Source organism: Nonomuraea sp. NPDC054003, assembly GCF_055585125.1.
Genome location: NZ_JBVJKR010000010.1, coordinates 110726 through 167669, shown reverse-complemented (window position 1 = coordinate 167669; position 56944 = coordinate 110726). Strand labels below are relative to the sequence as shown.

Below are 56944 nucleotides of genomic sequence, written 5' to 3'. Positions count from 1 at the left end.
AGACCACGGTCCTGCCGGCCGACTCGGCCCTGTCGAGCTTCTCCTGGTGGCTGAACAGCGCCTCGGACGCCTGCCACAGGGCCAGCGCCACGAAGCCGACGACCATCACCCACAGGATCACCGCCCCGAACGGCAGCTCCGCGACCGTGGTGATGGCGCCGCCCTTGTCGGCCTGCTCCTCGCCGCTGCCCAGGGCGATCTGGACCGCCAGCACACCGATCAACGCGTACAGCACGCCGCGACAGGCCAGCCCGACCCGGGCCAGCCGGTCCAGGGCCGGGTGGTCAGCCGCTCGCCGGGCAGCGGCCTCCGCTGACCGCCCCGCGCTCTGCGCAGTGTTCACGGGATCCTCCTCGGAAGTTGAAAGGACCGTAAAGTGCCCAGAATCGGGGCGATCAGTCACCGGGGTGTGAGCACCCACCTCCAACTGCCGTCCTCCTGGCTCTCCTGAACGCCGGTGAGCGGGACCGTGGTGCGGCCGTCGACGCTGACGAGCACCAGGCCGTTGCGGAACTCGTTCTCGCACCCTCCGGCGCAGCCGAGCGCGATGACGTGCTCGTCGTCGGCCCAGCCGATGAGCTGGAGCACGTTCTGGCTGCCGGCGACCTTCCCGGTGCGCCGTTCGATGATCGCCGTGGGCAGCCCGTCCGGGCCGAGTTCGAGCCGGCCGTCGGGCGAGATCTTCGACTCACCGTGGCGGTTGAACGCCTCACCGGGCGGCGGCTCCGCGGGCCGGCCGTCGAGGCCGTAGTAGACCCGCTCCGGGGAGATGTCGGCGGTGGGCCCCCAGATCAGCGAGCCGTCGAGGCTCCAGCCGAGGTCCTGCCTGCCGTTGGAGTTGCTCGGCGGACCGTCCGTGCCGGGCAGCGGCGGCAGCGCGTGGTGTTCGGCCCGGCCCGTCGGCACGTCGATCAGGTAGTAGCCGGTGCGCGGGCTGTCCTTCCGCCGCCATGCGACCCCGTCGGTGGGCAGCTCGTCGGGGTAGGAGGAATAGGTGGTGGCCAGCAGTTTCGTGCCGTCGGGCGACCAGGCGACGTGCCCGGCCCGGCGACCGAGCTGGATCCAGGAGAGGAACTGCCGGGTGTCCAGGTCGATGACGCCGATCCGGTCGCCCAGCAGGTCGCCCTGGACCACGGCGGCGACCCGCATGCCGGGGGCGACGTCCACCCAGGCCCAGGGGGTCTCCTCGTAGCTGTCGGTACGCGGGTCGTACAGGTGCCAAGTGCGCCGGACGTGGTCCAGCCCCTTCTCCCCCTTCTCCCTGCGCAAGGTGTAGTACGCGCCGACCGCCAGATTTCCGGCGGCCACGAGCTTCGTGGGCCGCCCGTGGTCCGGGTCCGCCCGCACGTCCGTGGGCGCCGGCGAGGGCCGGGGCGGAAGCGTGACCGTCACGGCCGGCAGCACGGGGCCTGGCGGCTGGACGGTCACGAACACGGCGACAGCCGCGATGACCGCCGCGGCCAGCAGCGCGGCGCCGGCGGGCAGCAGGCCGCGCCGCCGCCTTCGCAGCGCCCGATCGGCCAGGTCCTGCGGCACTTCGGCCTGCCCGGCCCACTCCTCCATCGTCTCGCGGAGCAGCCTGGTCATTTCGCGGCCTCCAGTTCCTCGGCGAGTTCGGGTGCGACCTCACGCAGCCGGGCCAGCGACCGGTGCGCGGTGCTGCGTACCGTGCCGACCGAGCAGCCGAGCCGGCGGGCCACCTCGTGATCCGGCAGGTCCTCGAAATAGCGCAGCACCAGGACCGTGCGCTGCCTGGCGGTGAGCTTGGCCAGCGCGGCGCGCAGCACCACGCGGAGCTCGCTCTGATGGGTACGGTCGCGCCCGGGCAGGTCGGGCACCGCGCCGCGGACTACCTCGACCCGCCGGCCCGTCGCCCGCCACCAGCTGATCTGCTGGCGGTACATGATCTGCTTCGTGTACGCCTCCGGTGCGTCCACCCGCCGCCATCTGCTCGCCAGCTTCGCCAGCGCCGCCTGCACCAGGTCCTCGGCCGCGTGCTGGTCGCCACCGGTGAGCAGGAAGCCGAGCCGCATCAGCGCGGGGGACCGCGCGGAGACGAACTCGCGGAAGCCGCGCTCGTCTTCGGCGTCCACGTCACCTCCAGGGATTGACTGTCACCACTGAGACGCCGCGAACCCGGGCCCGCTATGCCGCAAGCCATCACTTTCTTGGGCCTACCGTGGCGACACGGAGGGTAGTTGGTTCTTTACGGAGCGCCTGCCGAGGGAGAACCAGGGTGACGATCCAGAAGCCGAGAGACGAGGAGCCGACGACTTCGCCGCCGGCCCCGGTCCACGGCCGTCGCACGGGCGCGGTCATCACCAAGTGGCTCACGTCCACGGACCACAAGGTGATCGGCTACCTGTACCTGATCACGTCTTTCATGTTCTTCCTGTTCGCGGGCGTTCTGGCCCTGCTCATCCGGGCCGAGCTGGCGGGGCCCGAGCTGCAACTGGTGAACGCGGAGCAGTACAACCAGCTGTTCACCATGCACGGCGCGATCATGCTGCTGCTGTTCGCCACCCCGCTGTTCGCCGGGTTCGCCAACGTCATCATGCCGTTGCAGATCGGGTCGCCGGACGTGGCCTTCCCCCGGCTCAACATGGCCAGCTACTGGCTGTTCCTGTTCGGCGGGCTGATCACCGTCAGCGGCTTCCTCACCCCCGGCGGGGCCGCCAGCTTCGGCTGGTTCGCCTACACCCCGCTGTCGTCCGCCACCTACTCGCCCGGCCCCGGCGGCGACCTGTGGATCATGGGGCTGGTGCTGGCCGGGCTCGGCACCATCCTCGGCTCGGTCAACTTCATCACCACGATCATCTGCATGCGCGCGCCGGGCATGACCATGTTCCGGATGCCGATCTTCACCTGGAACGTGCTGCTGACCAGCATGATCGTGCTCATGGCGTTCCCGGTGCTGGCCGCCGCGCTGCTGGCCCTGGAGGCCGAACGCAAGTTCGGCGTGCACGTCTACGACCCCGCGGCCGGCGGGCCGATCCTGTGGCAGCACCTGTTCTGGTTCTTCGGGCACCCCGAGGTCTACATCATCGCGCTGCCGTTCTTCGGCATCATCACCGAGGTCATCCCCGTCTTCAGCCGCAAGCCGATCTTCGGCTACATCGGGCTGGTCGGCGCGACCATCGCCATCGCCGGGCTGTCGATGACCGTCTGGGCGCACCACATGTTCCCCACCGGCCAGGTGCTGCTGCCGTTCTTCTCGTTCATGAGTTTCCTCATCGCGGTGCCGACCGGGGTGAAGTTCTTCAACTGGACCGGCACCATGTGGCGGGGACACCTGTCCTTCGAGGCGCCGATGATGTTCGCCGTCGGGTTCCTCGTCACCTTCCTGCTCGGCGGGCTCACCGGCGTCATCCTGGCCTCGCCGCCGCTCGACTTCCAGGTCACCGACTCCTACTTCGTGGTGGCCCACTTCCACTACGTGGTGTTCGGCACCGTGGTGTTCGCGATGTTCGCCGGGTTCTACTTCTGGTGGCCCAAGATGACCGGGCGGATGCTGGACGACCGGCTCGGCCAGGTCCACTTCTGGCTGCTGTTCATCGGCTTCCACACCACGTTCCTGGTGCAGCACTGGCTCGGCTGGGCCGGGTTCCCGCGCCGCTACGCCGACTACGCGCCCGGCGACGGGTTCACCCTGCTCAACCAGATCTCGTCCGTCGGCGCGGCGATCCTCGGGCTGTCGACGCTGCCGTTCCTCTACAACGTGTGGATCACCCAGCGCAAGCCGCGCTGGGTGACGCTGGACGACCCCTGGGGGTTCGGCGGCTCGCTGGAATGGGCCACGAGCTGCCCGCCGCCGCGGCACAACTTCTCCTTCATGCCGCCGATCCGCTCCGAACGGCCCGCGTTCGACCTGCACTACCCGCACACCTACCCCAAGCGGGACGAGATCGAGGCGTGACACATACTTCGGTCGGTCCTGAGCATCCCTAAGGCCGATCCGCCGGGCCGCGGCCGGGCACTAGCGTCGGGCCATGCGCAAAGCCATCCAGATCGTCGGCTTCGTCCTGGCGCTCCAGGGCATCAGCGGGGCCGTCGACCACGTGGCCGTCCAGCCGTTCTTCGGCTTCTTCCTGAACTTCTTCAACCGGGTGATCATTCCCCGTATCGACGTGCTGACCGGCTACGAGCTGTTCGCCAACCTCGCCCTGGCCGCCCTGGGCGTCGTGCTGGTGATCGCCGCCGAACGCGCGCCGGGTTGACCGGCTACGTCGCGTAGCTGAGCCGGGGATGGTCGCGCAGGATGATCGGGGCCGACAGCATCGTGTGCCGCTCGCCGACCTCCCCCACCAGCACCGGCCAGGTGCCGATGTTGCGGCAGCCCTCGGCCAGCGGGCGCAGCTCGGCCGGCGGGTTCAGGAGGGAGACGAACCGCCCGCCGTGGGTGCGCACCACGCTCTGCGCCGACACGAACGTGTGCCTGAGCACCTCCGCCCGATCCTCGCCCCGCCAGTCGGTGGTGTTGGCCACCTTGACCGTCAGCCTGAACAACCGGTCACGCAGCGGCTCCGCGCGCACCACGGCCTGGCCGTGCAGGGTCTCCCAGCAGCGCAGCACCGCCCCGGCCCGGCCGCGGGCGTCGATAAGCCAGACCGCCTCCTGGTCGCCCGGCACGTCCACGCGCATCGTGTACGCCGCCGCCGCCAGGTCGGCGAGCGTCAGCCCCGACACGGCCGCCTCGCGCTCGCGCGCCTCCAGCCCCGAGACGTAGCGGGCGCCGTCGACGGTCAGCTCGGCCGCCGGCTCCAGCTCGCCGCCGCGCGCCCGCGCCACCTCGCGGCTGACCAGTTGCAGGAACCGTACGTGCACGTCCACGGTGTGGGCGGGGGCGGCCTCGACCAGGCACTGGGTCTGCATCATCCAGGAGAGACCGGCCCGCCCGCCGGCGTACGGCTCGGGGTGGAGTCCGCGCAGGTACCGGTCGTCCAGCAGCCGATGGTACGGGTGGCACTCGTACAGCACGGCCTGCGCGATCTGTCGCGCTCTGTCCATATCGAGCCGCCTTGCAGTCGATCTGTCACTTTCTGTAATCGACATACCGCTCGGGCGTAGCAGACAAACCCGTGCTCAGGTGACCGGGACGATCTCGGCCTCGACCAGCGCGCCGCCCTCGACGCGCAGCACCCCCACGGTGCCGTGCGGCTGGCGGCGCCGGTCGGTCGGCGATCCGGGGTTGAAGATGCGCAGCCCGTCACCGGACTCGTCGAGCGGGATGTGCGAGTGCCCGAACACCACCAGGTCCGCCTCCGGGAACCGCCGCCGCATCCGGGCCGTCCGTCCCCGGGCCGGGCCGCTGTCATGGATCATGCCGACCCGCAGCCCGCCCAGGTCGAGCTCCAGCGTCTCGGGCGCGTCCAGGTCGGGCCCGTCGTTGTTGCCCTTCACCACGTGCACGGGCGCGTACGCGGCCAGCTCGGCGAGCACGGAGGGCACGCACACGTCACCGGCGTGCAGGATCACGTCGGCGCCCGCCAGCAGCTCGGCCACCCTCGGCGGGCACGACTTCCAGCGGCGCGGCGCGTGCGTGTCGGACAGCACGACCACTCTCACGCCACGTCCCTACCCGTCCGCAGCACGAGCACCTCCAGGGCCCGCTCGGGCAGCGCGCCGACCCGCCGCCAGCCCAGCGCCCGGTAGAAGCGGGCCGCGGGAGCCCGCGGCGAGGTGAGCAGCCAGGCCCGCGGCCACCCGGCCACCGCCGCGTCCAGCAGCCGCCGCCCGATCCCCCGGCCCTGGGCGCCGGGGCCCACGAACAGCTCCACGACCTCGAACGCGCCCCTGGTCAACCCGGCCACGACCTCCGGGCCGCAACTGCGCTGGAGCTCCTCGTAGATCGCGTTGCCGGACAGGTCGTCAGGCGTCGGCCACCCGAAGCACACCCCCACGAGCTCGTGGCCGTCACGCTCGATCCACGCGGCGAACCCGGGCCGTTCGGCGTCGCGCGCGAGCTTGCCGGGGAAGGCGGCGAAGTCCTCCTCGGTCTCGTACCAGGGCGGCACGGAGAAGCACTGCCGGTAGAGGCCGGCGATCTCGCCGGAGATCGTCACGCAGCCGGGGCCGTCGAGTCGCTCCACCACCCCATTATCGGTGGCCGGCGAGCCCCACCTGGTCGCCCACGTCCTCGCCCTCCGCCGCCGCCAGCACCGCGTCGAGCAGCCCGGGGAAGCGCCGGTCCAGGTCGGTGCGGCGCAGCGTGACGTAGCAGCGGGTGCCCTCCTGGCGGGTACGGGTGATGCCGGCGTCGCGGAGGACCTTGAGGTGATGGCTCAGCGTGGACTTGGCCACCGGCGCGCGCAGCTCGCCCCAGCCGCGCTCGCGTCCGTCGGACAGCACCCGCACCAGGCCGATCCGGATGGGGTCGCTGAGCGCGGCCATCGCGGCGACGAGCCTCAGCTCGTCGGCGGCGGGGTGCGAGGCTCGCTTCACACCCCCATGGTAGCTTGTTCGACATTCTACGAACATCGAACGAGGGAGGGCCATGGACCTGGACGGCAAGTCCGTGATCGTGACCGGGGCCAGCTCCGGCATCGGGCGTGCGACGGCCGTGGCGTTCGCCCGTGCCGGCGCGCGGGTGCTCGGCGTCGGCCGCGATCAGGACGAGCTCGACCGCACCGCCCGGCGGCATCGGGACATCGTCCCGTTCGCCGCCGACCTCGCCACGCCGGGCACGCCGGAGGCGGTCGTCCAGGCGGCGGCCAACCGGTGGGGCAGCCTGGACGTGCTCGTCAACAACGCCGGAGCCACCGCCGTCATGCCGCTGGAGCGGCTCGACGCGGACCGGGCGCGTGCCCTGTTCGAGCTGAACGTGATCGCGCCCAGCCTGCTGGCCAAGGCCGCGCTGCCCCACCTGCTGCGCTCCCGCGGCTCCATCGTCAACGTCTCCAGCACCTACGGGCACCGGCCGCTGCCGGGCGGCTCGCACTACGCCGCCTCCAAGGCCGCGCTGGAGCAGCTCACCCGGAGCTGGGCGCTGGAGCTGGCCGGGGCCGGGGTGCGGGTCAACGCGCTGGCTCCGGGCCCCACGGAGAGCCGGGCACTCGCCCGCGCGGGGCTGCCTGAGCCGGAGGTCGAGCGCATCAAGCAGGACGAGGCCCGCCGCGTCCCACTCGGCCGGCGGGGCACCCCCGAGGAGGTCGCCACCTGGATCGTCCGGCTCGCCGACCCCGCCTCGACCTGGCTCACCGGCCAGGTGCTCACCGTGGACGGCGGCCTCGACCTGACCTGACCGGGGCTCACTCGACGGCCGCCCCACCCACCTGACCGGGGCTCACCCCGGACGGCGGGCCCGCCTCGACCTGATCAGGAGGATGGCGACCAGCGCCGCGGCGGCCCCCGCGACCGGCACCGCGCCGACGGTCTCCAACCAGCCCGAGATCGTCCCCTGCACCGCCGTCACCCCGCCGACGACCGGGTCGTCCGGGTCGCCGCCGCCGAAGACCCGCAGCTCGTACCAGCCGTAGTAGGTCACGTACAGGCCGGCCAGGACGAGCAGCACCCCGCTCAGCCGGTACACGTGCGGCAGCGACCGGCGCACCCGGAACAGGACGGCCTCCCTGGTCAGCGCCACGGCCAGGGACAGCAGGGCGACGACCAGTCCCATGCCGAGCGCGTACGCGGCGAAGACCGCCAGCCCTCCGGCCACCCCGCCGCTCGTCAGCGAGGCCGACGTCACCGCCAGGAACGGCCCCACCGTGCACGACAGCGAGGCCACCGCGTACGCGATCCCGTAGCCGTAGAGCGAGCGCGCCGACATGGCGGGCCTGGCGGCGAGCCCGGGGACGCGGACGAACAGCGACCGGCCGGCCAGCAGCCAGCCGCCCAGCCCCACCAGGACGACCCCGATCACGATCGTCACCCACGGCAGGACCGTCCCGGCCACCGCCGCCAGCGGCGTCACCACCAGCCCGAACAGCCCGAACACGGTCACGAACCCGGCGGTCATCGCCGCCGACAGCATCACCGCGCGCACCACCGGGCCGCGCCGCCAGACGCCGCCCGCGCCGCGCGGCGGCTCGCCCGCGACCAGCATCGACAGGTAAGCGGGCAACATCGCGAACCCGCACGGATTGAACGCGGCCACCGTGCCCGCCGTCAGGGCGAGCGCGATCGGCAGATCCGTCATGGCTCAGGCGGCCTTGATCTTGGCCACTTCGGCGTCGAGGCCGTCGCGGCCCAGCGGGCCGTTGACCTTCGTGGTGTCGCCGCCGGGCTCCATGAAGACGAACACGGACTGCTGGGCGACGCCCAGTTTGGTCCACACCGCGCCCTTCTCATCCGACAGGTGGACCAGCCCGCCGGTGCCGGTGCTCTCGACGAACTCCCTCATCGCGGCCTCCGTGTCGAGCCCCGCCACGCCGACGAACGCCACGTCAGGGTGCGCGGCCGCGGCGGCCTTGACCGCGGGCGCGTCCGACCGGCACTTGGTGCACCACGGCGCCCAGAACCAGAACACCACGGGCTTGCCGGCCAGGCTGCCGCCCTCGAACTCCTTCCCGTCGAGGGTCTTCGCGCTGAACCGCAGCGCCGCGGGCGTGGACCCGCTCTCCATCGGATCCGCGCTCTTCATCGGATCGGCACTCTTCATCTGATCCGTGCTCTTCATCTCATCGGAGGGCGCGGCGGACGTGGTCCCCATCGGGTCGGAAGGGGCGGCCGCGCCGCAGGCGGCCAGGGTCAGTGTCGCGGCGGTGATGACGGCCGCCATGCCAGCTCTGTTCACGCCCACCAGGCTAGGCACGCGGTGCCGCCGAGAACCTTACGAGCTGATGACGCCGCCCCGCCCGGCGCGGTCCGCCGACCGTCAGCGTTTAGGCTCACCACGAAAAGGTTGATCTCGCACGAATCGGGCGGCAAGGGTTGAACATCACCGTCGAGGCGAAGCAGGCGTCAGGCGGAGGCCCGCCGCCCCGTGGACACTCACCACGCAGGCGGTGGGTCTCCTGGCTCACCGTGACCTTCCTGACCGTCTGGGCGGTGGTCAGGGCCGGCGGGCTGGAGTCTGGATCGTTCCTGACCCAGCTCATGACCGTCACCCCGTACGGCGCCGTGCTGGCCCTGCTGCTGGCCGCGGCCCTCGTCAGGCGGAACCGCCCGGCGGCGGTCGTGGCCCTGGTGGCGAGCCTGGTGATGGCCGCCGCCGTGGCGCCCAGGGCGTTCCCGGCGGGCGAACCGGCCACCGCCGGCACCCCGTACAAGGTGCTGGCGATCAACCTGTTCGGCCGCGCCGACCCGCGTACCGTGGTCGAGCTCGTACGGGAGCTGCGCCCTGACGTGTTCGCCGCGACGGAGCTGACCACGCGCCAGGTGGCCGCGCTGGACGCGGCCGGGCTGGACGAGCTGGTGCCGCACCGCGTGCTGCAGGACGAGCACGACGCGGCGGGCAGCGGCCTCTACGGCAGGCACCCGCTCACCGAGCTGCCCGGCCTTTTCACCCCGGTCGGCCACAACATGCCCGCGGCGGCCATGACCCTGCCCGGCGGCCGGCGCGTCGAAGTGGTCGCCGTGCACCCGATCCCGCCGCTCGGCCGGATGGTGGACGGGTGGAACCGGGCGATGGAGTCGTTCCCCGCGCCCGGCGGCGACGCGATCCGCATCCTGGCCGGCGACTTCAACGCCAGCCTGGACCACCGGGCCATGCGCGACCTGCTCGGCCGCGGCTACGCCGACGCCGCGCACCAGGCCGGCGCGGGCCTGACGCCGACCTGGCCGAACGGGCGCGGCCTGCCGCCGTTCATCACGATCGACCACATCCTGGTCGACGAGCGCGCCGGGGTGAGCTCCTTCGACGTGCTGGACGTGCCGGGCACCGATCACCGGGGGGTGTTCGCGGAGCTCCGGCTGCCGTCGTAGCGGGTTAGAATCGGGCGCATGACCTGGCGACATTGATGCATCACCAGAGGCCGAAGGGCTCGCGGGCCGCCGCGCAGGCAGGCAGTCGCGTCCCCCGTTCGTTCCCTTCGGAAGGCCTCACGCATGTCACCGCCTGCCAAGCGGCTGGTCCGCACGCTCTACGTCTACACGTTCCTTGACGATTTCGTCCTGCTCTACCCGGTCTACGCGCTGCTGTTCACCGACACCGGGCTGTCCGTGGCCGAGACGTCCTCGTTGTTCGTCATCTGGTCGGTCGCGGGGCTGGTGCTGGAGGTGCCCTCCGGGGCGCTGGCCGACTCCGTGTCCCGTCGCCTGCTCCTGTTCGCCGGCCCGCTGCTCGCCGCCGCCGGGTTCGCGCTGTGGGTGATCTTCCCGTCCTACTGGATCTTCGCGCTGGGCTTCGTGCTCTGGGGCGTGCGCGACGCGCTCGGCTCGGGCTCGATCGAGGCCCTGGTGTACGAGGAGCTCGCCCGCACCGGTGAGACGTCACGCTACGCGCAGGTCATGGGCCGGGCGGCGTCGGCAAGCATGGCGGCGACCGCCGCGGCCATCGCGCTGGCCATCCCGGTCTTCGCCGCCGGCGGTTACCCCGCGGTGGGCGTGGCCAGCGTGCTGGCCTGCCTCCTCACCGCCGCCACCGCCCTGGCCTTCCCCGAGCACCGCTCCCCCGTCCGGGAAGCCGGTGACGACGGAGAGCTCTCGTACGGGCAGGTGCTGAGGGCCGGGCTGGCCGAGGCGCGCGGGGACCGGCGGGTGCTCCACGGGCTGGTCCTGCTCGCGACCGTCACCGCCGTGTGGGGTGCGCTGGACGAGTACGTGGCGTTCCTCGGCATCGAGGCCGGGCTGCCGGAGACGGCGATCCCGCCGGTGTACCTGCTGGTGTGGGCCGGGGCCACGGCCGGCGGGCTGCTGGCCGGGCGGGCGCGGCGGTTGCGGGCGCGCGGGTTCGGCGCGGTGCTGGCGGCCGGGGCGGTCGCCCTGGCCGGTGGCGCGCTCAGCGGGCATCCCGCGGGGTTCGTGGCGATCGCGGCGGCGTTCGGGGTGTTCCAGCTGGCGGGCGTGGTGGCCGACGCCCGGCTGCAGGACAGCATCACCGGCCCGAGCCGCGCCACCGTCACCTCGGTGGCCGGCCTGGGCACCGGCGTGATCACGCTGGCGGTCTACGGCGTCTACGGCGCCGCGTCCGGCCTGGTCTCGCACGGGCTCATGTTCGCCCTGCTGAGCGTCCCGTACCTGCTCGTGGCCGCATGGGTGATCATCGGCCGCCGGGCGCGGGCGGCCGCGGAGCCGGAGCCGGCCCCGGCCGCCTGACCGGGCCGCGTTCGCGTCGGTTTCGTAGGGGTACGTGCCGCCCATGAGGTATCACGTGCTCGCCTGCGACTATGACGACACCCTCGCCCGGCACGGTGAGGTGGCCGAGCACACGATCAAGACGTTGGAACGGGTCTCCCGCTCGGGCAGGAAACTGCTGCTGGTCACCGGGCGGGAGCTCGACGACCTGCTGACCGTCTTCCCGCACGCCGACCTGTTCGACCTGGTCGTGGCCGAGAACGGGGCGCTGCTCTACGACCCGGGGCAGCGCTCCGGCGAACCGCTCGCGGACCCTCCGCCGCCGGAGTTCGCCGAGCGGCTGCGCGGGGAGGGCGTCACCCCGCTCGGCGTGGGATCGGTGATCGTGGCCACCCGCGAGCCGTACGACGTCCAGGTGCAGGACGCGATCCGGGAGCTGGGCCTGGAGCTGCAGGTGATCAGGAACAAGGGCGCGGTCATGGTGCTGCCGCCCGGCGTGAACAAGGCCAGCGGCCTGGCCGCCGCGCTGGACCGGCTGGGCCTGTCGGGCCACAACGTGGTGGCCGTCGGGGACGCGGAGAACGACCACGCCTTCCTGACCGCCGCCGAGTGCGGCGCCGCCGTCGCGAACGCCGTCCCGGCCCTGCTGCGCCAGTGCGACCTGCCGCTGGGCCGGGAGAACGGCGACGGCGTGGCCGAGCTGGCTGACCTGCTGCTGTCGGGCGAGCTGGACGAGATGGAGATCCCGCGGCACCACGTCCTGCTCGGCGAGGGGGCCGGCGGCGAGGTCCGGCTGCGCCCGTACGGGACCGGCCTGGTGGTGGCGGGACCGTCGGGCAGCGGCAAGTCCACGGTCACCACGGCGCTGCTGGAGCGGCTCGTCGAGGCCCGGTACCAGTGCGTGGTCATCGACCCGGAGGGCGACTACGCGGAGTTCGCCGGCGCGGCCGTGCTGGGCGAGCCGGACCGGCCGCCGGGCCCGGAGGAGGTGCTCCGGCTGCTGGAGTCGCCGGACCAGAGCGCGGTGGTGAACATGATCGGGATGCCGCTGCGCGACCGGCCCGCGTTCTTCGCGGAGCTGATGCCCCGCCTGGTCGCGCTGCGGGCCAGGCTCGGCCACCCGCACTGCGTCGTCGTGGACGAGGCGCACCACCTGATGCCGGCCGAGGTGCAGGAGGTGCCGGTCAAGGACGTACGGGACCTCGGCTCGCTGATGATGATCACCGTGCATCCGGAGGCGCTCAGCCCCGCCGCGCTGGACCTCGTGGACGGCGTGATCGCGGTCGGGCCCGAGCCCGGGGAGACGCTGGGCGCGTTCGCCGGCGCGCTCGGCCGGGACACCCCCGCGCTGGAGGGCGAGGCGGCCGAGGGGGCGGCGCTCTGGCACGTCTCCGCCGGCACCGCCCAGCTCGTCCATCCGACGCCGGCCCGCGCGCACCGCACCCGCCACCGCCGCAAGTACGCCGCCGGCACCATGTCCAAGGACAAGAGCTTCTACTTCACCGGCCCCGAGGACCGGCTCAACCTGCGGGCCCGCAACCTGCACACCTTCGTGGAGCTGGCCGAGGGCGTGGACGACGAGACCTGGGCCTTCCACCTGAGGCAGGGCGACTACTCGGCCTGGATCGGCGAGAAGCTGGGCGACGCCGAGCTGGCCGGCGAGGTCGGGCGGGTGGAGCGGGAGGAGCCGGACGACAGCCTGCGCCGGGTGGCCGAGCTGATCGAGCGGCGTTACACGCTGCCCGCCGAGCCGACCAAGTACGACCCGGACCACGACGACACCTGACCGGCGGCCTACTCCGGTGGATAGAGTTAGCGAACCCCCGGGCCCGTCGCGTTGCAGACCCCGCTCAGCGGGAAGCCGTATGACGTGGCCGACAGGTTGAGGATCGAGACGACCCGCCACCTGGGGTGCACGGTCCTGCGGGCCGGCGGAGTGCTCGACCACGCGGGAGGCGCCCGGTTCAGCGCGCACGTCCAGGCGGTGTGGGGCTGGTCGCAGGGGCCGGTGCTCGTGTTCGACCTGAGCGAGCTGCGCTTCTACGACTCCTCGGCCATCGGCGTGCTGGGCACGGCGTTGCAGCGGATCGAGGCCACGGGCAGCGGGCGGGTGATCCTCATCCGGCCCACCGAACACCTGCTGAGCGTGCTGCGGCAGACCGATCTGCTGGCGCGCGTGGAGGTACGCGACAGCGTCGCGGAGATCGTGGCCGAGCTGATGTCGGGTGATGCCGATTTCCGGGAACCGGAGGAAACCGAAGATCGTTTCCGATACGGTCGCCTGCCGTACGGAAACGGAGAGTGAGCAGTGGTATTCAAAAGGATGCTGGGCGCGTTCGGCGTCGGAGCACCGTCGGTCGACACGGTCCTCAGCACGCCCCGGGTGCGCCCCGGGGGCGCCCTCGCGGGTGAGGTCCGCCTCAAGGGCGGTGAGTTCGACGCCGGCATCGAGCACGTGACGCTGGCCCTGGTCGCCCGCGCGGAGGCCGAGGCCGGCGACGACGAGCACACGGGGCTGGCCGTGCTGCACGAGATCCGGGTCTCCGGCCCCTTCACCCTGGCCAAGGGCGAGGACCGGACGATCCCGTTCGAGGCCGAGATGCCGTGGGAGACGCCGCTCAGCGAGGTGCAGGGGCAGCCGCTGACCGGGATGGCGCTCGGCGTGCGCACCGAGCTGGCCATCGCCAAGGCGGTCGACAAGGGCGACCTCGACCCGATCGCGGTCGAGCCGCTGCCGTCGCAGCAGCGGGTCATGGAGGCGTTCCTGCAGCTAGGCTTCGCGTTCAAGTCGGCCGACCTGGAGATGGGGCAGATCTACGGCGTCCGGCAGGAGCTGCCGTGCTACCAGGAGATCGAGTTCTACGGCCCGCCCGGGCAGATCTCCGAGGCGGAGCTGACGTTCGTCGCCGACCCCGTCGGCATGGACATCGTCATCGAGGCCGACAGGCGCTCGGGCCACTACGGGTCGGACGCCATCGGCCGGTTCCGGGTGAGCCACGACGAGGCGCTGCGGATGGACTGGGCGGCCGAGCTCGGCAACTGGCTGGGCGGGCTCTCGCAGCACCAGGGCTTCGGCCACGGAGAGGGCCACTACCAGGACCATCACGGCCATCACGGCCACCATGACCACCACCACGGCGGTGGCGGCATGGGCGGCGCGATCGCGGCCGGGGCCGTCGGCGTGGCCGCGGGCGTGGCCGGCGGGATGATCGCCGCTGAGCTGATCGAGGAGGCCTTCGAGGGCGACGAGGAGGAAGGCGAAGACTGACCCCCGCCGCCCGGCGGTCAGCGGGAGCCGACCCGGTCGCCCCTCGTCAGCTCGGCGAACAGGTTCTCCCACATCGGCATCACCACGTCGGGTGCGTAGCCGCGGGCGGTCGCGGCCGCGGCGGCGCCCATCTCCAGGCGCCGCCTGCGGTCTCCGACGACCTCCTTGAGCGCGGCGGCGAGCCCGTCGACGTCGCGCGGCGGCACCAGCCGCCCGTCGACCCCGTCGGTGAGCACGTCGCGCGGGCCGGTCGGGCAGTCGAAGGCGACGATGGCCAGGGCGTGCGTCATCGCCTCGATCATGACCATCGGCAGGCCCTCGAAGCGGGAGCTGAGGGCGTAGACCGAGGCCGCCGCCAGCTCGTCGTCGAGCCGGTCGGTGCGGCCCATCAACGCGATGTTGTCGCCCACGCCCAGCTCGTCGATCTGCGCCCGGAGCCGGGCCTCGCGCGGGCCGTTGCCGAAGATGCGCAGCCTCCAGTCGGGGTGGTCGGCCACCACCTCGGCGAACGCCTTGACGAGCAGGTCGAACCCCTTCTGCGGCACCAGCCGGCCGGCGGCCACCACGACGGGGTTCTGCTGGGTGGACCGCACCTGGTCGACCTTGTGGACCGCGTTGGGGATCTGCACGATCTTGGTGTCGGGCAGGATCTCCTGGTATTCGAGCTGGTTCGTCCTCGTGAGCACCGCCACGGCGTCGAACCTGCCGTAGTGGCGGGCGATCTCGTGGCGGATCGTGTCGGGGTAGGCGGCCAGGTTCATGTGCTCCTGGGCCACCCTCACGACGCTCTTGGGGGCACGCCTGGCGGCGATCAGGTTGAGCGCCGGGCGGGTGGTGACCAGGATCCCGTCCGGCAGCGAGGAGACGTAGTCCATGGCCGCCTTCTCCACGCGCTCGGTGAAGTATTCGGCCGCGAACTCGCCGCGGGGCACGATCTTGCCGCGGAACCTGCGCCACGCCTTGCGCGCGAGCGAGTCGGCCTGCCTGCCCTGGCGCTGGTCGACCAGGGCGCTGACCCGGACGTCCTGGTGGATGGCGAACTGGGGCTTGGTCCGGCGGCGGACCACGCTGACGATCTCGACGTCGTGACCGGCCTTCGCCATGGCGTTGGCCTGGTTCACGACGGTGCGGATGGTGCCGCCCATGCCGTAGGCGTGCAGCATCAGGTAGCGGATCTTCACTCCAGATACCCCCAGGTCCGGCACATCGGCTTCAGCGAGTCCAGGACCGAGTCGGGGTCCGGGAGCTCGCGGCCGGGCTGCACGGTGCCCGAGCGGATCTTGTCCCGCCAGTCGCCGAGACCCTTCTGGATGACCGCCTGCTCGCCGTACGAGAGCATCCCCGGCTCCCACGCCAGGCCGAGGAACTCGCAGATCTCGCGGGTCACCCGCTCCGGCTCGGCGCTGAGGTCCTCGTAGCGGACGGTCAGGCCGGACAGCCCGGACTTCGCCCTCTCGACGGCCTTCATGTAGCGCAGGGCGTCGACCGCGGCCTCCTCCCGGTCGCGCTTGTCGGGGCTGGCCTCGTACCAGGAGGTGGCGATCGAGGCCGGGTGGCGCAGGAGGAAGATGTAGCGCGCGTCAGGCCAGCAGGTCGAGATCCGCTCGTAGGCGAACGCGTTCGCCGGGGTCTTGTCCACGATGAACCGCTTGCCGCTGCGTACCAGCTCGCGGTGGAGCACACGGTCCCAGAGCAGGTGCTCCAGGTCGGCCTGGTTGTGGCCGAGCGCTTCCATTGCCTTCGCAGCCAGGGACGTGCCGAACTCCACTCTGAGGCGCCGCACATGGAGCTCGTGCGGGGCGTGCAGGTCCGAATGGGCGTTCATGATCGAACGCAGCAGGGTGGAACCGGACCGCACCGGGGAGATGATGAAGATCGGCGCGGTCAGCAACCGGTCGGCCTTCGGATCGGTCGGCGGCCTGATCTCGGCCTCGGTCTGCTTGGCCTTGGCGGTGGCCTTCGCGGAGGCCGCCCTGGCCGGAGCCGACGACGGCGCCGTCGAAATCCCCTGGTTCCCTACTCGATTGACCTGGAATCCGGTGAACCTGACCAGCGCTTTGTTGATTCTACGCTGCCAGCTCATGGCGACGCAGACTACCCACACTTCCTGGCAGTTCCCTGGCAATCTGGTGACATTGCCGGTTAGGACTTGCGTGAGGGTCAGGTCGTCCGGAATGTTTTGGTGTTTCGGACCAGCTATCCTCATCCGCTGTACGCTGGCGCGGGTCCGCCGGGAAAGCCTCTTCGGGGAAGCCTGACATTCACATGAGACGTGTTCGGGCCGCCTCTGCCCTCTTCGGCGGCTACCAGCACCCCACCCAGATGATCGCGGTGGGTTTCGGCCTCGCCATATTCGCGGGCTCCCTGCTGCTGTCCCTGCCCGCCGCCACCGCCCCGGGCCAGACCACCACCTGGATGACCGCGGTGTGGACCGCGACCGCCGCCGTCTCGCTGACCGGGCTGATCATCGTCGACACCCCCACGCACTGGTCGATGTTCGGCGAGGTGGTCATCATCGGCCTGGTACAGATCGGCGGGCTCGGCATCATGACGCTGGCCACGGTCTTCACCGTGCTGGTGTCCGGCAGGCTGGGCCTGCGCGCCCGGCTGTTCGCGCAGGCCGAGACCAAGACGGCGACCATGGCCGACATGCGCACGGTCGTGCGCAAGGTCGTGGTGTTCAGCCTGGTGTGCGAGGCCGTCGCCGCCGCCGTGTTCACCGCCCGGTTCATGATCGGGTACGGGGAGGGCTTCGGCAGCGCCCTCTACCTCGGCGTCTTCCACGGCATCTCGTCCTTCAACAACTCCGGCTTCACGCTCTGGTCCGACAACATCATGGGGTTCGTCGGCGACCCGTGGATCTGCCTGACGATCGCGGCGGCGGTCATCGTGGGCGGGCTCGGCTTCCCGGTGGTGTTCGAGCTGCTGCGCTCCTGGCGGCACCCCGGCAGGTGGAGCGTGCTGACCATGATCACCGTCTACGCCACCCTCTTCCTGCTGGTCCTGGGCACGCTGGTCTACCTGGCCACCGAGTGGCGCAACCCCGGGACCCTCGGCGCGCTGGACGACTCCGGCAAGCTGCTGGCCGCGTTCTTCCTGTCGGCCATGGTGCGCACGGCCGGGTTCAACAGCATCGACACCGGCGAGCTGCACCCGTCGAGCTGGCTGCTCACCGACGTGATGATGTTCATCGGCGGCGGCAGCGCCGGCACCGCCGGCGGCATCAAGGTGACCACGCTCGGCCTGCTCGCCTTCGTCATCTGGGCCGAGCTGCGCGGCGAGCCCAGGGTGAACGTCCGGCACCGCCAGGTGCCGGACACCGCGCAGCGCCAGGCCGTGGTGGTGACCGCGATGAGCGCGGCCCTGGTGGCCTTCTGCACCTACGTGCTGCTCGTGCTCACCCCGCACGGGCTGGACCAGGTGCTGTTCGAGGTGATAGCGGCGTTCAGCACGGCGGGCCTGACGACAGGGATCACGAATGAGATCCCGCCCGCCGGGCACGTGCTGCTCATCGTGCTCATGTTCGTGGGCAGGATCGGCCCGCTCACGATCGGCTCCGCCCTGGCGCTCAAGGAACGCGCCCGGCGTTACGAACTACCCGAGGAGCGGATGATCGTTGGCTGACCAACGCAATGACCCCGTGGTGGTGATCGGCCTCGGCCGGTTCGGCTCCGCGCTGGCGCTCGAACTCACCAGACGCGGGACCGAGGTGCTGGCCATCGACAACCGGCCCAGGATCGTGCAGGGGCTCACCGGGCACATCACGCACCTGGCCACCGCCGACGCCACCGACCTGGAGGCGCTGCAGCAGCTCGGCGTGGCCGACTTCTACCGGGCCGTGGTCGCCATCGGCGACCTGGAGGCCAGCATCCTGAGCGCGTCCCTCCTGGTCGAGCTGGAGATCGACGACATCTGGGCCAAGGCCGTCAGCCAGCAGCACCGCCGCATACTCAGCCGGGTCGGCGTGCACCACGTCGTGCTGCCCGAGCACGACATGGGCGAGCGGGTGGCCCACCTGGTCAGCGGGCGGATGCTCGACTACATGGAGGTGGACGAGAACTTCGCGCTGATCAAGACCCGGCCGCCGAAGGAGTACGTGGGCGTCGCACTGGGCGAATCGAACCTTCGGCGCAAGTACGGCGTCACAATAGTGGCGGTCAAAAAGGAAGGCGAGGAGTTCACGTACGCGACCTCTGACACCGAGCTGTCGTACGGCGACATCATCCTCGTCTCCGGCCGCAGCGATCAGATCGAGCGCTTCTCCGAGCTGACCTGAGCCGGCCGCCTGCCTGTGAGTTGGTAAACGGACGGATTTCTGGCCATTACCGTGGCTATAGGGTTTTGGCAAGGGCTGGTAGATCGGGGAGGTTCTCTTAATGGACTGGGGATCGGGCATCGTGCGGCTCGTGGGGGCGGCGGCCGCCGCCGGCGTGCTGACCGCCGCCATCGCCCTCCCGGCCGTCGGCGGCGCCGGCGCGATGTTCGTCAACACGGCCGAAGAGCTCAACCTGAAGGCGATGACCCTGAAGGAGCCGCCGCTGGCCGAGAAGACCACGCTCCTGGACGCCAAGGGCGACGAGATCGGCCAGTTCTACGAGGAGTACCGCGAGGTCGTCAAGCTCGACGAGATCTCCGAGGTGATGAAGACCGCCATCATCGCCATCGAGGACTTCCGCTTCTACGAGCACGGCGCCATCGACATCGAGGGCACGCTGCGCGCCCTGGCCAAGAACCTGACCTCCGGCGGCATCGCCCAGGGCGGCTCCAGCATCACCCAGCAGTACGTCAAGCAGGTGCTGCTCAACTCGGCCGTCACCGACGAGGAGAAGGCCAAGGCGCTGGAGGCCAGCTACGCGCGCAAGCTCAACGAGCTGCGCTACGCGATGGGGGTCGAGGAGAAGTACACCAAGGACGAGATCCTGGAGAAGTACCTCAACATCGCCTACTTCGGCGCGAGCGCGAACGGCGTGGAGGCCGCGGCCAAGCGGTTCTTCGGCGTCTCGGCCAAGGACCTCGACCTGGTCCAGGCCGCCACCCTCGCCGGAGCCGTGCAGGACCCCAACCGCACCGACCCCAACCTCGGCAGGCAGCAGCGCACCCGCCTGCTGGAGCGGCGCAACGTCGTGCTCAACCGGATGCACGAGCTCGGCAAGATCACCGACGAGGAGCTGGAGAAGGCCAAGGCCAAGAAGCTCGGCTACAAGGGCACCCCGCTGCCCGGCGGCTGCGGCGCGAGCCCGTACCCGTACTACTGCATGTACGTGCGCGCCGAGATCCTCAACAACCCGGTCTTCGGCAAGACCAAGAAGGAGCGCACCCAGCTGCTCAACCGGGGCGGCCTGACGATCAAGACCACGCTCGACCCCAAGATGCAGCGGGCCGCCGAGCGGGCGATCAAGAAGTGGGTGCACGCCTCCGACAACCCGGTCGCCTCCGAGGCCCTGGTGGAGCCCGGCACCGGCGAGATCAAGGCGATGGCCGCGAGCCGCACCTACGGCCGTTCCAAGAAGCGCAACGAGATGTCGTACAACGTCGTGGCCGACGCGGCGCACGGCGGCGGCGTCGGCTTCCAGGCCGGCTCGACCTTCAAGACCTTCACCCTGCTCGCCGGCCTCAAGCAGGGCATGAAGGTCAACGACGGGTTCTCGGTGGGGGCCGGCTACCGCGCCTCCGGCTACTCGACGTTCAAGAACTGCAAGGGCGAGAACATCGGCGACCCGTCCCACACCGTCACCAACGACGAGGGGTCGGGCGGCTTCAAGACGCTGCAGACCGGCACCTGGGGCTCGGTCAACACCTTCTTCATGAAGCTGGAGGAGGAGGTCGGGCTCTGCGACACGATCAAGACCGCCAAGTCGCTGGGCATCAAGCGCTCCGACGGCCTGCCGCTGCAGGAATACTCCACGTTCACGCTCGGCATCAACGAGATGGACCCGGTGACGGTCGCCAACGCCTACGCGGCGATCGGGGCGCGCGGCAAGTACTGCGAGCCGATGGTCGTCACCGAGATCACCGACCGCGACGGCAAGGTCAAGAAGTACGAGCCGAAGTGCAAGCAGGTGATGGACCCCGAGGTCGCGGACGCCGCGGCGAACATCCTCGAAGGGGTGTTCACCAAGGGCACGATGCGCGGCGTCGGCGGCATCGGCCGCCCGGCGGCGGGCAAGACGGGCACCACCGACGCCCAGGCGACGGCCTGGTTCGCCGGCTTCACCCCGGACCTGGCGGGCGCGGTCAGCATCGGCGACCCGCGCGGCTCGCAGAAGTACAAGCTGAACAACGTCACGATCGGCGGCCGCTACTACGGCTCGGTCTTCGGCGCCAGCATCCCGGGTCCCATCTGGCGTGACACCATGCTGGCCGCGCTGAAGGGCACGAAGGCGACGGACTTCCACCCGCTCGACACGGCCAGGTTCGGCGGCTGCGGGTCGAGCTGCGCGCCGGTCCAGCGCGACCGTGAGGAGCCGAACGAGCTGCGGGACATCGACTCCGACAACGACGTCTCCATCGGCACCGGTCAGGACTGACGACACGCGGAGGGGACGCCCCGGTGTCCCCTCCGCGAAATGTCTCCGAAATCTCTGCGCTCACTTAGACCCCATTCACCTGCGCTTTTCTTTACTGGGTACTAACAGTGCAGTACAGAGGGCCTGTTAACCGCGGCGAAACATTGATAACGTGGGAGCGCTCCCAGGGATCTTCGGCGCGAGGTGTCGATCATGTCCGAGCAGCCCACACTGGCCCAGGTGGCGGCGGCCGCCGGGGTCTCCCCCGCCACCGCCTCCCGCGTGCTCACCGGCTCGGTCCGGGTCAGCACGTCGACCCGTCGCCAGGTCTACGAAGCCGTCTCCCGGATGGGATACGTGCGGCAGCGGGCGCCCAGAGGATCGGTCTCCAGAAACCCGGTGACGGGAATCACCGCGGTCATCTGCGACCATCTGCCGCGATTATTCTCCGAACCGTACTATGCCCGGCTGTTGTCCGCCAGCGGGGCCGTCGTCGCCGAGAACGGCACCCATCTGACCATCACCACGGTCAACCCGACCTCGTCCGTCCTGCCCACGCTGTCCGGCGCGGTGCTGCTCGTCGGCGCCAGGGAGCGGCACCCCCTCGCCATCAAGCTCTGCACCTCCGGCATCACCGTGCGCAACATCGGCCGGCCGCCGCACGACCTGAAACTGCCGTTCGCCGACGTCGACAACTACGACGGCGGGCGCCAGGCCGCCGAGCACTTCCTGCTCACCGGCCGCAAGTCGGTGGCCGCCATCGGCGGCCCGCCCTCGCTGCCCGCCGCCAGGGACCGGCTCGACGGCCTGGTCAAGACGTTGCGGGAGGCGGGCGTGGCCGAGGTGCCCGTCGCGTACGGGGACTTCACCGCCGCCTCGGGCACCCACGCCATGCAGTGGCTGCTGCGCCACGCCCCCGGCCTGGACGCGGTCTTCGCCGCCTCCGACCTGATGGCCGCCGGGGCGATGCAGGCGCTGCGCAGGGCCGGCCGCAGGGTGCCGGCCGACGTGGCGGTGATCGGGTTCGACGACGCCCCGGTCGCGCGGCACACCAACCCCGCGCTCACGACCGTACGCCAGCCTGTCGAGGAGGTGGCCACCATCGCGACCAGGTTGCTACTGTCCGGAACGACAGGGATCGATCCGATTCTCCCGACAGAACTGGTCATCCGTGACTCGGCATGAACCCGGCGACATCCTGGCCCGCAGGTACCTGCTCCTGGACCCGCTGGCCCGGGGCGGCATGTCCGTCATCTGGCGCGCCTTCGACCAGTCGCTGCACCGCATGGTGGCGGTCAAGGTGCAGTGCTCGTCCCTGCAGACGGGCCTCGGCGACCGGGTGAGAGCGCGGAGCGAGGCACGGGCCGCGGCCCGGTTCATCCATCCGGACGCCATCGAGATCTACGACTACGGCGAGGCCGTGACCACCAGCGGGGAGGTCGCGGCCTTCGTCGTGATGCCGCTGCTCGACGGGGTGCCGCTGGCCGAGCGCCTGGAGAGGGGTCCGCTGCCGTGGGCGGAGGCGGCGGCCGTCGCCATGCGGACCGCCCGCGTGCTGGCCGCCGGGCACGCCCGCGGGCTCGTGCACCGGGACGTCACGGCCGAGAACGTGCTGCTCACCGGCGACGGGCTGAAGCTGCTCGACTTCGGCATCGCGGCCTGGGCGGGCGACCCCGACGACGAGCGGGGCACGCCGCCGTACGTGGCGCCCGAGCGGCTGGCGGGGGCGCCGACCCATCCGGCCGTGGACGTGTACGCGCTGGGCGTGCTGCTGTTCACCATGATCGAGGGGCGTACCCCGTACCCGGAGACCACGTGGGAGCAGCTGGAGACGGCGCGCCGCCCGTACCCGCCGCCGCGCCCGCCGGGCGCGCCGCACGCGATCGCGCTGCTCTGCCAGCGGTGCCTCGACCCGGAGCCGGCCCGCCGCCCGGAGGCGGCGGAGGTCGCGGCGGCGCTGACGGCCGCGCTCAGCCTGCCCAAGCGGCTGCGGCGCGGCCTGGCCGTGGCGGGAGCGGGGGTGCTCGCGCTGTCGCTGGTGGCGCTGATGGAGCTGCCCCGGGACGCGATGCCGCCCGGGGTGACGGCGTCGCCGCCGGCCTCGCCCGTGGCGTCGCTGCCGTCCACGTCGATGCCGTCCGCTTCGATGCCGTCGATGGAGCGCTCCCCGGCCGAGGGGCGGACGGTCCGGCAGGCGGTCGACGGCTTCCACGCCACGCTGGAGGGCTCCGACGTGTGCGGCGCGCTCGGCGGTGACGTGGCGCTGGATCTCAAGCAGGTGCTGCGCGGGGCGCTGGTGTCCCCGGGGCAGGAGGACTCGCTCCTGGCCGGCCTGCGCAGGAAGCTGGCCGACCGGGAGCGCGAGGGCCGGCTCGCCCCCGCCTGCCGCACCCAGCTGGAGATCAGCCTCAACGAGATCACCGCCGCCCGCCGCTCACCCTGATCAGGCGCACGTGTAGCCGGACGGCAGGGCGGAGCTCCCGCTGGGCTTGGAGGCCTGGAAGCCGAAGGTGGTGCTCGCGCCCGGGGCGAGGCTGCCGTTGTAGGAGAAGTTCGTGGCGGTCACCGTCTGGCCGCTGGTGGAGAACTGGGCGCCCCAGGAGCCGGTGATGGCGTGGCCGGCCGGCAGGGTGAAGGTGACCCGCCAGCCGGAGATCGGCGAGGAGCCGCGGTTCACGACCGTGACGGGCTGGACGACGTACCCGGTGGCCCACTGGCCCTGGGTGGTGGCGGTGGCCTGGCAGGAGCCGCCCGGCTGCGGGTCCTGGCCGCCCGAGGTGGTCACGGCGAAGGAGTTGACGGCCAGCCCCGCGCCGCCCACCCAGGGCTCGAACCCGGCCTGCACGCTGGTCAGATACCAGGAGCGCTGGCCGTAGCCGCGGGCGACGACGTCGGAGAAGAACGTGTCGACGGCGAAGTCGATCGAGCTGGCCGGCGAGGTGCGGACGTAGGAGATGACGTTCCATCCGACGTTGCCGAACCACACGTCCCAGGTGCCGCCTGCCAGGTTGGCGGTGCCGACGCGGGAGCCGATCGGCTGGATGGAGCCCCGGTGGTTCAGCCAGATCATCAGCTCGGCGCCGGTGTTCTGCCCGTCGGTCCGCGGGGTGGGGTCGAACCACAGGTCGTAGGCGGCGTTCCAGGTGCCGCTGCCCGGATAGCTCATGCTGACGCTGGAGCGCAGGTTGCGGAACCCGCTCGCGTCCGCCCGCACGGGCAGGCCGCTGCCGGTGGTGCAGGCGGCGTAGTGGCACCCGGCGTAGATGGACGGGTAGGCGGCGGGCGCGCCGTTGGTGGCGTTGTTGTGCGCCGCCTGGGTGACGGTGAAGCCGCCGTTCTGGTTGACGTCGATGCACTGGGCCGTGCTCGCGCCCCACACGTTGTTCTGCACGATGTAGCGGCCGTTCTGGATTTGAGCCGAGCCGTACTTCTCGCAGATGACCGGCGCGGCGTGCGCGGGGACGGCGAACGCGAACGCGGCCAGCAGGACCGCGAGGGCCAGGGGGATGTGCACGCGTCTCATGGCCGTCAGGATCACGAGCCCGCGGCGGCCAGGGCAACCCCGACCCGGTGCGCGCGGGCGGCGGCAGGGTGTTCCACCAGGGGAAAGCGGCGGCGGTACGGGCTGAAAGTTTCACTCGATGTTGTCGAACGAAGTCCGGACATGTTGTAATGCGACCACGCGAAAGCTGCCGGGCGGGCGGGTCGTGGTGGGTTCCTCTGTCATGCGAGCAAAGGAATCTTCTTCATGAGAGTCATGCGTTCGGCGGCACTGGCGGCCGCTGCGGCGTTAGTCATGATCGTCACCGCCTTCGTCATCCCCCAGTCGGCCCAGGCCCACGGCGTCACCATGTTCCCCGGCAGCCGCACCTTCCTGTGCTGGCAGGACGGCCTGCGGGACAACGGCGCGATCGACCCGTACAACCCCGCCTGTGACGCGGCCGTCGCCCAGAGCGGCACCACCCCGCTCTACAACTGGTTCGCCGTGCTCCGCTCCGACGGCGCGGGCCGGACCAGCGGGTTCATCCCCGACGGCCAGATCTGCAGCGGCGGCACCGGCGGGCCGTACGACTTCAGCGCCTACAACGCGGTGCGCAACGACTGGCCGAAGACCCACCTGACGTCAGGCGCCAACATCCAGATCCGGCACAGCAACTGGGCGGCCCACCCGGGCTCGTTCGACCTGTACATCACCAAGAACGGGTGGAACGCGAACGGTCCGCTGCGCTGGGCCGACCTGGAGAAGTTCGGCACCGTGAGCAACCCGCCGCAGTCCGGCGGCGTGGGCGGGCTCAACTACTACTACTGGAACTCCACGCTCCCCGCCGGCAAGAGCGGCGACCACATCCTGTTCATCCACTGGAAGCGCTCCGACAGCAACGAGAACTTCTACAGTTGCTCGGACGTCGTCTTCGACGGCGGCAACGGCGAGGTCACCGGTGTCGGCCCGGGCGGCAGCTCTCCCGGCCCGGGCCCCGGCCCGTCGGACACGCCGACCCCGGACCCCGACGCGGACTGCCAGGCCACCTTGCGCGCCACCGACACCGGCTGGGCCGGCCACTTCCAGGGCGAGGTGACCGTCCGCAACACCGGCACCACCCCGCTCAACGGCTGGACGGTGTCCTGGACGTACTCCGGTGGCCAGGGCTTCGCCGGAGCGCCGTGGAACGCCACGCTGACCGGGCAACCGCCCAACGTGGTGGCCAAGAACGTGTCGTACAACGGGCAACTGGCGCCGAACGCCTCGACCACGTTCGGCTTCAACGCCACGGGCAGCGTGCCCAGCCCCGTCCCGACGCTGACCTGCACGAGCCCGTAGAGGCAGGCTGATGCTGGAGGACGTGCGAACACCCCCGGCCCGGCGGCGCGGCTTCCTTGCCGTCGCCGCCGTGGTCGTGGCCGCCATCGCGGGTACGTCGCTCTTCGCGGTCCTGCGGCAGGGCGACCTGCCGCAGGACCTGTCCGAGGAGCTCACCGCCCGCGTGACGGTGCTGCTGGAGAGCGCCTCGCAGGAGGAGCACCTCCACCACGGGCACCACTTCGAAGAGGACGCCGGGAAGATCATCTGCGCTGTCGAGCCGTTCGGCGTGTCCCCCGAGGACGCGCGGAGCGTGACCGAGGTGGAGTGGGTGTACGCCCGGCACATGTGCGCGATCACCGGCCCCGGCACGGACTGGAAGACGTCCGTACGGGCCGCCGGGCCGCTCGCGGTGCACTTCGGCCACCACGCGGAGGTACAGGTGCCCATGGCGGGCACCGGTTACCCGCAGCGGGTCAGGGAGCTGATCCCGGAGCGCCTGCACGAGGAGGCGTTCGCCGACTTCGGCGACGACGAGGCGCTGGAAGCCGCGCGGGCGAGGTTCGAGCAGGCCAAGTAGGAACGAGCACTGCGAGAAGGAGCGGGCGGGCACCGCGGGAGGCGGTGGCCCGCACGCGAACGCGGCCGGCGGGGAGTGGGGAGGACTCTCTTCTGGGCCGGCCGCGTTCGCGCCATCCGGGCGGGATGGTTCGCAGGGGCGGTTCACTTCATCGGGGTGGGGCCTCACCTCCTCGGGCGGGGAACGGGGTGGTCAGGTGGCGCAGGTGTAGCCGGACGGCACGCTCGTCTGGCCGCCGGGCCTACTGGCCTGGAAACCGAAGCTGGTGCTGCCGCCGGGGCCGAGGTTGCCGTTGTAGCTCGCGTTCCTGGCGGTCACGGTCTGGCCGCTGACGGACACCGTGGCGTTCCAGGAGCCGGTGATCTGGTGGCCGGCGGGCAGCGTGAACGTCACCGTCCACCCCGTCACGGCCGAGGTGCCGGTGTTGGTGACGCCGGCCTGGACGACGTACCCGTCGCCCCACTGGCTCTGCACGGTGGGAGCCACCGAGCAGCCGCCGCCCGAGCTGCCGGGCTGGGTGGTGAACGAGGCGTTCGGGGACGAGCCGGACTGGTTGCCCGCCGCGTCCCTGGCCCGCACGTACACCTGGTAGGCGGTGGACGGGGTGAGGCCGGAGAGCGTGATCGCGTTGGTGGCCGTCTGGCCGAGGAGCGTGCCTCCCGAGCGGTAGACGTCGTAGCCGGTGACGCCCACGTTGTCGGTGGAGGCGGTCCAGGTCAGGCGGGCGCCGGTGGCGGTCACGTTCGACGCCGACGGGGTGCCGGGGGTGGACGGCGGGGTGGTGTCGACCGGGCCGCCGCCGCCGTAGATCGCGGCCTCGCGGGAGGTCGCCCTGATGCCGTTGGTCCCGTTGAAGAGCCGCTGGCCCCAGGAGGTGAGCTGGTTGACGTCGAAGTTGGTGACCTGGTCGAGGTACTCGACGCCGCCGCCGTTGCCGCTCCACGACCAGCCGAAGTAGCCGAGGCCGCGGCTCACGGCCTGGGCCATGATCGTGTCCTCGTCGGGGTCGCCGTCGGAGTGGTTGTGCCCGAACTCGCCCACGACCAGCGGCAGCCCGGCGGTCCTGAACGCGTCCATGTAGGCGGTGATCTCCGCGGCCGTGTCGAAGACCCCGTACATGTGGATCGAGAAGATCACGTTGCGGTCGGGGTCGCTGTCGAAGACGGTCCTGGCGTTGTCGCGCATGCCGAACTGCCAGTCCTGGCCCCAGTTGGGGGCGTCGACCATGAGCGCGTGGTCGAAGCCGTTGGTCCGCAGCTTCTGGATCGCGGCCGAGGTGGCGGCGGCCCAGCCCGGGGTGACCGCGTTGTTGCCGATGGGCTCGTTGCCGATGTTCACGACGACGTAGTCCTCCTGGCCCACCAGGGCGGACTTGACGCTGATCCAGTAGTCGGCGGCCTGGTCGAGGGTGTAGGCGCCGCTCTGCTCGCCGTACCCGGTGGTGTCGTGGTTCTCCAGGACGCAGATCAGCTTGTTCTGCTTGCACAGGGAGACGACGTTGGCCACGTCGGCGGTGTTGTTGGGGGTCCACCGGCCGCCGCTGAGCACCACGCGCACGGCGTTGGCGCCGAGCGACTTGATGTCGCGGAAGGACTGGGTCTGGCTGGTGTACCAGGTGTGGGCGTGGCTGGTGCCGCGGAAGATCAGGTTCTGTCCGCCGCTTTCGACGATGTTCGCGCCGCTGACGTGGATGCCGACGGCGGCGTGCGCCGGTTGGCTGATCAGGGCGACCGGGAGGAGGATGAGCGCCGCCAGGGCGGCGAGGCGTGATCTCATGTGCTGCCCTCAGAGGTGCAGGTGATGGGGTCGGGTACGACACCGCCGCCGTTGGCCAGGAAGCCGAACGTGGTGGTGCCTCCGGGGGCCAGGGAGCCGTTCCAGGTCTCGTTCCGCACGGTGACGGTCGAGCCCGACGCGGTGTGCCTGCCGCCCCAGATCTGGGTGATGGCGCCGGAGCCGGTCCAGGAGACGGCCCAGCCGGTGATCTGCGAGGTGCCGGCGTTCTTCACCGTGACCTCGCCCTGGTAGCCGCCGCTCCACGAGTTGACGACCTTGAACGCGGCGGTGCAGCCGCCGGTCGGGGCCGGTTCGTCGGTGGTGGTGAACGTGACGCTGCCGGACGGCGGAGAGGTGTTGCCGGCCGCGTCCCTGGCGACGACGTACGCGGTGTAGCCGGTGCCGGGCGTGAGCCCGGTCAGGTCGAAGGTCGTGCCCGTCGCGGTGCCCGCCTTCTCCCCTTCCAGGTAGACGTCATAACCGCTGACGCCCACGTTGTCGGTGGCGGCGCTCCACGTCAGCCTGGCGGTGGAGCCGGTGATCGCGGAAGCCGCCGGGGTGCCCGGCCTGCCGGGCGGGGTGTCGTCCTCCTCCTCGGGTCCTGGCGGCTGGCCCCAGATCTTGGTGCCGCCGCTGTAGAGGGTGATGTTGTCGACCCGTACCGGCGTCGCGCCCGGCGTGGTGGTCACGCCGCGGTAGGACCAGTCGTTGGCCGGGTCCCACGTGCCGGAGCTGGCGATGCGGAACTGGATCTCCCTGCGGTGCTGCGACTGTCCCGCCGGGGCGATGCGCTGGCCGGAGCAGTCGACGGACACGTAGTACGTGCTGCCGCCGGCCGGGTGCAGCGTCGGGGCCGCGCACTGGGTGTACGCGGACGACACGGTGATCTGCGAGGCCGTGGTCGCGCCGTCGAGGGTGAAGTAGTAGCGGAACGACCCGTCGTCCAGGACCCGGGCGGGCCAGGCCGACCGGTTGCGGATGATGGCCTTGATCTCGGTGAAGTTCGCGCCGGTGGCGTTGACCCCGGCCTCCACGAAGATCTCCGGCCCGTCGGGCGTCTCCTCGGTGGGGAAGCCCGCCGCCGGCGGCCCGCCGTACTCCCGGTAGAGCCGGGCGAGCGCGCTGGTGAAGCCCGCGTTGTAGTCGGTGGCGACCTCGTTCATCACGTAGTCGTCACGCTTGTCGGTGTAGGCGTCGTTGGGGTCGGGCGGCCCGCCGACGAGCGCTCCGTACAGGGTGTGGCGGGTCTCCACCGGGGAGGAGAGCTGGTCCGTCCACGAGCCGTGCGCGGTGCGGTGGTGCGGGTTCTTGGGCGGGTTGTTCCCGAACCCGATCACGTAGGACGAGTTGCGGGGGTTGTCGCCGAGCGCGTAGCCGATCTGCCGTACCGCGAAGTCGTGGTAGCGGGCCTTACGGGTGGCGTCGGTGATCGAGTCGCTGTGCACGAGCGCCGCGAAGGCGGTGTTGGCCGCGTACCGCAGTGACCCCCACCGGTCCAGCACGGCCTGGCCGCCGGGCGAGTACGCCACCCGGGAGCCGTTCACCCCGACCGTCCACCAGTCGAGCCAGCGGTTGGCGTCGTCGAGGTACTTCTGCTTGCCGGTCAGCTTGTGCAGCAGCACGTAGGTGCCGTAGGACTTGTCGTCCCAGGCGATGGTCCACTTGTACGACTTGATGGAGGTCTGGGGCTCGGTGCCCAGGCTGTCGTAGAGCGACTCGGCCTTGGTCAGGAAGGTCGAGTCCTGCGTTGCCCTGTACAGCCAGATCGCGCCCCAGACCAGCTCATCGGTGTATCCGCTCCAGGAGTTGTAGTAGCTCTGGGCGTCTGTGATGCAGTCGCTGTACTCCTTTCTCACGGTGTCGGCGAAGGTGTAGAGCTGCCTGGCATGGGTGACCAGCGTGTCGGCGTAGCCGGGGTCGGTCGGCCGGAAGACGATCGACGCGGCGGCCATCGCCGCCGCCGTCTCGCCCGCCAGGTCCGACCCGCCGCACGACGCGTCGATCTTGTACGAGGGACGCGCCATGGACATCGCCTCGGCCGGGCCCCACCAGGCATGGTCGGTGCCGCCGTTGCCGACCTGGCCGTACAGGACGTTCGGCGACGGGTGGGCCTTGATGAAGTAGTCGTTGACCCACCGCAGGTTGTTCAGCAGGTGGGTGAGCTGTCCGGAGTTCTGGTAGGCGTCGCGGTACTCGACCGCGCCCCAGGCCAGCATGGTGGCGGAGAACGCCATCGGGAAGCCGAACTTGACGTGGTCGCCGGCGTCGTACCAGCCGCCGGTCAGGTCGCGTCCGACGTCGGCGCCGTCGTCCGTCGCGGAGTCGCCCCGCCATCCGACCCGGTTCCAGTCGGGCAGCTCGCCCGACTGCTGGGCCTCGTAGAACCAGAGCGACTTCTGAAGGGCCTCGCCGTACGCGAACGCCGGGGCCGCCGAAGCTTGGGCGCCCGGTACGGCGAGGAGCGGGAGGGCGAGGGCCGCCGCCGCGACGGCGGCGGCCCTCCGGAGGGTGCGGCTGATCACGGGAAGAGCCGCCCGTATTCGGCCAGGGCCACGGCCACGTCGACCTGCGCCCAGAACCGGTGGTAGTTGAAGGTGGGCACCGGCCCGGTGCCGTCCAGGTACGCCTGGACCTCGGGCCAGTCGGGGTCGTCCTCGTAGAAGGACCTGATCGACAGGAACGTGGAGTTCGAGTTGATCGGGTCGCCGTTCGGCATGGTGCCGGTCCAGCCCGGCGGCACGTAGACCGGGTCGTCGACGCGCTGGTAGTCGGCCTTGGTCTCCTCGACCGAGACGCCCTTGTCGTCGCGGTTCTCCCACACGGCGTCGAGCAGCGCCTTGGCCGTGTCACGGGCCTCGGCGTGGTTCGCCCTGGCCGCGTAGTACATGAGCACCTTGGTGTAGGAGCCGGCGACGCCCACGTCCTGGGTGTGGTTGACGACCTCGACGTGCAGGTTCGGGTTGGCCGGCGGCATGCCGGTGGTGGCGTTGAAGTTGCCCGCGGGCGCGCCGGTCCAGCGCAGCGTGGACGGGATCTGGTAGTCGCCGCCGCTGCTGACGGTGGTGTTGTCGAGCGCCCAGGTGACCCACTTGTCGAGCAGCCGCTTGGCGTCGGCGTTGCCGGTCACGTTGTACAGCTCGGCCACCCGCTCCATGGTCCAGGCCTGGAAGCCGAACCACTGGTTGGACGGCGGGTCGTGGTAGACGGGCTGCCAGTCGTAGGTCATGCCGTGGAACTTGGGCAGGTTGCTCGGCGGGGTGCCGTAGTCGCCTTCCCAGCTGTTGGTGGCGCCGCCCGCGATCGCGCCCTCGGCCGACTGCAGCCAGGTGTAGAACTGCAGCTGCCGGGTGAGGCTGGTGCTCCAGTCGTTGGCGCCGGTGGAGCTGCGCGGACGCAGCTCGGCCACGTTCGACAGGGCCCAGGCGGCGAACGGGTTCTGGTAGCCGGAGTGGTTGTGGCTGGAGCCGATCCGCCAGGCCCAGCCCGCGTTGGCGTCGGTCGCGCCGCCCCAGGCGTAGTACCAGGACATCAGGTAGGAGGCGGCGTTCTTGCCGGTGCCGGCCGGGCACGACGGGCTGGTGCACCCGGGCTGCTTGAAGTACTTGTCGTACATCGAGTAGCGCAGGTAGTCGCCCATCTTGGCGGCCTTGGCCACGGTGGCGGAGATCTGCGACTCCTTGCCCTGCGCCTTGGCCCAGGTCAGCGCCCAGTACGCCACCTGCACGGCGCGGGCGTCGGCGTCGGGGGCGTTGGTGTACTTCCACTGCTTGGCGTAGGAGGAGTCCTTGATGAACAGGTCGAGGAAGCCGTTGGGCCCGCCGTGCTCGAACGTGTCGCACGACGGCTGCGGGATGGTCTCGAACACGGACTCCTCGGGCCCGCGCTGGTAGGTGTTGATGTAGGCGGGCTTGGTGGTGCCGTCGCCGCAGCGGCCGAAGCCGTAGGTGTTGTCGACGTCGAGCAGCCAGTGCATGCCGTAGATGTCGCGGGTGCCGTACGCGCTCTGCAACTCGCCCGCGATCGGGTCGCTGCCCACGCTCACGCCCTGCTCGATCTGCGACGGGTAGTTGCTGACGCTGGTGTGCTCGGCCGCGTACGTGGCCGGCTTGGACGGGTCGTAGAACGAGTTCGTCGGCTGGTCGGCGGTGGCCGGGATGATGTACCTCTCCATGGAGGCCCAGGCGTTGTTGAACTTCGTCCAGTCACCGGTGACCTGCCCGTAGACCGCCTCCAGCCACAGGTAGTAGCTGTAGGCCTCGGACGTGGTCTCGTGCCCGTGGTCGGGCGCCTCGACCATGAACGTCTCCACCGAGTGGTACGGCACGCCCTCGGGCGAGAAGTAGCCGTTGGCGGGGTCGTGCAGGTCGTTGTACATCTCGGTGAAGCGCTGGATGTACTCGTTGTCGCCGCCGGTCCCGTCGTCGTCCACCTCGGTGGCGTTGACCTCGACCGGGGCGTAGCCGCTGGCGCTGACCCTGAACACGGCCGAGCCGCTGACGTCGTCCGCGTCGTCGGCGGCGTTGAGCGTCACGGTCTGCGCGGTGTTCCAGTTCGACGTGCTGAACGTGCGGGTCGCGCCGGTGCCGACGGTCAGGTCGGTGTCGCCGCTCACCCGCGCGGTGGTCACGGACACGTTGCCGGAGGGCTGTGCCGAGAGCCGGACGGAGAAGGAGGCGTCGCCCGACTCGGGCACGGCCAGGCTGAGCGGGCTGACGAGGAGCGCCGGCGTGTTGGTCGACGTGACGGTGATCCCGACCGGGGACGACACGGTGGTGTCACCGTCGTCGTCGGTCGCCCTGGCGGTGATCGAGTAGTTGCCCGCCGCCACGTTCTGCCAGTTGTAGGTGTAGGGCGCGCTGGTGTCGGTGCCCAGCAGCGTGCTGCCCTGGTAGAAGTCGACCTTGGCGACGGTGCCGTCGGCGTCCGCGGCGGTCGCGGCGATCGGCACGGTGGCCGGGGCGGTGAAGCTCTGCCCGGCGTTCGGCGAGGTCAGCGAGACCGTGGGCGGGTCGTTGACGTCCTCGTCGCCGCAGGTGGTGCCGTTGATCGCGAACGAGGTGGGCGCCGGGTTGCTGCCCGACCAGGTGCCGTTGAAGCCGATGGAGGTGCTGGCGCCGGTGGCCAGGTTGCCGTTCCACGGCATGTTCTGCGCCGTGACCCGCGTGCCGGACTGGCTCCAGGTGGCGCTCCAGCCCTGCTGGTAGCGCTGGGTGGTGGTCGGGAAGTCGAAGGTCAGCGTCCAGTTGCTGAGCGGGTCGCCGCGGTTCTCGATGGTGATGGCCGCGGTGAAGCCGCCGCTGGAGCCGCTGCTCCAGTCGTTGGAGGTGTAGGACACCTGGCAGGCGACGGCCGCGCTGGCGGGCGCCTGGGCGAGTACGGTGGTGGTGCCCGCCACGAGGACCAGGACCGCGGGTGCGGCGAGCCTCCTGGCCAGGCGTGCGAGCATCGAACGGGGTCTACGGATCACGGTTGCTCCATGGGAGTAGGGGGTGGGAGCGCTCCCATGGGGATTGTGCGTTGCGCCGTGGAGGCGATGTCAACGAAATGCCCTCCGGGTGACGCCGGTATTTCCTCTCACCTGGTGGCGTGGCATGAAAGTTTCACGCCGGTTAAGGGGCGTTCGGCGAGCGTGCGACGGCGTGACGGGGCTCGCGGAGTGTCGTCGGCTGTACACCCTGGCGGACCGGTTGCACCATTGGGAGCGCTCCCAGTCAGCCTCTGTCCCCCTGGAGTTGATGACTCGTGAAGATCCCACGCGGCCTGCGCAGATGGGCCGTGACCGCGACCGCGACCCTCGTCGCGGCCTTCGGCCTGGTCGCCGGGCAGACCACGGCGGCGCACGCCGCGGTCGCCTGCGACGTCGTGTACACCCCCAACACGTGGACCTCCAGTCCGGGTCAGGGCGGCTTCACCGCCGGCATCACGCTGAAGAACCTCGGCGACCCGCTCAGCAACTGGACGCTGACCTTCGACTTCCCGACCACCACCCAGCGCTACACCCCCGACGGCTGGGGCGCCTCCTGGAGCCAGTCCGGCACCACCATGACCGGCCGGAACATGCCGTGGAACGGCAGCCTGGCCACCGGCGCCAGCATCTCGGTGGGCTTCAACGGCACCTGGTCGGGCACCAACCCGAACCCGACGTCGTTCGCCGTGAACGGCACCACCTGTGGCGGGCCCGGCGGCGTGACCCCCTCGGTCATCACCTCCGCCAGCTCGGTCGCGGTCGCCGAGGGCGGCACCGCCACCTTCACCGCCCGCCTTTCGTCCGCCCCCTCCTCCAACGTGACCGTGAGCACCACCAGGACCAGCGGTGACACCGACCTGACCGTCTCCTCCGGCGCCTCGCTCACCTTCACCCCGAGCAACTGGAACACCCCGCAGACCGTGACGCTCGCAGCCGCGCAGGACGCCGACACCGTCTCCGGCACCGCCGTCTTCACCGTGGGCGGCACCGGCGTCACCTCGGCGAGCGTCAACGCGAGCGAGGTGGACGACGACGCCACGCAGGAGCAGTCGCTGATCGTCACGCCCACGTCCGTGACCGTGCCGGAGGGCGGCACCGCCACGTTCACCGTCCGGCTGGCCGCCAGGCCCACCGCGAACGTGACCGTCACCACGACCGCCGGCAGCGGCGACACGAGCCTGACCGTCTCCGCCGGTGCCTCGCTCACCTTCACGCCGGACAACTGGAACACCCCGCAGACCGTGACCCTGGCCGCGGCGCAGGACTCCGACACCACGGCGGGCACCCGCACCTTCACCGTGGCCTCCACCGGCCTGACCTCCCGCACCGTCACCGCCACCGAGGCGGACGACGACGGCGGCACCAACCCGACGCACGTCGAGAACCCGTACGCGGGAGCCACCGGCTACGTCAACCCCAACTGGTCGGCCAAGGCCGCGGCCGAGCCCGGCGGCGCGGCGGTGGCCAACATCTCCACCGCCGTCTGGATGGACCGGACCGCCGCCATCGCCGGCTCCGCCACCGCGATGAGCCTGCGCGAGCACATGGACGAGGCCGTCAGGCAGGACGCCGCCAACGGCGCCTCGCCGCTGACCATCCAGGTCGTCATCTACAACCTGCCGAACCGCGACTGCTCGGCGCTGGCCTCCAACGGCGAGCTGCGCATCTCCGAGAACGGCTTCAACCGCTACAAGAGCGAGTACATCGACCCGATCGCCGACATCCTGGACGACTCGCAGTACGCCAACCTGCGCATCGTCACGATCATCGAGCCCGACTCGCTGCCGAACCTGATCACCAACACCGACCAGTTCGCCGACTGCCGCGAGGCGGACGGCCCCGGCGGCTACCGTGACGGCGTCCGCTACGCGCTCGACAAGCTGCACGCGATCACCAACGTCTACACCTACGTCGACGCCGCCCACCACGCCTGGCTCGGCTGGGACTCGAACTTCCAGCCCGCGGTCGACCTCTTCTACCAGACCGTGGCCGGCACCGCCGCGGGTGTGGACAGCGTGGACGGCTTCATCGTCAACACCGCCAACTACTCCGGCCTGAGGGAGCCGCACTACACGATCAACACCACGGTCAACGGCACCTCGGTCCGCCAGTCCACCTGGGTGGACTGGAACTGGTACATCGACGAGGCGACCTTCGCCACCGCCCTGCGCAACGCCCTGATCGCCAAGGGCTTCCGTCAGGGGCTGGGCATGCTCGTCGACACCTCGCGCAACGGCTGGGGCGGCACCGCCCGCCCGGGCGCGGCGAGCACCTCGACCAACGTGAACACGTTCGTGAACGAGTCCAGGATCGACCGCCGCATCCACGCCGGCAACTGGTGCAACCAGAGCGGCGCGGGCCTCGGCGAGCGGCCGCAGGCCGCCCCGGCGGCGGGCTTCGACGCCTACGTCTGGATCAAGCCTCCGGGCGAGTCGGACGGCGCCAGCAGGGAGATCCAGAACGACGAGGGCAAGCGCTTCGACCGGATGTGCGACCCCACCTACACGGGCAACGAGCTCAACGGCAACAACCTGACCGGCGCCCTGGCTGACGCGCCGATCTCCGGCCAGTGGTTCTCCGCCCAGTTCAGAGAGCTCGTCAGGAACGCGTACCCGCCGCTGTCCTGACACACGGCACAGGGCCCAGGCCGCCGGATCAGCCCCGGCCTGGGCCCTGTATCAAAAAGCCACGTATCAAAGGCACATGATCACTTCGAACGCCTCTCGCGCCACCGCGCGACGAGGCGTTCGACGTCGTACGGCACGAGGTTGAGCGGAGGCCCCGACAGACCGGTCCTGATCGCCTCGCGGATCCTGTCGTTGATCTCCCCGACGATCCGCCGCAGCTCGGCCTCGGTGCGCGCCCCCTCGGCCAGGCGCAGCGCCTCCTCGGCGTCCTTGCGCAGCTGGAGCGTCGGCGGCAGCGGCATGGACAGACCCTCGGCGCGCACCTTCTGCTTGATCCACCACATCTCGTCGTACGGCCGGTCGAGGCCGGGGATGGGCTTGCCGGCGCCCGGCAAATCGTCGAACTCCCCGCGCTCCATGGCCTCACGGATCTGCCGGTCGACCCAGTTCTCGAAGGGCATCCCCGGCGGTTTGCGCTCGCTCACGCGCTGCTCCCCAGATCTCAGGCTCTCCTGCGAGCCTATGCGAGGACCCCGCCCGCCGAAGGCGCGGGCTGTGTCACGGCAGGCGGGGCCTCGGTCCTGGGGTTCAGGCGACGAAGGTGCCTGGATGGCGGCCCAGCCCGGTGACCGCCACCCGGACGCGTCTCATGGGTGACAGCCGCCTCCCGCGGTTCTCCGGCAGGCGCATGGTGATCTCCACCCGGGTCCCCTGGGGACCGGTGCTGAACATGACGCCGTCGCTCAACCGGCGGATCAGGTAGAGCCCCCGGCCGTCGAAGGCCGAGTCGCCCGGCAGGCTGTGACCGTTCAGGCGGCCGCGGGGGATCCCCGATCCCCTGTCGACCGTCTCCGCCCGCAGGAGCCCGTCCACCGTCCGCAGCGTGACGTGGCCGCTCCCGCCCGCGTGCGCCACGGCGTTGATGACGCTCTCGTGCACGGCCAGGACGAAGTCGTCGAGGCGCGGGCTCACCAGCCCGCAGCCCGTCGCGTGCCGCGCGACGGCATGGCGCAGCTCGGCCACCTCCTCGACGGTGAAGGGCTGGGCCAGAAGAGTGCGCATGGCAGGCTCCTCGCGATTGCCTGGTGTCGCCGACGCGCGGGACTCGAAGGCAGGCGTCATACGTGCGGTGCTCGTACGCGTTCGATCGGGTGGCGATGGTGAGCCCGGGGCGGGCGCGCGAGAGCCGCCGAGCTGCCGACCGGCCGGCACGATCGAGGGTTCGAGATCCATGCGGTTCCTCCGTGTCGCGATGACACCCAGGCCGCGCTTCCGGACCTCGCGTAGTTCACCCATTTCCCTGACATCAGGGATTTACACTGCCTTGCCGGAGACGGTGGCGTTTCTCACCTTCCAGGGGTGGCGCGGGCGCCGACCCCCGTGGCGAGTTCACGCAGGCGGCCGCGCATGCTGTCGGGCGCGAGCGGGGCGGTGTCCCCGCCGGCGCCGTCGTGCATGCCCTCCAGCGCGGTACGGATCGCGTCCTCCGAGGTGTGCCGGGGCGTCCAGCCGAGCACCTCGCGGGCCCTGTCGACGTTCATCAGCGGGATCGCGAGCGCCAGCTCCATCAGGCCCGGCGCGGCGGGCACCAGCCGCAGGTGCCAGCCGGCCGACACGGCGGCCCTGGCCAGCGGCCCGGAGACCGGCACGACGCGGGCGCCGAGCAGCTCGGCCAGCGTGCGCGGGTCGAGCACCGGCTCGGCGGCGATGTTGAAGGCCCCGCTGACCGGCTTGGTGACGGCCAGCCGGTAGGCCTCGGCCGCGTCCTCGGCGTGCAGCACCTGCAGCTTGAGCCCGGGGATGTCGGGCACGAACGGGATGCGCCCCGCCTTGACCATCCGCCGCGGCAGGAACGGCCCGGCGAACAGCCTGCGCTGCTCGGAGGCCGCCTCGCGCTTGAAGATGAACCCGGGCCGCATGCGCACCACCCGGATGCCCGGGTTGTCGTTCTCGAACACGTCGAGCACCCGCTCGACGTAGGCCTTCTCCCGTCCGTACGCGGCGCCGGGGAAGCCGTGGGTGGGCCAGCTCTCGTCCACCGGCACGTCCTTCGGCCGGGGCGAGTACGCGCCCACCGAGGACGCGTACACCAGAGCGGAGACCCCCGCCTCCGCGGCCGCCCTGAAGACCCGCGTGCTGCCGAGCACGTTGGCCCTCCAGGTGACGACGGCGTCCCTGGTCGGCTGGAACAGCCAGGCCAGGTGGACGACCACGTCGGCGCCCTCGAAGATGGGCGACAGGTCGGAGCGGACCACGTCCGCCTTGTGCCACTCGGTCGGGCCGCCGCGCGAGCCGGGCGGCCGTCTGGCCACGCCGACGACGGACGTCACGTTCTCGTCCGCCTCCAGCGCTCGCACCACACTGGTCCCGACATTCCCCGTCGCCCCCACCACCACGACTCTCATGGGCCTGTGGCTGCCCACCTCTCGCGCGGCGAAACCGCTGGAGTCACGGCTTGAGCAGGATCTTTATCGCACCGTCCCGCTTTTTCTGGAACATCTCGTACGCTTCGGGCGCCTGGTCGAGCGGCATGGTGTGCGTGGTGAGATCCATGACGCCGAGCGGATCGCCGTCGTCGGTGAGCAGCGGCATCAGCGCGCCGATCCAGCGCTTGACGTGCGCCTGGCCCATGCGCAGCGTGATGCCCTTGTCGAACATGCGCAGCATCGGCATCGGATCGGCCATGCCGCCGTAGACGCCGATCACCGAGATCGTGCCGCCGCGCCGGACGCTCTCGATGGACTGGTTGAGCGCGGCCAGCCGGTCCACGCCCGCGTGGGTCATGAGCGGCGCGGCCATCCTGTCCGGCAGGAAGCCGGTGAGCGTCTGGGCGAGCTTGCCGGCCGGCGAGCCGTGCGCCTCCATGCCGACCGCGTCGATCACGGAGTCGGTGCCGCGTCCGGACGTCAGGTCGCGGATCGCGGCGGGCACGTCGGTGACGTCGCTCGCGTCGACGGTCTCGATGCCGTGGCGGCGGGCCATCTCCAGGCGCTCGGGCACCCCGTCGACGCCGATCACCCGGTGGCCCAGGTGGCGGGCGATGCGGGCGCACATCTGGCCGATGGGGCCCAAGCCGAAGACGGCCACGGTGCCGCCGTCGGGGATGTCCGCCCAGTCGACGGCCTGCCAGGAAGTGGGCAGCACGTCCGACAGGTAGACGAACCGCTCGTCCGGCGGACCTTCGGGCACCCTGATCGGGCCGAACTGCGCCTGCGGCACCCGCAGGTACTCCGCCTGGCCGCCGGGCACCTGGCCGTAGAGCTTGGTGTAGCCGAACAGCGCGGCGCCCATGCCGTGCTCGCGGACCTGGGTGGTCTCGCACTGGGCGTAGAGCTCCAGCCCGCACATGTGGCAGTGGCCGCAGGCGATGTTGAACGGGATCACCACCCGGTCACCCTTCTTGAGCCCGGTCACCTGGGCGCCGACCTCCTCCACGACGCCCATCGGCTCGTGACCGAGGATGTCGCCCTCCTGCAGGAACGGCCCGAGCACCTCGTACAGGTGGAGATCGGAGCCGCAGATGCCGCTGCTGGTGACCCTGATGACGGCGTCGGTCGGTTCCTTGATCTCCGGATCGGACACCTCTTCGACGCGTACGTCCCGCTTGCCGTGCCAGGTGACGGCTCTCATGGTCTGCCTCCCTCGATCGACCAGGCCCGCATACCCGGGATACGCGCCCCTAGACCCTCTGGACCGCAGGTCAAGGGACGTTCATGAGGAGGGCTTGGATATCCCTCGAAAACTCGGGTCCCTCAACCCGCTTTACACACTCCGTATTCGGTGAGTAACTACTCGTAGCACAGAGCGGACCTGAAGGAGTCTGGCCGATGACCGTGAGCATCACCCCCGACTTGCTGGCGCCCCGCATCGACGACCGGCTGGCCGGGTTCCTCGAGGGCTGGCGGCCCCCGGTCGCCGACCCCGACGTGGCGGCGGCCTACGAGTTGCTGGTCGGCTTCATCCTCGGCGGGGGCAAGCGCATCCGGCCGCAGCTGTGCTACTGGGGCTGGCGGGGCGCCGGCGGCGAAGACTGCGACGAGATCATCAGCGCCGCCGCGGCGCTGGAGCTCTGCCATGCGGGGCTGCTGATCCATGACGACATCATGGACGGCAGCGAGTTGCGCCGCGGGCAGGCGACGATCCACAAAAGCCTCGCCCGCCTGCACGAAGGACCTGGCGCGGAGGCCTTCGGGCAGGCGGGCGGGATCCTCCTGGGCACGCTCAGCCTGTCCTGGTCGGATGCCCTGTTGTCGTCGTGCGACGTGGACCCGGTCCGGCTGCGGGCCGCGCACCGCGTCTTCGACTCCATGCGCACCGAGGTGATCAGCGGCCAGTATCTGGACATGCTGGCCCAGCTCCGCGCCGGGGCGAGCGTGGAGCAGGCGCTGACCACGATCAGGTTCAAGACGGCCAAATACACCGTCGAGCGGCCGCTGCAGATCGGCGGCGCGCTGGCCGGGGCCGAGCCGGGCCTGCTGCGCGCCTACACCCGGTTCGGGGTGCCGCTCGGGGAGGCGTTCCAGCTCCGCGACGACGTGCTCGGCACGTTCGGCTCGTCGGGCGAGACCGGCAAGTCGGCGCTCGACGACCTGCGCGACGGCAAGCACACCGTGCTGGTCGCGCACGCGCTGGCGCGGGCCACGCCCCAGCAGCTCGCCTACCTCGCCGCCTGGCACGGCAACCCCGCGCTGGGCGAGGAGCAGGCGGCGGAGCTGCGCCTGATCCTGCTGGAGACGGGCGCGCTCGCCGAGGTCGAGTCGATGATCGACGCACGGGTCCGGCAGGCCGTGGAGGCGCTCGACACCGCCCCGGTCGCGCCCGACGCGCGGGCGGCGCTGACCCTGTTCGCGGCCCGGCTCGCCCACCGCGACAGCTGACCCCGGCCATGTCGAGAGCACGGCCGGGGCTGACCCCTGCCCACGAACGATTACCCAACGTACTTTTTCGTCACTCTCCGTAAATTTCTCATGATGGGTGGTGCCCGAATGACCGAGACGACCGACTCCGCCGCGGCAGGCCAGCAGCTGAGCCTCAGCACCGAGGCCGCGCGCAACCTCTCGACGACCACGAAGACCCCGCCGCAGATGCAGGAGATCACCTCACGGTGGCTGCTCAAGCTCCTGCCCTGGACGCAGACCTCCGGCGGTGTCTTCCGCGTCAACCGGCGGCTCACGTACACGCTCGGAGACGGCCGGATCACGTTCAGCACGAGCGGCGCCGAGGTGCGGGTGGTTCCCGCCGAGCTGTGCGAGCTGCCGATGCTGCGCGGTTTCGACGACATCGAGGTCCTGGAGGCGCTCGCGTACCGGTTCGCCCAGCGCGAGGTCGAGCCGGGCGACGAGATCGTCCGCGAGGGCGAGCCCGTCGACCAGCTCGTGCTGATCGCCCACGGCCGCGTCGGCAGGGTCGCCCAGGGCGCCTACGGCGACGAGCAGAACCTCGGCGTGCTGGCCGACGGCGACCATCTGGGCGACTCGATGCTCACCTCCGGCGGCACCTGGGAGTTCTCGGCCCGCGCCAGGACCGCCACCACCTTGCTGACGCTCTCCCGCGAGGACTTCCAGGCGCTGCTGGACCGCTCGCCGGGGCTGCGCGACCACCTGGAGGCGTGGCAGGCGGGCGGTGACCGGGCGCGCAACGACCACGGCGAGGCCGCGATCGAGATGTCCTCCGGCCACAGCGGCGAGGCGACGCTGCCCGGCACGTTCGTCGACTACGAGCTGAGCCCGCGTGAGTACGAGCTGAGCGTGGCGCAGACCGTCCTGCGCGTCCACAGCCGGGTCTCCGACCTCTACAACCAGCCGATGAACCAGCTGGAGCAGCAGCTCAGGCTGACCATCGAGGCGCTGCGCGAGCGGCAGGAACACGACCTGATCAACAACCGCGACTTCGGGCTGCTGCACAACGCGGACTTCGCCCAGCGCATCCGCACCCGCACCGGCCCGCCCACCCCCGACGACCTGGACGACCTGCTGGCCAAGGTGTGGAAGGAGCCGGCGTTCTTCCTGGCCCACCCGCAGGCCATCGCCGCCTTCGGCAGGGAGTGCAGCAAGCGCGGCCTCTACCCGCAGGCCGCCGAGGTGAGCGGCCACCGGGTGCCCGCCTGGCGGGGCGTCCCGATCTTCCCGTGCAACAAGATCCCGATCAGCGCGCAGCGGACCAGCTCGGTCATGCTCATGCGCACCGGCCAGGAGAACCAGGGCGTGATCGGGCTGCACCAGACCGGCATCCCCGACGAGTACCAGCCGAGCCTGTCGGTCCGGTTCATGAACATCAACGAGAAGGCCGTCATCTCCTACCTGGTCAGCGCCTACTACTCGGCCGCGGTCCTGGTTCCCGACGCGCTGGCCGTGCTTGAGGACGTAGAGATCGGCCGCGAGGACTAGGTGCCCCGGTTGACCGAGCTGGAACGGCCGCTGAGCCTCGGCACGCCCGGGGCTCGCACGCTGGCCACGACGACCAAGACCGCTCCCCATACGCAGGAGAGCTCCCCCCGGTGGCTGCTGCGCGCGCTGCCGTGGGTGGAGCTCTCCGCGGGGAGCTACCGGGTGAACCGCCGGCTCACCCCCTCACCCGAGCGGCCCGACCCGCGCCCGCTGAACAGGCGCGGGGAGGTCGCGATCGACCTGGCGTCCGGCCACCGGGGGGAGCCGCGGCTGCCCGGCACGTTCCCCGACTACGATCCCAGCCCGCGCGAGTACGAACTGAGCGTCTCCCAGGCCGTCCTGCGGGTCCACACCAGGGTCGCCGACCTGTTCAGCGACCCGATGGACCAGACCAAGGAGCAGCTCAGGCTCACCGTCGAGGCGGTGCGCGAGGCGCAGGAGCGCGAGCTGGTCGGCAACCCCCGGTTCGGGCTGCTGCACAGCGCCGACCCGAAGCAGCGGCTGACCCCCCGCTCGGGGCGGCCCGGCCCGTCCGACCTGGACGCGCTGCTGACCCGCCGGCGCAAGACCCGCTACATGCTGGCGCACCCGCTCGCCATCGCGGCGTTCGGCCGCGAGTGCAGCGCCACGGGCGTCTACCCCGACAGCGTCGAGGTCGACGGCAGCCGGATGACCGCCTGGCGCGGCGTGCCCATCCTGCCCTGCGACAAGATCCCGATCAGCCGGTCGGGCACCAGCTCGATCCTGGCCTTCCGCACCGGCGAGGAGGACCAGGGCGTGGTCGGGCTGCACCAGACCGGCATCCCCGACGAGCACCTGCCGGGGCTCAGCGTCCGGGCCATGGGCATCGACGAGCGGGGCATCACCACCTACCTCGTCAGCGCCTACTACTCGGTCGCCGTGCTCGTCCCCGACGCGCTCGGCGTGCTCGACGGCGTGGAGGTGTACGGGTGAGCTTCGACATGCCGGACTTCTACCTGCCGCATCCGGCGCGGCTCAACCCGCATCTGGAGGAGGCCAGGACCCACGCCAGGCTGTGGGCGCGGGGCATGGGGATGCTGGAGGGCTCGGGCGTCTGGACCACCGACGACCTCGACGCCCACGACTACGCGCTGCTGTGCGCGTACACCCATCCCGACTGCGACGCCGCCGAGCTGTGCCTGGTGACCGACTGGTACGTGTGGGTGTTCTTCTTCGACGACCACTTCCTGGAGGTGTTCAAGCGGCCGGGCGACCGGGAGGGCGGCAAGGCCTACCTGGACCGGATGCCCGCGTTCATGCCGCTGGAGCAGGGGGCAGCCGTGCCCGAGCCGGCCAACCCGGTCGAGGCGGGGCTGGCCGACCTGTGGGCGCGCACGGTGCCGGGGACGTCGCCCGGCTGGCGTGCGCGGTTCGCCGAGAGCACCAAGGCGCTCCTGGACGAGTCGTTGTGGGAGCTGTCCAACATCAACGCGGGCCGGGTGCCGAACCCGGTCGAGTACATCGAGATGCGCCGCAAGGTCGGCGGGGCGCCCTGGTCGGCCGGGCTGGTCGAGCACGCCGTGGGAGCCGAGGTGCCGGACGTGATCGCAGGGTCGCGGCCGATGCGGGTGCTGCGCGACACCTTCGCCGACGGGGTCCACCTGCGCAACGACCTGTTCTCCTACCAGCGGGAGACCGGTGAGGAGGGCGAGCTGAGCAACGGGGTGCTGGTCCTGGAGACGTTCCTGGAGTGCACCACGCAGCAGGCGGCGGACGCGGTCAACGACCTGCTCACGGCGCGGTTGCAGCAGTTCGAGCACACCTTCGCCACCGAGCTGGGGCCGCTGCTGGCCGAGCACCGGATCGACCCGGTCAGCTGCGGCGGCGTGCTGGCGTACGTGAAGGGGCTGCAGGACTGGCAGTCGGGCGGGCACGAGTGGCACGCCCGGTCCAGCCGCTACACCAAGGCCGCACCGGGGCCGGAGCTCGGCATGGCGTCGCTGGGCCTCCACCGGTTCCGCTCCCATCAGCACGTCCCGTACCAGCGGGTGGGGCCGGCCCGGGTGCCCGACCTCTTCATGCCGTTCACCGCGCGGCTCTCCCCGCACCTGGAGGGGGCCCGGCGCAACCTGGCCGCGTGGGCTCGCCGGATGGGCATACTCGACGTGGCCGTGTGGGACGAGGAGAAGCTCGCCGACTACGACCTGCCGCTGTGCGCGGCCGGCATCCACCCGGACGCCACGCCTGAGGAGCTGGACCTGTCGTCGGCCTGGCTGGCCTGGGGGACGTACGGCGACGACTACTTCCCGAAGGTGTTCGGGCGCAACCTGGTCGCCGCGCGGGCCGCGGTGGCCCGGCTGCCGGGGTTCATGCCGCTCGACGGCGTCACCTTCGCGACGCCCGCGAGCGCGCTGGAGCGCTCGCTGGCCGACCTGTGGCGGCGCTCGGCCGGGCCGATGAGCGAGGCGGCGCGGCGCGCGTTCCGCCGGTCCGTTGAGGACATGACCGAGAGCTGGGTGTGGGAGCTGGCCAACCAGGCGGCGCACCGCATCCCCGAACCGGTCGACTACGTCGAGATGCGGCGGCTGACGTTCGGCTCCGACCTGACGATGAGCCTGTGCCGGCTGGCCCGCGCCGACGAGATCCCTCCCGAGGTGTACGCGAGCGGGCCGCTCAAGTCGCTGGAGAACGCCGCGCAGGATTACGCCTGCCTGCTCAACGACGTGTTCTCGTACCAGAAGGAGATCGAGTTCGAGGGTGAGATCCACAACGGGGTGCTGGTGGTGCAGAGCTTCTTCGGCTGCGGCTATCCGGAGGGCCTGCGGATCGTGGTCGACCTGATGGAGTCGCGGATGCGGCAGTTCCAGCACGTGGCCGCGCACGAGCTGCCGGTGCTCCGCGCCGACCTCGGGCTGGACGAGCAGGCCGGGCAGGCGCTCGACGGCTACGTGCGGGACCTGGAGAACTGGATGTCCGGGATCCTCGTCTGGCACCGCGACTGCCGCCGTTACGACGAGGAGTCCCTGCGGCGGCACAACCGGCCCTTCCGCGGCCTGCCGTCCGGGCCGACGGGGCTGGGCACGGCGGCCCTGTCGGTCATCTAGACCAGCGGCTGCGCGCGGGCCTCATGGTGCCAGCCCATGAGGCCCATCAGCCGTCTCTGGAACGGTGTCACGTTGACCAGCCGGATCCACCGCCGGCCGGGCGGCACCGCGGGCATGACCAGCACCCGCAGGCCGGACAGGTCGACGAAGGTCAGCGCGCCGGTGTCGACGGTCAGCGGCTCGCCGCCGTGCCACGCGGATCGCAGGGTACGTTCGAGCGCCGGGCTGTTGGTGACGTCGACCTCGCCCATCAGGAGGACGGCCGTCGAACCGCTCCGCGCGATGATCCGCAGCTGGGCGTCCTGGTAGAGCAGCCGCCCCATGTCATCGCTCATCATGCGCACACCCCCACTCGGTCTCAGGGGGTTGCCGGCGAGCCCTGCGGCCGAAACACCGGCCGCTGCCCACGATACACGCAATATGCCGACTTATGTAATCTTCGCCATGAAATGACCGTATTCACACCATCTCGTGAACGGGCGGGGCCGCGCCTCCACCGGCGGGCGAGCGGAGGCGCCCACGGAAAAACCAAGCCCTTTTCGGGATAGCGAATATCTCCTGCCGCTTCTTATTGGTGATATGTCCGAGCTGATCCGCTTTTGTCGTGGGCCATTGTGGGCGCATTTTCAGCTTGTCGCCATACGTGCATCCGGCCTGGCTAAAGGGCGTTTTATGCCTATAGGCCGGGAGCATTCATCAGGGGACGAGCGGTGCCGCGCCGGCGGCGAGGATCGGCGTGACCGACAAGGCAGAAGCGGTGAATATCCAGATGCGGGCAGTACGCATACTTATCGCCACGGCCATGGCGTGCGCTTTTCCCGGAACCCTGAATTCCGCCACGGCAATGGCACACGACTGTTTCGACCCGTACGCGGTCGAATGTTACGACGACCGGCCGTGGTATCCGCGGCCCGGCCGGGTGGTGGCCGACGCCGCCCTGGAAGCGATCGGGCTGCCGTACTCGTGGGGCGGAGGCGGCACGAGCGGGCCCGGCTACGGGATCGGGCGCGGCGCCAAGACCTGGGGCTTCGACTGCTCGGGCCTGGCCCAGTACGCGTGGGCCAGGGTGGGCGTGACCATCAGCCGCACCTCGCAGAGGCAGTGGGAGGACGGGATCCGGATCCCCAGGGACGAGGTGCGCGCCGGCGACCTGGTCTTCTACGACAGCAACCCGCGCCGGCGCGGGCCTGAGCACGTCGGCATCGCGATCAACCGCAAGCGGATGGTCAACGCCCCGTTCACCGGCGCCACCGTACGGGTGGAACCGGTGGACAGGCCCACCTACATCGGCGCGGTCCGCCCAGGCGTGGAGCCGGACTGGTGAGGCTCAGGGGGTCCGCTGGATGCGGTCCATGGCGGCGCTGAGCCGCCGCAGGGACTCCACGCAGGCGTGGAAGCCGTCCGCGCCCAGCTCGGCGGCCAAGGTGGCGGCCAGCTCCCGGTGGCCGGGGACGATCCTGGCGACGGCCGCCCTGCCCTCATCGGTCGGGGTGAGGAGCTTGGCGCGCTTGTGCGCCGGGTTCGGCAGGTATTCGGCCAGGCCCTTCTCCACCAGCAGATCGGCGACCCGCTGCACGCCCTGGCGGGTCATGCCCATCACCCTGGCGATGCCGGCCACCGGCAACGGCTCACGCAGCACCGCCCCGAGCACCTGCCACCAGGCGGCCGTCAGCCCGGCCGGACGGGCCAGCGACTCGGCCACCTCCAGGAACTGCCCGTTGAGCCGGAAGACCGTGAGCGCGGCGTCCGACAGCAGCTCCACCGTCTCGGGCGAGGCGCCGCTCACGCCGACATCAGCACCTCGTACGCCGAGGCGTCGCTGCGGGAGAACAGCCGGTACCACGCGTCGACGACCTCGGGCCGGTTGACGTCGAGCCGCAGGAAGATCTCGCGGGCGAAGGCCACCGGCTCGGTGGGGCCCGCCGTGATGAGGTCGCCGTCGGTGACCGCGTCCGTCTCGACGTAGCGGGCGGCGCCGGAGTAGCCCTCCTGGGCCTCCAGGTACTGCACCGCGCCGCTGGTGTGGGCGCGCCCGTCGAGCAGGCCCTCCCGTGCGAGACCGGCCGTGGCGCCGCAGATCGCGGCGACCGGGACCCCCTCGGAGAGGAACGCGCGGGCGGTGCGGGCGAACGGCGTGAGGTCGTCCCCCTCGTCCCACGTGGCGGCGCCGGGCAGGATGAGCAGCGCGCTCCCCGAGGGCGAGAGCTCGTCGAGCGCCAGGTCGGGCGTGACCCGCAGGCCGCCCATGGTGGTGACGGGGTCGCGGGTGAGACCGACCATGACGATCTCGAAGCCGCTCCGGTCGCGGTGGAAGCGGCCGGTGCGCAGATGAGCCGTCGCGTGCCCGACCTCCCAGTCGGCCATGGTGTCGTAGGCCGCCACATGGATCGTTCTCTTCGCTTCACTCATGACAACATGCTGTCATTTCGACAGCATGTTGTCAATCCATTTCGTGCGAGGATAGGGCCATGGCAGAGATCGTCGGGGGCGGGAGGCCGGTCAACGACGCCGAACGGCGCGTGATCGCCTTTCTGAGAGACAACGCGCCCGCCGACTGGCTCCTGCTGCACAACGTGGAGGTGCCGCGCGGCGACGACGTCTACGAGGTCGACCTGATCGTGCTGACCCGCCACGCGCTGGTGGTCGTCGACGTCAAGGGCACCAGGGGCCGCATCGAGGTGTCCGGCTCGCGCTGGTTCCCGCCGCGCAGGGAGGCGTTCGGCTCACCGGTCACCAAGCTGCGCGGCACCGCCAAGGCGCTCAAGGGCCTGCTCGTCTCCCGGGCCACCCAGCTGGAGCGGGTCTACGTCGACAGCCTGGTGGTGCTCACCTCCCCCGACGCGCGGCTGGTCGACCCGGCCGGGCGCGACGCGGTCAACGTCACCGACCTGTCCGGCCTGATCGCGACACTGGGCGACGTCTCCAGGGTCAGGCGCGGCTGCAGCCCCGACGTGCGCCCCTACCTGTCCGCCGTGCTCGACGCGCTCAACCAGACCGTACGCCGCAGCACCACGCCTCCTCGCTTCGGCAACTGGGAGGTCGAGGAGCAGCTCGGCGGCGACGCGCGGGTCACCGAATACCGCGCGTTCAACGCCACGCTGCCGGGCAGCGAGACCGTGCTGCTCCGGGTCTACCAGGCCGACCCGCTCGCCGACCAGGCGTCCAGGGCGGCCGAGCGGCAGCGCATCGCCAACGCCTACCAGACCCTGGCCCGCATCCCTCCCCACCCGTGCGTGGTGCGCTCGCGCGACTTCTTCGCCATCGACGACGAGAGCCGGTTCGTGCTGGTGCTCGACGACGTCCACGGCCAGGCTCTCCATCTGCGGCTGGGCAGCGGCGAGCGGCTGGGCGTGATTCAGGACATGCTGCGCGGCCTGGCCCACGCGCACGCCCACGGGGTGATCCACCGCGCGCTCACCCCGGCCAGCGTGCTGGTGACCGACGACGGCCACGCGGTGCTGACCGGGTTCGACTACGCCAAGCCGGGGCCGCGCGACTACACGGTGGTGCACGAGCTCCACAACGTGCTCGACGCCCACTACGTCGCGCCCGAGTGCCAGGAGCGTCCTGACCGGATGACCGCCGCCGCCGACGTGTACGCGGCGGGCGTGATCGCCTACCAGCTCCTGACCGGCGCGCTGCCGACCAGCGCCGACGCCTATGGGCGGGCGGACGTGCCGGAGGTGGTGCGGCGGATGATCGACCTCGTCCCGGCCAAGCGCCCCACCGCAGAGGAGTCGCTGGCCGCCCTGGAGGGCTCGGCGCGCGGTGGCGGCTCCCGCTTCAAGTGGCTCTTCCGACGGCTGACGAACGGCTGACCCGGAGCGATCGGTTCAGGCGGGGAGTTCGCGGCGCAGCAGGCTGGCGTGTTCGAGGTAGTCGAGGGCGAGGCCGGTCCGGCCGGCGGAGCGGTGCAGCTCGCCGAGCAGCTGGGTGGCGGAGGCCTCGCCGCTGCGGTCGCCCAGCTCGCGGAAGACCAGCAGCGACCGCTCCAGCCCCGCCGAGGCGGGGGCCAGTTCGCCGCGGTCCACCTGCAGCCCGGCCAGGCTCTGCAGCGCGTACGCCCCGCAGTGGCGGTCGCCGAGCGACTCGAAGATCTCCAGGGCGTGCCGGTGGAACGACATGGCCCGGTGCAGCGTGCCCATCTGCAGGCAGACGCAGCCTTCACGGTGCGCGTCGCCGAGGTCCTGGGCCAGCCGCATCGCCTGGCCGAGCGACTCCGACGCCTGCGCCAGGTCGCCGGCCTTGATGCAGGCCCGCCCGATGGCCTGCCGGGTGAACGCCTCGCCGTGCTGGTCGCCCGCCGCGAGGAACATGGCCAGCGCCTGCTTGAACTGGTCGAGCGAGCGGGCGTGCCGGCCGCTGAACTGGCTGACCGCGCCCAGCCCGCAGACCGACGTGGCCTCCGCCCGCAGGTCCCCCAGCTCGCGGAAGAGCCTGCGGGCGCGGGTGAAGCCCTCGGCCGCCTCCTCGTACCGGTCCCGGTAGAGCGCGACCTGGGCGAGGCCGCGCAGCATCGCGGCCTCCCCGTACGTGTCGCCGGCGGCGCGGGCGGCGGCCAGCGCGACGTCGTGGGTGCGCTGCCAGGTGTCCAGGTGGCAGTGCAGATCGAGGTACGGCACCATGGCGGCGGCCAGCCCCCAGGCGGAGGCCGCGAGACCGGCCTCGGCGGCCACGGACACCGCGCCGGCCAGCGCCTCGTGCTCGGTCTCGAACCAGGTGAGCGGGTCGGCGGTGAGCCGGTCCAGGGTCTGCTCGGGCAGCCGCCAGCGCGGCGCCCCGGCGGCGGTGAGGCTGAAGACGGTGGTGGGCAGCCTGGCCATGGCGTGCTCGGTGGTCGCCGTCCACGCGGCCAGCACCCTGGCCACGCCCTGCGGGTCGGGACCGCGTTCGAGCGCGTGCCGGCGGATCAGGTCGGGTAACCGGTAGCGGGGCTGGCCGACGAGGTCGGTGCCGGCCACCTCCAGCAGGTTCACGTCGACGAGCAGGTCCGTCACGTCGTCGGCGCGGGGCCGGTCCAGCGCGGCGCCGACCACCCAGCCGGGCTGGGCGGGCGCGCCGAGCAGGCCGAGGGTGCCCAGCGTGCGGGCGGCCTCGGCCGGCAGGTGGCGGTAGCTGCGCTCCAGGCAGGCGCGGACCTCCTTCAGCTCGCCGAGCCTGTCGTCCTGGAGGCGTTGCCTGAGCACCGCCAGGGACCAGCCGGGCCGCCCGGCGAGCCGGGACCCGGCGCTGCGCAGCGCCAGCGGCAGCCGTGCGCAGGCGTCGACGATGGCCAGCGCGTCGGCGCGCTCGCGCGCCACCCGGTCGGCGCCCGCGATCCGGCCGAGCAGCAGCAGGGCCTCCTCCTGGGGCAGCTCGGCCAGGTCGACGTGGAGCGCGCCGGGCAGCTCGGTGATGCGGCGCCTGCTGGTCACGATCACCGAGCTGTCGTTGCCCGGCAGCAGCGGGCGCACCTGGGCGGCGTCGAGCGCGTCGTCGAGCAGCAGCAGCATGGGCCGCTCGGCGAGCAGCGAGCGCAGCAGGGCCGAGCGCTCCCGCACGGTCGGCGGCGGCGACTCCACGCCGAGCGCCCGCAGCGCCTCGGCGAGCAGGTCGCCCGGCTCCCTGCCGTCGAGGTCGAGGTAGAGCTGGCCTGCCGGGAAGCGGGTGCGCAGGGCCAGCGCGGCCCGTACCGCCAGCGCGGACTTGCCCACGCCGGGCGGCCCGGAGATCGTCGCGAGCGGGAACGGCCCGGCCAGCGCCGCCAGCTCGGCCTCGCGCCCGATGAAGTCGGGCACGTCGGGCGGGAGCTGGTGCGGCGCGGCGGGCGCCGGCTCGTCGGCGAGGATCGTCTCGTACGCGCGGCGCAGCTCGGTGCCGGGCTCCACGCCCAGCTCGTCCACCAGCCTGGCCCGCACCGAGGCGTAGGTGCGCAGCGCCTCGGCCCTCCTGCCGCCGCCGTGCAGGGCCAGCAGCAGCCTGGACCACAGGTCCTCCCGGTAGGGGTGCTCGCCCAGCAGTCCGCGCAGCTCGCTCACCGCCCCGGCGTGGTCGCCCGATCCGAGCCGCTGGCCGATCAGCTCCTCCGCGGCGCGTAAGCGTAAGCCGTGCAGGGGTTCGAGCCGGCGGTCCCACAGCGGGCTGCCCGGCAGGTCGGCGAGCGGCGCGCCGCGCCAGAGCGCGAGCGCGTCGGCGTAGCGCGCCTGGCCGGCCAGCTCCTCGAAGGCGAGCAGGTCGAGCGCGCCGCCGGGCACGTCGATCGCGTAGCCGGAGCCTTCGCCGCGCAGCCGGCTGCCGGCTTCCTCGCCGGTCCCGGCCAGGTCGGACCGGAGCGAGCTGGCGTAGGTGCGCAGGTTGGCCAGGGCCGAGCGGGGCGCGCGCTCCGGCCAGAGCACCTCGACCAGGTCGTCGGCGCCGACCACGTGGTTGGCGTGCAGCAGCAGAGTGGCGAGCAGCAGGCGTGGCTTTCTGCCGGAGATCCGGACCGGCTGACCCGCCGACCGTACCTCCAGCGGTCCGAGCACATGAAAGGTGACCGTCATGACCGCATCAGCTCCTCTATGAGGCCTGACAGCTTGTTGTACCGGTTCTGGACGCTTTCTGTACGGGTTATCCCGACCCTGGGTGAGAGAGATCGCCCCCGAAAGGATCACCTGATGAAGATCAGCGGAGCAATCGTGGCCGGAGCCGCTCTCTTGATGAGCCTCGGCACGGCATCCGCGGCCGCCGCCGACAGGCAGGCGGAGACGCAGCAGGCGCAGGCGCTCGCCACCGACTTCCAGCTGCCGTTCCCCTGCGGCCAGGCGTGGACGGGCAACTCGAACGCGAGCAGCGCCCACCAGTCGTACGAGATCGACTTCAACCGGGGCGGCAGCGCCGACGCCGACCTCGGCGACACCGTGGTGGCGGCCGCGTCGGGCACCGTGGTGATCTCCTCCCACCAGGGCTCGACGAACGGCTTCGGCAACCTGGTCAAGATCGACCACGGCGGCGGCTGGTCCACCTACTACGCCCACCTGAACGCCCGCTCGGTCAGCGTGGGCCAGTCGGTGGCGCAGGGCCAGAAGATCGGCACCGTGGGCAAGACCAGCAAGCCGGGCAACAACATCAGCGCCCACCTGCACTACGAGGTCCGCCAGGGCACCAGCTACCCGTCGAACGTCCGCAAGGCCGTCTTCAACGGGGTCACCTTCGGCTACCCGAACCAGACGGTGACCTCGCGCAACTGCGGCGGCGGCAGCACCAACCCGCACACCCCGACCTCGGTCTGCGGCGCCGGCTACAGCGTGATCAACTCGGCCGCGCTGGGCACGGCGGGCACCGTCTACCTGCTCTACAACGCCTCCAACGGCAACAACTGCGTCACCACGATCAAGCACTCGTCGATCGGCACGGCCACGGCCACCAGCGCCTACCTGGAGGTCCAGGGCAGCGCCAGGAAGACCGACTCGGGCAACTTCTCCTACTACGCGGGCCCGGTCACCGCCCAGGCCGCCGGCAAGTGCGTCAAGTGGGGCGGCAAGGCGGGCTCGTCCACCCACGACAGCCCGTTCCAGCACTGCGGCAGCTGAGCCTCTCCGCCCCGCCGCGCACCCGCGGCGGGGCGGTTCCCTTCCCCATCCCTTCTCCGAAGCGGAAGTGACGTGAAGTCCAAGATCCTCATCGTGGCCGGGCTGCTGGCGCTCTCCGGCACGACGGCCGCGCACGCCTCCACCGAGACGGCCCAGAACCCCCTGGCGCAGGCGTTCGACCGCGCGGCGGCCGCCTACGACGTGCCGCGCGACCTGCTCGTGGCGCTCGCGTACGCGGAGTCCCGGCTGGACGGTCACCGGGGCGAGCCCAGCGCCAGCGGCGGCTACGGCATCATGCACCTGGTCAGCAACCCCACCGCCAAGACCCTGGAGCAGGCCGCGAAGCTGACCTCCAAGCCGGTCGCCGCGCTCAAGTCGGACGACGCGGCCAACGTGCTCGGCGGCGCGGCCGTGCTCCGGGCCGAGGCCGACGAGCTCGGGCTGGGCGCCGCCCAGCGGGACGACCTCGGCCGCTGGTATCCGGCCGTGGCCGCGTACGCCCACGCCGCGAACGACGCCACGGCCAGGATCTACGCCGACGCGGTGTACGAGACGCTCGCCGCCGGCGTGGACGCCCGGGGCGTCCAGGTGAAGCCCCGGGCCGTCCAGCCCGACCAGGGCGAGTACGCCGAGCAGCCGCGCGCCCTCGCCGCGGCCGTGGACTACCCCGGCGCGCTCTGGGTGGCCGCGAACAGCGCCAACTACGCGGTCTCCAGCCGCCCGTCGAGCGACCGCATCGACCGGATCGTGGTCCATGTCATGCAGGGCACCTACGCGGGCTCGATCTCGTGGTTCCAGAACCCGGCGGCCAAGTCGTCCTCGCACTACCTGGTGCGCTCGTCCGACGGGCAGATCACCCAGATGGTGCGGGAGAAGGACCGCGCCTTCCACGCGAAGGACTGGAACCGGCGCTCCGTCGGCATCGAGCACGAGGGGTTCGTCGACAACGCCTCGTGGTTCACCGACCAGATGTACCGGGCGTCGGCCGCGCTGACCCGCAACATCGCCGACAGGTACGGCATCCCGAAGGACCGCACGCACATCGTCGGCCACGTCGAGGTGCCCGGCAACGACCACACCGATCCCGGCCCGCACTGGGACTGGGCGAAGTACATGAGCTACGTGACCGGCGGCGGCGTCAACCCGCACACGCCGGAGAAGGTGTGCGGCAGCGGGTTCAAGGTCATCGACTCGGCCGCGCTGGGCACCGCGGGCACCGTCTACCTGCTCTACAACACGACCACGGGCAGCAACTGCGTGACCACGATCAAGCGGACGTCGCTCGGCACGGCCACCGCCACCAGCGCCTACCTGGAGGTCCAGGGCAGCGCCAGGAAGACCGACTCGGGCAACTTCTCCTACTACGCGGGCCCGGTCACCGCACAGGCCGCCGGCAAGTGCGTCAAGTGGGGCGGCAAGGCGGGCTCGTCCACCTACGACAGCCCGTTCGAGCACTGCGGCTAGCAGTCGACGCAGTCCACCACGTCGACGACGTAGAGCAACCCCTCGGGCGGCGAGCCGAACGCGACCCTGCCGCCCACCCGCTGCCCGCGCAGCCCCTCCACCCAGCCGGCCGGCGCGCCGTCCCCGGTCAGGGTGAAGGCCGCGGGGCCGCCGGTGCGGTACGAGGAGTCCGCCAGGGTCCTCGACGGCCAGTCGACGGCCACGTACTGCACCACCACCTTCGACCCGGCCCGCACGGCCTCTCCCGATCCCCCTATGAGCGTGCGGGCCGGGTCGTCCGGCGTGAGGCCGGCCGGCGGCGAGGGCAGCGGCCGGCCGACCAGCCGGGCGTCCGGCGGGTAGCCGCCGAGGATGTCGACGACCGCCACCAGCGGCTCGCCCGGCGGCAGGTCACCCGCGTCCAGGTCCAGGTCGGGGCCGAGCATCTGCGCCGCGGGCCCGACCAGCACCAGCCGGCTGCCCGCCGGCCGGCCGACGACGGCCTCCCGCCAGACGCGCGGGACCGGCCGCCCGTCGAGGACGACCCTGACGGGCCGGTGGGTACCGTACGTGCTCGCCCGGGTCTCGTTGCCCCGCCAGAGGCGGAGCTCGACGTCGGCCAGCACCACGTCGCCGGTGGCCGTCTCCCGCCCCCGGCCCGGCTCGAGCTCCGCGACCCGCGTCGTGCGGCCGGGCTTGCCGGCCGGGATGATCACCTGCGGCCTGGCGCCGAACGCGCCTCTCACCTCGGGCAGCGGCGGAGCGGCCGGGGCGGCGCCGCAGGACGTGGCGAGCACGAGCAGGGCGGGCCAGAGCAGGCGCAAGGTTCCTCCGCGGGATGAGCTTGCCCGGATACTCGCCGCGATCGGCACAAGGGATGCCCACCGGCCGACAAAGGCGCGGCACACTAAGGGGCGTGAGCAAGCCGAACCTGGCCCGCAGGGTCGCCCAGGCCGCCGAGATCGCGCTGGCCGACCACCAGTACGTGACGTTCATCGACGTGGTGACGGGGCTGCGCTGGCTCCACACGCGACACGTCGACGTCTGGCGGCAGGGCCGCGCGGCCACGCTCGCCGAGCTGGCCGCGGTCGACGGCGACCGCCTGCTCACCACGGCCGCCCTGCTGAGCGACTGGGCAAGGGCCAGAGGGCTGCGCCCGATGCCGGCGCCGTACGTGTCGGGCAGCCGCGACCGCCGCCCGCTGCGCTTCACCGGGCATCCCGAGCAGGAGCCGTTCACCGTCCACTGGCTGTCGCCCGACCTGAGCGAGTCGCGGGTGCGGCGGCTCGCCGAGCGCCAGGCCAAGCCGCCCGACCTGGTCGCGGTCGAGCCGCTGGAGGCGTGGACGTGCGCCGGCTGCGGCGACACCGGCCCCTACCTGATCATGGAGGATGACCGGCCACACTGCCTGACCTGCGCCGACCTGGACCATCTGGTGTTCCTGCCGTCGGGGAACGCGGCGCTGAGCCGCCGGGCCAAGCAGGAGAGCGGGCTGGCGGCGGTGGTCGTGCGCTTCGACCGGCGGCGCAAGGTCTACCAGCGCAGGGGCCTGCTGGTCGAGGAGGAGGCGCTGGCCAGGGCCGAGGAGCGGTGCCTGGCCGACGAGGAGGCGCGCTCGCGGCGGCGCGAGCGCGACCGGGAGCGCAGGGCCGAGCAGGACATCGTGTTCCAGGGGCGGATGGCCGACGAGATCGCCAGGTTGTTCCCCGGCTGCCCGCCGGAGCGGGCCCGCGCCATCGCCGAGCACGCCGGTCTGCGCGGCAGCGGCCGGGTCGGCCGCACGGCGGCGGCCAGGGCCCTGGACGAGAACGCGATCACACTGGCGGTGGTCGCCTCAATCCGTCACCATGACACGGGGTATGACGGAATGCTGATGGCGGGCGTGCCGCGGATGGAGGCCCGCGAACGCATCAGGGACGACATCGAGCGCAAGCTGACCGAGTTCAGGGCGGGGCCGCGATGAGCGACTGGCACGACGTGCGGGAGGAGCTGCGCGCGTTCGCGCTCGGCCTGCCCGAGGCGTGGGAGGACCACCCGTGGGGCGACACCGTCGTCAAGGTCGGGAAGAAGATCTTCCTGTTCCTCGGCGTCGAGGAGCCCACCGACAAGTGGCGTCCCACGTTCGGGGTGAAGCTGCGCTCGGAGGCCCACGGCCACGCGCTCACCGTCGAGGGGGCGGCGCCCAGCGGCTACGGGCTCGGCAAGGCCGGATGGGTGACGGTGCCGCTGGAGTCGCCGCTGCCGCCGTCGGAGGTGCTGCTCGACTGGGTCGAGGAGAGCTACCGTGCCGTCGCGACCAAGCG

At 71.4% G+C, this 56944-nt stretch carries 50 protein-coding genes (2 of these 50 cut by a window edge); 26 read left to right on the top strand and 24 right to left on the bottom strand.

The features are described 5' to 3' along the window. The 3 genes in view from ACZ6YG_RS26455 to ACZ6YG_RS26445 are tightly spaced (at most 56 nt apart) and all read right to left on the bottom strand, a layout consistent with a single transcriptional unit that may run on beyond the window. A protein-coding gene (locus tag ACZ6YG_RS26455; protein WP_148035534.1) for a DUF1206 domain-containing protein crosses the window boundary here: on the bottom strand, nucleotides 1-343 show its beginning. Its footprint begins 476 nt before the window's first position; the window shows 343 of its 819 coding nt (coding positions 1-343); the start codon lies at nucleotides 341-343; its stop codon lies beyond the left edge, outside the window. 56 nt (nucleotides 344-399) lie between these two features. Continuing rightward, nucleotides 400-1587, bottom strand: coding sequence for a YncE family protein (locus tag ACZ6YG_RS26450; protein ID WP_466019468.1), 1188 nt, complete (start codon nucleotides 1585-1587; stop codon nucleotides 400-402). After that, entirely contained in the window at nucleotides 1584-2093 is a 510-nt protein-coding gene (locus tag ACZ6YG_RS26445; protein ID WP_271278471.1) for a SigE family RNA polymerase sigma factor, read from the bottom strand. The genes ACZ6YG_RS26450 and ACZ6YG_RS26445 overlap by 4 nt, the downstream gene beginning before the upstream one ends. A gap of 143 nt (nucleotides 2094-2236) precedes the next feature. Between ACZ6YG_RS26445 and ctaD the strand changes: the two genes are divergently transcribed. Continuing rightward, nucleotides 2237-3916 carry an aa3-type cytochrome oxidase subunit I gene (gene ctaD / locus ACZ6YG_RS26440; RefSeq protein WP_466019467.1) on the top strand — a complete coding sequence of 560 codons (1680 nt, stop codon included), beginning with the start codon at nucleotides 2237-2239 and terminating at the stop codon, nucleotides 3914-3916. 73 nt (nucleotides 3917-3989) lie between these two features. Continuing rightward, complete coding sequence (locus ACZ6YG_RS26435; protein WP_148035538.1) at nucleotides 3990-4217, top strand: hypothetical protein; 228 nt, start codon at nucleotides 3990-3992, stop codon at nucleotides 4215-4217. A gap of 4 nt (nucleotides 4218-4221) precedes the next feature. On the opposite strand, the gene ACZ6YG_RS26430 is transcribed toward ACZ6YG_RS26435, so the two are convergent. The 4 genes from ACZ6YG_RS26430 to ACZ6YG_RS26415 all read right to left on the bottom strand — a co-directional run bounded on the left by ACZ6YG_RS26430 (nucleotide 4222) and on the right by ACZ6YG_RS26415 (nucleotide 6441). Then, nucleotides 4222-5007 carry a hypothetical protein gene (locus ACZ6YG_RS26430; protein ID WP_148035539.1) on the bottom strand — a complete coding sequence of 262 codons (786 nt, stop codon included), beginning with the start codon at nucleotides 5005-5007 and terminating at the stop codon, nucleotides 4222-4224. A 75-nt stretch (nucleotides 5008-5082) separates the two neighbouring features. After that, the gene (locus ACZ6YG_RS26425) at nucleotides 5083-5565 is read right to left on the bottom strand and encodes a metallophosphoesterase family protein (RefSeq protein ID WP_148035540.1); all 483 of its coding nucleotides are present in this window, start codon (nucleotides 5563-5565) and stop codon (nucleotides 5083-5085) included. Continuing rightward, the gene (locus tag ACZ6YG_RS26420) at nucleotides 5562-6089 is read right to left on the bottom strand and encodes a GNAT family N-acetyltransferase (protein ID WP_187281511.1); all 528 of its coding nucleotides are present in this window, start codon (nucleotides 6087-6089) and stop codon (nucleotides 5562-5564) included. The genes ACZ6YG_RS26425 and ACZ6YG_RS26420 overlap by 4 nt, the downstream gene beginning before the upstream one ends. Before the next feature lie 7 nt (nucleotides 6090-6096). Beyond that, the gene (locus ACZ6YG_RS26415; RefSeq protein ID WP_364229232.1) at nucleotides 6097-6441 is read right to left on the bottom strand and encodes an ArsR/SmtB family transcription factor; all 345 of its coding nucleotides are present in this window, start codon (nucleotides 6439-6441) and stop codon (nucleotides 6097-6099) included. A 52-nt stretch (nucleotides 6442-6493) separates the two neighbouring features. Here ACZ6YG_RS26415 and ACZ6YG_RS26410 point away from each other — a divergent pair, with 52 nt between their 5' ends. Next, on the top strand, nucleotides 6494-7240 hold the full coding sequence (locus ACZ6YG_RS26410; RefSeq protein ID WP_466019466.1) for an SDR family NAD(P)-dependent oxidoreductase: 747 nt from the start codon (nucleotides 6494-6496) through the stop codon (nucleotides 7238-7240). A gap of 42 nt (nucleotides 7241-7282) precedes the next feature. Here the strand turns inward: ACZ6YG_RS26410 and ACZ6YG_RS26405 are convergent, their stop codons facing one another. Beyond that, complete coding sequence (locus ACZ6YG_RS26405) at nucleotides 7283-8137, bottom strand: cytochrome c biogenesis CcdA family protein (RefSeq protein WP_148035544.1); 855 nt, start codon at nucleotides 8135-8137, stop codon at nucleotides 7283-7285. Nucleotides 8138-8140: 3 nt separating this feature from the next. After that, the gene (locus ACZ6YG_RS26400) at nucleotides 8141-8734 is read right to left on the bottom strand and encodes a redoxin domain-containing protein (RefSeq protein ID WP_466019465.1); all 594 of its coding nucleotides are present in this window, start codon (nucleotides 8732-8734) and stop codon (nucleotides 8141-8143) included. A gap of 230 nt (nucleotides 8735-8964) precedes the next feature. Between ACZ6YG_RS26400 and ACZ6YG_RS26395 the strand changes: the two genes are divergently transcribed. From ACZ6YG_RS26395 to ACZ6YG_RS26375, 5 genes are all read left to right on the top strand, one after another. Beyond that, nucleotides 8965-9864 carry an endonuclease/exonuclease/phosphatase family protein gene (locus ACZ6YG_RS26395; protein ID WP_466019464.1) on the top strand — a complete coding sequence of 300 codons (900 nt, stop codon included), beginning with the start codon at nucleotides 8965-8967 and terminating at the stop codon, nucleotides 9862-9864. Between the two features lie 123 nt (nucleotides 9865-9987). Continuing rightward, nucleotides 9988-11196 carry an MFS transporter gene (locus tag ACZ6YG_RS26390; RefSeq protein ID WP_466019463.1) on the top strand — a complete coding sequence of 403 codons (1209 nt, stop codon included), beginning with the start codon at nucleotides 9988-9990 and terminating at the stop codon, nucleotides 11194-11196. A 43-nt stretch (nucleotides 11197-11239) separates the two neighbouring features. Then, nucleotides 11240-12961 (top strand): HAD hydrolase family protein, encoded by a 1722-nt coding sequence (locus ACZ6YG_RS26385; RefSeq protein ID WP_466019462.1) that lies wholly within the window; start codon nucleotides 11240-11242, stop codon nucleotides 12959-12961. A gap of 84 nt (nucleotides 12962-13045) precedes the next feature. Beyond that, a complete protein-coding gene (locus ACZ6YG_RS26380) occupies nucleotides 13046-13480 on the top strand; it encodes an STAS domain-containing protein (RefSeq protein ID WP_466019461.1) in 435 nt (144 codons plus the stop codon). 3 nt (nucleotides 13481-13483) lie between these two features. After that, complete coding sequence (locus ACZ6YG_RS26375; protein WP_148035549.1) at nucleotides 13484-14443, top strand: sporulation protein; 960 nt, start codon at nucleotides 13484-13486, stop codon at nucleotides 14441-14443. Nucleotides 14444-14460: 17 nt separating this feature from the next. On the opposite strand, the gene ACZ6YG_RS26370 is transcribed toward ACZ6YG_RS26375, so the two are convergent. Both ACZ6YG_RS26370 and ACZ6YG_RS26365 read right to left on the bottom strand, forming a co-directional pair. Further along, on the bottom strand, nucleotides 14461-15624 hold the full coding sequence (locus ACZ6YG_RS26370; RefSeq protein WP_148035550.1) for a glycosyltransferase family 4 protein: 1164 nt from the start codon (nucleotides 15622-15624) through the stop codon (nucleotides 14461-14463). After that, complete coding sequence (locus tag ACZ6YG_RS26365) at nucleotides 15621-16526, bottom strand: sulfotransferase family protein (protein ID WP_148035551.1); 906 nt, start codon at nucleotides 16524-16526, stop codon at nucleotides 15621-15623. The genes ACZ6YG_RS26370 and ACZ6YG_RS26365 overlap by 4 nt, the downstream gene beginning before the upstream one ends. Nucleotides 16527-16708: 182 nt before the next feature. Here ACZ6YG_RS26365 and ACZ6YG_RS26360 point away from each other — a divergent pair, with 182 nt between their 5' ends. The 5 genes from ACZ6YG_RS26360 (at nucleotide 16709) to ACZ6YG_RS26340 (ending at nucleotide 23392) form a co-directional block, all read left to right on the top strand. Then, nucleotides 16709-18067, top strand: a complete 1359-nt coding sequence (locus tag ACZ6YG_RS26360; protein ID WP_466019460.1) for a TrkH family potassium uptake protein — start codon at nucleotides 16709-16711, stop codon at nucleotides 18065-18067. Then, nucleotides 18060-18719 carry a potassium channel family protein gene (locus ACZ6YG_RS26355; protein WP_187281515.1) on the top strand — a complete coding sequence of 220 codons (660 nt, stop codon included), beginning with the start codon at nucleotides 18060-18062 and terminating at the stop codon, nucleotides 18717-18719. Before ACZ6YG_RS26360 ends, ACZ6YG_RS26355 begins: the two co-directional genes overlap by 8 nt. A 100-nt stretch (nucleotides 18720-18819) precedes the next feature. Further along, the gene (locus ACZ6YG_RS26350; protein WP_148035552.1) at nucleotides 18820-20970 is read left to right on the top strand and encodes a transglycosylase domain-containing protein; all 2151 of its coding nucleotides are present in this window, start codon (nucleotides 18820-18822) and stop codon (nucleotides 20968-20970) included. 192 nt (nucleotides 20971-21162) lie between these two features. After that, complete coding sequence (locus tag ACZ6YG_RS26345; RefSeq protein ID WP_148035553.1) at nucleotides 21163-22134, top strand: LacI family DNA-binding transcriptional regulator; 972 nt, start codon at nucleotides 21163-21165, stop codon at nucleotides 22132-22134. Further along, nucleotides 22121-23392 (top strand): serine/threonine-protein kinase, encoded by a 1272-nt coding sequence (locus tag ACZ6YG_RS26340; protein ID WP_148035554.1) that lies wholly within the window; start codon nucleotides 22121-22123, stop codon nucleotides 23390-23392. Before ACZ6YG_RS26345 ends, ACZ6YG_RS26340 begins: the two co-directional genes overlap by 14 nt. On the opposite strand, the gene ACZ6YG_RS26335 is transcribed toward ACZ6YG_RS26340, so the two are convergent. After that, on the bottom strand, nucleotides 23393-24472 hold the full coding sequence (locus ACZ6YG_RS26335; protein ID WP_148035555.1) for a glycoside hydrolase family 12 protein: 1080 nt from the start codon (nucleotides 24470-24472) through the stop codon (nucleotides 23393-23395). Nucleotides 24473-24697: 225 nt separating this feature from the next. Between ACZ6YG_RS26335 and ACZ6YG_RS26330 the strand changes: the two genes are divergently transcribed. Both ACZ6YG_RS26330 and ACZ6YG_RS26325 read left to right on the top strand, forming a co-directional pair. After that, a complete protein-coding gene (locus ACZ6YG_RS26330; protein WP_219542788.1) occupies nucleotides 24698-25768 on the top strand; it encodes a lytic polysaccharide monooxygenase auxiliary activity family 9 protein in 1071 nt (356 codons plus the stop codon). 22 nt (nucleotides 25769-25790) lie between these two features. Then, nucleotides 25791-26327, top strand: a complete 537-nt coding sequence (locus tag ACZ6YG_RS26325) for a hypothetical protein (protein WP_148035557.1) — start codon at nucleotides 25791-25793, stop codon at nucleotides 26325-26327. 192 nt (nucleotides 26328-26519) lie between these two features. On the opposite strand, the gene ACZ6YG_RS26320 is transcribed toward ACZ6YG_RS26325, so the two are convergent. Genes ACZ6YG_RS26320 through ACZ6YG_RS26310 form a run of 3 tightly spaced genes read right to left on the bottom strand, consistent with a single transcriptional unit; the run spans nucleotide 26520 to nucleotide 33549 of the window. Then, nucleotides 26520-28103: a cellulase family glycosylhydrolase gene (locus tag ACZ6YG_RS26320; protein ID WP_466019459.1), complete on the bottom strand. Its 1584-nt coding sequence runs from the start codon at nucleotides 28101-28103 to the stop codon at nucleotides 26520-26522. Next, entirely contained in the window at nucleotides 28100-30679 is a 2580-nt protein-coding gene (locus ACZ6YG_RS26315; RefSeq protein ID WP_466019585.1) for a glycoside hydrolase family 9 protein, read from the bottom strand. The genes ACZ6YG_RS26320 and ACZ6YG_RS26315 overlap by 4 nt, the downstream gene beginning before the upstream one ends. After that, complete coding sequence (locus ACZ6YG_RS26310; RefSeq protein WP_466019584.1) at nucleotides 30622-33549, bottom strand: glycoside hydrolase family 48 protein; 2928 nt, start codon at nucleotides 33547-33549, stop codon at nucleotides 30622-30624. The genes ACZ6YG_RS26315 and ACZ6YG_RS26310 overlap by 58 nt, the downstream gene beginning before the upstream one ends. Before the next feature lie 296 nt (nucleotides 33550-33845). Here ACZ6YG_RS26310 and ACZ6YG_RS26305 point away from each other — a divergent pair, with 296 nt between their 5' ends. Beyond that, nucleotides 33846-36197 (top strand): glycoside hydrolase family 6 protein, encoded by a 2352-nt coding sequence (locus tag ACZ6YG_RS26305; RefSeq protein WP_466019458.1) that lies wholly within the window; start codon nucleotides 33846-33848, stop codon nucleotides 36195-36197. An 80-nt stretch (nucleotides 36198-36277) separates the two neighbouring features. Here the strand turns inward: ACZ6YG_RS26305 and ACZ6YG_RS26300 are convergent, their stop codons facing one another. The 4 genes from ACZ6YG_RS26300 to ACZ6YG_RS26285 all read right to left on the bottom strand — a co-directional run bounded on the left by ACZ6YG_RS26300 (nucleotide 36278) and on the right by ACZ6YG_RS26285 (nucleotide 39827). Further along, a complete protein-coding gene (locus ACZ6YG_RS26300; protein WP_148035560.1) occupies nucleotides 36278-36682 on the bottom strand; it encodes a DnaJ family domain-containing protein in 405 nt (134 codons plus the stop codon). A 103-nt stretch (nucleotides 36683-36785) separates the two neighbouring features. Next, nucleotides 36786-37259: an ATP-binding protein gene (locus ACZ6YG_RS26295; RefSeq protein WP_187281516.1), complete on the bottom strand. Its 474-nt coding sequence runs from the start codon at nucleotides 37257-37259 to the stop codon at nucleotides 36786-36788. Nucleotides 37260-37543: 284 nt separating this feature from the next. Further along, nucleotides 37544-38602, bottom strand: a complete 1059-nt coding sequence (locus ACZ6YG_RS26290) for an NAD-dependent epimerase/dehydratase family protein (protein WP_466019457.1) — start codon at nucleotides 38600-38602, stop codon at nucleotides 37544-37546. A 43-nt stretch (nucleotides 38603-38645) separates the two neighbouring features. Beyond that, a complete protein-coding gene (locus ACZ6YG_RS26285) occupies nucleotides 38646-39827 on the bottom strand; it encodes a zinc-dependent alcohol dehydrogenase (RefSeq protein ID WP_148035563.1) in 1182 nt (393 codons plus the stop codon). Between the two features lie 197 nt (nucleotides 39828-40024). Here ACZ6YG_RS26285 and ACZ6YG_RS26280 point away from each other — a divergent pair, with 197 nt between their 5' ends. From ACZ6YG_RS26280 to ACZ6YG_RS26265, 4 genes are all read left to right on the top strand, one after another. Further along, the gene (locus ACZ6YG_RS26280; RefSeq protein WP_148035564.1) at nucleotides 40025-41074 is read left to right on the top strand and encodes a polyprenyl synthetase family protein; all 1050 of its coding nucleotides are present in this window, start codon (nucleotides 40025-40027) and stop codon (nucleotides 41072-41074) included. A gap of 108 nt (nucleotides 41075-41182) precedes the next feature. Next, nucleotides 41183-42583 carry a family 2B encapsulin nanocompartment shell protein gene (locus ACZ6YG_RS26275; protein ID WP_148035565.1) on the top strand — a complete coding sequence of 467 codons (1401 nt, stop codon included), beginning with the start codon at nucleotides 41183-41185 and terminating at the stop codon, nucleotides 42581-42583. Between the two features lie 9 nt (nucleotides 42584-42592). Beyond that, entirely contained in the window at nucleotides 42593-43537 is a 945-nt protein-coding gene (locus ACZ6YG_RS26270) for a family 2B encapsulin nanocompartment shell protein (RefSeq protein WP_148035566.1), read from the top strand. Continuing rightward, nucleotides 43534-45648, top strand: coding sequence for a terpene synthase family protein (locus tag ACZ6YG_RS26265; protein ID WP_466019456.1), 2115 nt, complete (start codon nucleotides 43534-43536; stop codon nucleotides 45646-45648). The genes ACZ6YG_RS26270 and ACZ6YG_RS26265 overlap by 4 nt, the downstream gene beginning before the upstream one ends. Here the strand turns inward: ACZ6YG_RS26265 and ACZ6YG_RS26260 are convergent. Further along, nucleotides 45645-45986: an STAS domain-containing protein gene (locus ACZ6YG_RS26260; RefSeq protein ID WP_466019455.1), complete on the bottom strand. Its 342-nt coding sequence runs from the start codon at nucleotides 45984-45986 to the stop codon at nucleotides 45645-45647. The genes ACZ6YG_RS26265 and ACZ6YG_RS26260 overlap by 4 nt on opposite strands. Nucleotides 45987-46492: 506 nt before the next feature. On the opposite strand from ACZ6YG_RS26260, the gene ACZ6YG_RS26255 reads away from it, so the two are divergent. After that, on the top strand, nucleotides 46493-46972 hold the full coding sequence (locus ACZ6YG_RS26255) for a C40 family peptidase (RefSeq protein ID WP_187281517.1): 480 nt from the start codon (nucleotides 46493-46495) through the stop codon (nucleotides 46970-46972). Nucleotides 46973-46975: 3 nt separating this feature from the next. Here ACZ6YG_RS26255 and ACZ6YG_RS26250 read toward each other — a convergent pair whose 3' ends face one another. Further along, nucleotides 46976-47434: a MarR family winged helix-turn-helix transcriptional regulator gene (locus tag ACZ6YG_RS26250; RefSeq protein WP_397196174.1), complete on the bottom strand. Its 459-nt coding sequence runs from the start codon at nucleotides 47432-47434 to the stop codon at nucleotides 46976-46978. Continuing rightward, nucleotides 47431-48057, bottom strand: coding sequence for a type 1 glutamine amidotransferase family protein (locus ACZ6YG_RS26245; RefSeq protein WP_466019454.1), 627 nt, complete (start codon nucleotides 48055-48057; stop codon nucleotides 47431-47433). The genes ACZ6YG_RS26250 and ACZ6YG_RS26245 overlap by 4 nt, the downstream gene beginning before the upstream one ends. A 59-nt stretch (nucleotides 48058-48116) precedes the next feature. Between ACZ6YG_RS26245 and mads6 the strand changes: the two genes are divergently transcribed. Further along, nucleotides 48117-49466, top strand: coding sequence for a methylation-associated defense system protein kinase MAD6 (gene mads6 / locus ACZ6YG_RS26240; protein ID WP_148035570.1), 1350 nt, complete (start codon nucleotides 48117-48119; stop codon nucleotides 49464-49466). Nucleotides 49467-49481: 15 nt separating this feature from the next. Here mads6 and ACZ6YG_RS26235 read toward each other — a convergent pair whose 3' ends face one another. Next, on the bottom strand, nucleotides 49482-52169 hold the full coding sequence (locus ACZ6YG_RS26235) for an AfsR/SARP family transcriptional regulator (protein WP_466019453.1): 2688 nt from the start codon (nucleotides 52167-52169) through the stop codon (nucleotides 49482-49484). A 114-nt stretch (nucleotides 52170-52283) separates the two neighbouring features. Here ACZ6YG_RS26235 and ACZ6YG_RS26230 point away from each other — a divergent pair, with 114 nt between their 5' ends. Together ACZ6YG_RS26230 and ACZ6YG_RS26225 are read left to right on the top strand one after the other, a co-directional pair. Continuing rightward, nucleotides 52284-53198 (top strand): M23 family metallopeptidase, encoded by a 915-nt coding sequence (locus ACZ6YG_RS26230; protein WP_148035572.1) that lies wholly within the window; start codon nucleotides 52284-52286, stop codon nucleotides 53196-53198. A 72-nt stretch (nucleotides 53199-53270) separates the two neighbouring features. Next, on the top strand, nucleotides 53271-54662 hold the full coding sequence (locus ACZ6YG_RS26225) for an N-acetylmuramoyl-L-alanine amidase (RefSeq protein WP_466019452.1): 1392 nt from the start codon (nucleotides 53271-53273) through the stop codon (nucleotides 54660-54662). On the opposite strand, the gene ACZ6YG_RS26220 is transcribed toward ACZ6YG_RS26225, so the two are convergent. Beyond that, nucleotides 54659-55465 carry an FKBP-type peptidyl-prolyl cis-trans isomerase gene (locus ACZ6YG_RS26220; RefSeq protein ID WP_466019451.1) on the bottom strand — a complete coding sequence of 269 codons (807 nt, stop codon included), beginning with the start codon at nucleotides 55463-55465 and terminating at the stop codon, nucleotides 54659-54661. The genes ACZ6YG_RS26225 and ACZ6YG_RS26220 overlap by 4 nt on opposite strands. 92 nt (nucleotides 55466-55557) lie before the next feature. On the opposite strand from ACZ6YG_RS26220, the gene ACZ6YG_RS26215 reads away from it, so the two are divergent. Then, entirely contained in the window at nucleotides 55558-56604 is a 1047-nt protein-coding gene (locus tag ACZ6YG_RS26215) for a DUF2293 domain-containing protein (protein WP_466019450.1), read from the top strand. Then, on the top strand, nucleotides 56601-56944 hold the 5' portion of the coding sequence (locus ACZ6YG_RS26210; RefSeq protein WP_466019449.1) for an MmcQ/YjbR family DNA-binding protein. It continues 34 nt past the right edge of the window; the window shows 344 of its 378 coding nt (coding positions 1-344); its start codon is at nucleotides 56601-56603; its stop codon lies off the right edge, out of view. The genes ACZ6YG_RS26215 and ACZ6YG_RS26210 overlap by 4 nt, the downstream gene beginning before the upstream one ends.

Excerpts from the sequence above, each read along its gene's own strand:
- ACZ6YG_RS26450 (WP_466019468.1), bottom strand. The coding sequence starts at position 1,587 with ATGACCAGGCTGCTCCGCGAGACGATGGAGGAGTGGGCCGGGCAGGCC.
- ACZ6YG_RS26435 (WP_148035538.1), top strand. The coding sequence starts at position 3,990 with ATGCGCAAAGCCATCCAGATCGTCGGCTTCGTCCTGGCGCTCCAGGGC.
- ACZ6YG_RS26430 (WP_148035539.1), bottom strand. The coding sequence starts at position 5,007 with ATGGACAGAGCGCGACAGATCGCGCAGGCCGTGCTGTACGAGTGCCAC.
- ACZ6YG_RS26410 (WP_466019466.1), top strand. The coding sequence starts at position 6,494 with ATGGACCTGGACGGCAAGTCCGTGATCGTGACCGGGGCCAGCTCCGGC.
- ACZ6YG_RS26405 (WP_148035544.1), bottom strand. The coding sequence starts at position 8,137 with ATGACGGATCTGCCGATCGCGCTCGCCCTGACGGCGGGCACGGTGGCC.
- ACZ6YG_RS26390 (WP_466019463.1), top strand. The coding sequence starts at position 9,988 with ATGTCACCGCCTGCCAAGCGGCTGGTCCGCACGCTCTACGTCTACACG.
- ACZ6YG_RS26385 (WP_466019462.1), top strand. The coding sequence starts at position 11,240 with ATGAGGTATCACGTGCTCGCCTGCGACTATGACGACACCCTCGCCCGG.
- ACZ6YG_RS26365 (WP_148035551.1), bottom strand. The coding sequence starts at position 16,526 with ATGAGCTGGCAGCGTAGAATCAACAAAGCGCTGGTCAGGTTCACCGGA.
- ACZ6YG_RS26360 (WP_466019460.1), top strand. The coding sequence starts at position 16,709 with ATGAGACGTGTTCGGGCCGCCTCTGCCCTCTTCGGCGGCTACCAGCAC.
- ACZ6YG_RS26350 (WP_148035552.1), top strand. The coding sequence starts at position 18,820 with ATGGACTGGGGATCGGGCATCGTGCGGCTCGTGGGGGCGGCGGCCGCC.
- ACZ6YG_RS26345 (WP_148035553.1), top strand. The coding sequence starts at position 21,163 with ATGTCCGAGCAGCCCACACTGGCCCAGGTGGCGGCGGCCGCCGGGGTC.
- ACZ6YG_RS26335 (WP_148035555.1), bottom strand. The coding sequence starts at position 24,472 with ATGAGACGCGTGCACATCCCCCTGGCCCTCGCGGTCCTGCTGGCCGCG.
- ACZ6YG_RS26330 (WP_219542788.1), top strand. The coding sequence starts at position 24,698 with ATGAGAGTCATGCGTTCGGCGGCACTGGCGGCCGCTGCGGCGTTAGTC.
- ACZ6YG_RS26320 (WP_466019459.1), bottom strand. The coding sequence starts at position 28,103 with ATGAGATCACGCCTCGCCGCCCTGGCGGCGCTCATCCTCCTCCCGGTC.
- ACZ6YG_RS26310 (WP_466019584.1), bottom strand. The coding sequence starts at position 33,549 with ATGCTCGCACGCCTGGCCAGGAGGCTCGCCGCACCCGCGGTCCTGGTC.
- ACZ6YG_RS26295 (WP_187281516.1), bottom strand. The coding sequence starts at position 37,259 with ATGCGCACTCTTCTGGCCCAGCCCTTCACCGTCGAGGAGGTGGCCGAG.
- ACZ6YG_RS26290 (WP_466019457.1), bottom strand. The coding sequence starts at position 38,602 with ATGAGAGTCGTGGTGGTGGGGGCGACGGGGAATGTCGGGACCAGTGTG.
- ACZ6YG_RS26285 (WP_148035563.1), bottom strand. The coding sequence starts at position 39,827 with ATGAGAGCCGTCACCTGGCACGGCAAGCGGGACGTACGCGTCGAAGAG.
- ACZ6YG_RS26280 (WP_148035564.1), top strand. The coding sequence starts at position 40,025 with ATGACCGTGAGCATCACCCCCGACTTGCTGGCGCCCCGCATCGACGAC.
- ACZ6YG_RS26275 (WP_148035565.1), top strand. The coding sequence starts at position 41,183 with ATGACCGAGACGACCGACTCCGCCGCGGCAGGCCAGCAGCTGAGCCTC.
- ACZ6YG_RS26260 (WP_466019455.1), bottom strand. The coding sequence starts at position 45,986 with ATGATGAGCGATGACATGGGGCGGCTGCTCTACCAGGACGCCCAGCTG.
- ACZ6YG_RS26255 (WP_187281517.1), top strand. The coding sequence starts at position 46,493 with ATGGCACACGACTGTTTCGACCCGTACGCGGTCGAATGTTACGACGAC.
- ACZ6YG_RS26245 (WP_466019454.1), bottom strand. The coding sequence starts at position 48,057 with ATGAGTGAAGCGAAGAGAACGATCCATGTGGCGGCCTACGACACCATG.
- mads6 (WP_148035570.1), top strand. The coding sequence starts at position 48,117 with ATGGCAGAGATCGTCGGGGGCGGGAGGCCGGTCAACGACGCCGAACGG.
- ACZ6YG_RS26235 (WP_466019453.1), bottom strand. The coding sequence starts at position 52,169 with ATGACGGTCACCTTTCATGTGCTCGGACCGCTGGAGGTACGGTCGGCG.
- ACZ6YG_RS26230 (WP_148035572.1), top strand. The coding sequence starts at position 52,284 with ATGAAGATCAGCGGAGCAATCGTGGCCGGAGCCGCTCTCTTGATGAGC.